We start from the raw sequence: 55,850 nt of genomic DNA, 5'->3' as shown, positions 1-55,850 counted from the left end.
GATGCCGCGAGCATCGCGATCGGCAGGCGCGCCCTCGGGCACCGCATCCGGCGACGGACGGCACCGCCCCCACACGACCAGAGCGATCGTGTGGGGCATCGGACCGCCCAGGCCGGACACGGCACCCCAGGGCGTGAGGGAACCCGCCCCCGCATCCTTGGACCACGGACACGATCCACCGGGACCGGACGCGGCGCGAACGCGGGAGACCAGTGCATCCACCACCGTTCGGGATGCGCCAGTTGACCAGGACTGGGTACAAGACCCACTCCTGCTCACTGACTAGGAACGGTACTGGACCGCGAACGAGGCCCGCTCCCTCAGTGGCGAGCAACTGGTCGCCCTCGGCCCGACGCGTATCGACTGCACGGCGTACGACGTCGGCATGCCCGTCGTGGTCGGGTCCACGTACCTGTTCGGCGATCGCTCCTGGGGCACCCGTCCCCGCAGCAGTTGCCGAGACCCCGTACCGCAACGGCGGCGCGGGAGAGGTGACGTGCCCTCCCACGACCGGACTGGTACCGCGCGCCGCGACGGACCCCCTCAGAACAGGCTCAGCAACGCCTCCGCGGGGTCCGTGAGTCCGTTCTCGCCGTCGGGCAGCGGGAGTTCGAACCACACCGTCTTGCCGCGCGGCGTGCGGCGGGAGCCCCAGGCCGCGGAGAGCAGGCCGACCAGCTGCAGCCCGCGGCCCCCCTCGTCGGTGTCCCGGGCGCGGCGGCGGCGCGGCTGGACCAGGCCCGAGTCCCACACCTCGCACACCAGCGTCCGGTCGAGCAGCAGCCGCAGTCTGATCTCGCCCTCGCCGTACCGCAGGGCGTTCGTGACCAGCTCGCTGACCAGCAGCTCGGTCGTGTCCACCAGCGGCTCAAGGTCCCATGCGAGCAGCTGGCCGCGTGCGTACTCCCGGGCCCGCCCCACACTGCGCGGCTCGCGCGGCAGCGTCCAGTCGCCGACGGACTCGGCCGGCAGCCCCTGTACACGTGCCATCAGCAACGCGATGTCGTCCTCGCCGTGATGGGTGTTGAGGGTGTTGAGGATCTGGTCGCAGACGTCCTCCAGCGGCTGCGTGGGGTCGGTGAGCGCGCCCACGAACGCCTGCAACCCCTCGTCCAGCGGATGGTCGCGGGATTCGACCAGGCCGTCCGTGTAGAGCGCGAGGAGCGCCCCCTCCGGCAGTTCGACCTCCACCTCCTCGAACGGCTCGCCGCCCACCCCCAGCGGCATCCCGGGCGGGACGTCCAGCATCAGCGCGGGCTCACCCGGCTCGACGAGCACCGGCGGCAGATGGCCCGCGTTGGCGAAGGTGCAGCGTCGTGTGACCGAGTCGTAGACCGCGTACACACAGGTCGCGAGGTAGACCTCGGACAGGTCCGCCTCCCGGGGCCTGCGGGCCGCGCGGGTGGCCTGCTGGACGCCTCCGGGGGCACCGAGACCACGAGCGATCTCGTCCAGCTGGGCGAGGACCTCGGCCGGTTCGAGGTCCAGCTGCGCCAAGGTCCTCACGGCGGTGCGGAGTTCGCCCATGGCGACGGCGGCGCGCAGTCCCCGGCCCATGACATCGCCGACGACCAGCGCCGTGCGGTGGCCGGGGAGTTCGATGACGTCGAACCAGTCGCCGCCGACCTCGCTCGGCCGCCCCGTGGCCGCGTTGCCCGGCAGATAGCGGCACGCGATGTCGAGACCGGAGGCCTCCGGGTCGCCCGGCGGCAGCAGCGACCTCTGCAGTATCAGCGCGCGTTCGTGTTCGCGGCGGTACAGGCGCGCGTTGTCGATGCAGACCGCGGCGCGCGCGGCCAGCTCCACGGCGAGGGCGCGGTCGCGCTCGCCGAACGGCTCGCTGCCCTTGGTACGGGAGAACTGGGCGAGCCCGACCACGGTGTCGTGGGCGACCATCGGGACGGCGAGCGTGGACTGGATCAGGCCGCCGTCGTCGGCGGGGATGTGCCGGGGGCGGGCGGTGCGCAGGGCATCCGCGCAGGGCGAGTTGAAGGCGTAGTGGTGTACGGCGCCGACGTCCACGGGTTCGGGTCCGCCGACGAAGGGCGCGTCCGAGACGGCGCTGGCGAACGCCACGCGGCGCAACTCGGCGCTGCCGTCGGCCAATCCCGGCGGGGTCTCGTCGCCGACCAGGAGCCCCTGGTAGAGGTCGACGGTGGCGAGATCGCAGAAGCCGGGGACGACCACGTCGAGGAGTTCGCGCGCGGTGGTCTCCAGGTCGAGGGAGTTGCCGATGCGGGCGCCCGCCTCGTTCAGCAGGGCGAGGTTGCGGCGGGCGGCGGCGGCCTCGCGGGCCGCGGCACGGCGGGAGGTGATGTCGGTTCCGAGCCAGGCGATGCCGATAGGACGGCCGCTGCCGCTGTGCACGCGGTAGAGGTTGACGGACCAGTGCTTGCGCTCGTCGGAGCCCGGGATGAAGCCCGTGATGTGCATGTCGGTGATCGACTCGCCGGTCTCCAGGACGCGCTGCAGCGTCGCGAAGACGCGTTCGGCCTCGGGCGACTGCAGATAGTCGTGGACCGAGTGGCCGCGGTGGTCGTTCGGAGTGCCGCCGAACGTGGACGCGAACCGCTCGTTGGCGCGGCGTACCCGCAGGTCGGAGTCGATGAACACGAAACCGAAAGGAGATTGACCGAAAATCGCCTGCGAGGCGGCGAGGTCCGTCTCGATGCTGCGGAGGGTGCGGACGTCGACGATGATGCACACGGCGCCGCGCTCGCCTTCCTGCGTCGTGGTGGGCATCACATAGACCTCGGCGAGCCCCTCGGTCCCCTGGCCGCCGGGCATCCGGAAGGGGACGACCCCGGTCCACTCGCGGCCGTCGAGGATCTCCGCCATCTTGCGCTGGCCGCGCTCGCGCAACGGAGGGCTGATGAACGCCTCGATGGGGTCCATGCCGACGACTCGCTCGGCGGGGATGCCGAAGAGGTGCTCGGCCCGCAGGCTCCACTGCTCGACGAGCCCGTCAGGGCCGATGGAGAACGAGGCGACCTTGATGTAGTCGTAGATGGACCCGGGCGGGCTGCTCTGCCACATCGCCCCGCTCGTCGTGTCGCGGCTCTCGGCGGCCAAAGCGGAATCGACCGCGGCCCCCTCCCCGGTGCCGCCCGACGGGTCGTCGGACTCCGTGGCCCTCGCTGGTATCTCGCTCACGCGAACCGTCCCCTCCAGCTCACCGCGTCCGGCACCGGTCACCGGGGGCGGCTGCCCGCAGTATCCAGCACTACGGTGCCGCACAACACGGTGTTCACGATCACAGCCCGGTCCCGATGGTTTTTGGACCGGCCCGGCAATACTCCCAGTCTTCTAACCAGGTGGTGCCCCCTCGAATCAAAGACTTCGGACTTCTGCCGTGGCCGGATTCCATCGGTCCATGCCCCGGGGCGCCCGCCACCCCTCTCTCGGGGCTCCGCCGAGGGCTCCGCCCGAGGGCTCGCGGTCAGCCGGGCAGCGCGAGTTCGAACCAGACCGTCTTGCCGGGGTCGGCCGGCCGGGTGCCCCAGCGGCGCGAGGAGTGCGCGACCAACTGAAGTCCGCGGCCGTCCTCGTCCTCATGGCCGGCGGCGCGCTTGTGGGGCGGCTCGGGCAGTGGGTCGGACACCTCGACGAGCAGAGCGGGGTCGCCTTCGTCGGTACGGGCCAGCCGCACACCGATGGGGCCCTTGGCGTGCCGCAGCGCATTGGTGACCAGCTCACTGACCAGCAACGCGGTCACGTCCCCCAGCACGTCGAGCCCCCAGGTGCGCAGCTGCCCCCGGACTACGGCGCGAGCGGTCCGTACCGCACCGGGGTCAGCGGGAAAAGTCCACTCGGCGCTTTCGCCATGAGTGTCGAGCACGCCGACCACTTCCCAGGCCCAAATTCCCATCCCTGTCCGGTTTCGGCGGGTTAATTGGCACATACCCGATATCACGAGCGCCTTACCGCGCACCGGGGCGCACTGTGGCACGAACGGCGTATGGGGCGCCGGCCCCTGGAGCACCACAGGCCCGCCAGACCCCAGGCCCATAGCTGCCCCGCATCCGGCGGCTCCGGGGCTCCGATCGCGCCCTCACGCAGGCCAAAAGCGCGAATTCAGGCCTGCCGGCCGCGGGAGCCCTCTCACGGCAACGCCACAGGCTTTACCGACTTCATGCATAGGCCACAGGGCCGCCGCCGCGCCCCGGCCGAGCCCAAAGGAGTCAGTACCGCTTCCAAACGGTCAGCACCGCCTTGACCGCCGCCACGTCCTGGTCGAGCCAGTCCACGTCCCAGACCTCGTCCGGCGTCAGCCAGCGCAGCTCGTCGTGGTCCTCCAGGGGCTCCGGCGCACCGGCCAGAAGGCGGGCGGTCCAGACCCGCAGGACGTATCCCGGTTTCAGGGGCCACTCCCCCGGTACGTGCTCGACGGGCTCCGCCGTGACGCCGAGTTCCTCGCGCAGCTCGCGGATCAGGGCCTGCTCGGGGGTCTCTCCGGGCTCGACCTTGCCACCGGGCAGCTCCCAGCGTCCGGCGAGCTCGGCGGGCGCGCTGCGGCGGGCGGCGAGAAGGCGGCCGCCGTCGACCAGGGCGGCTCCCACCACCACGAGGGGTTGCGTCATGCGCCGGAGCCTACGGGAGCGCGCGACCGATCACACATCTGCGGCCGGCGCCCTCACTTGCCCCCCTTCTGCCCGATGCGCTCGACCCAGTAGAGCTGCTTGTGCCCGCGGGCGTCGAGGCTGTCCACGATCTTCTGCGCCTCGGCCCGGGTCGCGTACCTGCCCACGCGGTAGCGGTTGCCGTTGTCGTCCTGCCGTATGACGAGCCAGGGGAGAGTGACCGTGCCGTCGTTCATCGCGCCCCTCCACTTCCCGTCCCCGGCTCTCGCCGTGCCCCGCCCACCAAGGAAACCGCACTGCGCATATGCCCGAGCCTACGCCTTACCTTTACGCAGCGAACACGGCTTTTCACAAAGAGGTACGCAACCAGCCATGTCGGATGGGGCGCGCGCCGCCGAATGCGCCGCCCAGCACGCCCCCGGTACGCCCGAAACGGCGTGCGGGCTCCAGGTAAAGCGCCGGAGAGAGACTGGATTGCAACCGCTGCCCAGGCCACGCCCGTTGAGGGGCGGCGCGGACCGACTCGGCGCAGGGAAGGGGAAGCTGAGGGCCCGGCGGATGCGCCGCGGCGGACAGGAGTCCAGAGGGAGAGCGGGCGGGCGCCGTCCCGCTACTTCACCGGCAGGTGGTACGCCACCCGGTAGCGGTCCGCCGGCACCACCACGTCCGCCGTTTCCACCGGGCGGCCCGACGCGTAGTAGGTGCGCTGGATGACCACCACGACGTGCCCGGGGACTCCGCCCAGGGCGAGCAGCTCCTCCGCGAGGCCGGGGCGGGCGCCGACCTCCTCGATGACGTTGTCCACGATCACGTCGATGGCCGCCATGCGCTCGACGACACCCATGCCCCCGAGCGGTCCTTCCTCGGGGAGCATGACGGGGGTGCGGCCCGTCAGGGTGAGCGGCTCCCACGAGGTGGAGAGCATCATCGCGTCACCCCCGTCCCGGAACACGTACTTTGTGCACATCACGCGGTCGCCCGGCGCAATGGCGAGCCGCTCCGCGATGACGTCGCTCGCCTCCGTCTGCTCGCTGCGCGAGTCCCAGGTGCCGCGCGCGGAGGCCTCCGCCTGCTCCTGGCGGAACGGGGTGGCACCGCTCTGCGGCCGGAACCCGGACCGCGCCACGCGGCGCGGCACCGGCCGCTCCCTGACATAGGTGCCCGAACCGGAGCGACCCTCCACCAGACCTTCGGCCATCAGTACCTTGCGCGCCTCGAGGGCGACCGTGTCCGAGACCCCGTACTCCTCGCGGATCCGGGCCTGCGAGGGCAGGCGGGTGTGGGGTGGGAGCAGACCATCGACGATCTTCTTGCGGAGATCACCCGCGACACGCAGATACGCCGGCTGCTCACCGAAAGTCACTGGCCGCTCCCATCAGTTTGTACAGACAGCAACAGCCTGGCAACCGTGGGTTGTTCTATGCAAGCGCGGGCCAGAGAATCACCCGATGTGATTACCCGGCTCGGCCGAGGACGCTACGCAGGCACTTTCTCCCCGCTCTGGCCGCCGTCACACCTGCTTTCCGCTGTCCGTGCCTCCGCCCCCGCTGCCGCCACCGTCCGCGCCGTGCGACGGCGGAGTCACGGCGAGGCCCAGAGCCTTGCGGGCGGTCACTGCCGCCCGGCCCTCGATCAGTGCGCTGCCCCGGTCGTAGTGGACGTAGAAGGTGTCGGCGTCGGACGCCGCCGCGGCCTTCCGCCATTCCTCACGGGCCCGATCCAGGGCGTCGGCCTGGCCGGCGACGGGCCGCACCGCACCGTCCTGCCAGGTGCGGGCGCGCAGCCGACCGGTCTGGTCGGACAGCGCCGCGGCCACCCGGGCCGCCCACTGCTTGTGGCCCGGCAGGTCGTCCTCGACATACTCGGCGTCGGGAGCGGTGTCCAGAGCCGCGTACAGGACGCGGTCGGCACGCAGATAGGCCATCTGGTCGCCAGTGAGGGTGGAGGCGTCGCGGCGCAGGCTGCCGGTGAGGGTGGCGTGCTCGTCGGTGTTGCCGAACATGCAGGTGACCTCGCGGTCGCCGAAGGCCCAGCTCTCACGGGTGGGCGTGAAGTAGTACACGTCGACGTCGTCCGGGATCGCCCAGACGTCCATGGCGTACGTGTCCTGGAGCGCGTAGCACCGGGAGTCGGCCTTCCTGCCGACCGCGGAGTCGCCGGGGTAACCACTCTCCGGCAGCATGAAGTTCGCGAAGACCTCGGCCTGGTGCTCACCGGAGCAGGGCACCTTGTCGACGTCGTAGGCCTCGCCCTCCAGGGAACCGCCCGGCGCGTCGAAGCACTCGCCCTTCTTCACGGAGAAGGTCACACCGTTGCCGGGCGCGTTGCGCACCCCGTCCTTGAAGCCGTCCCAGAAGTCGTGCACCCCGCCCGTCGCGAAGGCGAGGACGACGAGGACGAGCCCGATCGAGGACATCACGATGCCGCCGATCGCGAGCCCCCGGCCGCGCTCACCGCGCCGCTTGATCTGCGACAGCGCGATCAGCCCGAGAAGCAGCCCGACGCCGGGCAGGCAGCACAGGATGCCGAGCACGAGCGCCGTGACCGCGAGCGCGTTGATCGGCGCCGGACGGTTGTACGGGCTGTAGCCCTGCCCCCAGGGCTGATACGGGAGCCCGCCCCCGTACGGCTGCTGATGGGGACCCTGCGGGTAGGGGCCCCCGGGCTGCTGGGGCTCACGGGGCGGGGGTATGGACACGGGACCGTGCTCCTCGTCCGGAGTGCGCAGAACTGATGTACGACGCGCATCGTAGGGGCGGAGGAGGCCGCGGCGGAACGCACGGTGTGCGCCGCACGAGCGCGGTCGTGCGGCACCCGAGGGCTGAGGGCTCGAGGGCGCAGCGCCACACGGGCGTCATGCACGGGTCACGGCGGATGCCGACCGGAAGGGCACCTACCCTGCAGGTATGACACCTTTGCCGGACCGTTACTGCCCGGTGGACGGCACGCGCGTCGCCGCAGAGTCGCTCGCCTGGTGCTGCCCCGTCTGTCGCGGTCCGCTCGACCTGGACTTCGCGCCGACCCCCGCTCCGCTCAAATCCCTCGGCGGACGGGTGAACTCGCTGTGGCGGTACGCGGAGACGCTGCCGCTGTCCACCCCCTCGATCAGCCTGGGAGAGGGCCGTACTCCGCTGGTGGAGCTGACGGACGGGGTCTCCGCCAAGCTCGACTTCCTCATGCCGACGCTGTCCTTCAAGGACCGGGGCGCGGTGCTGCTGGCCGAGCTGGCCCTGCGGCTGCGGCCGGGGCGGGTGGTCGCGGACAGCAGCGGCAACGCGGGCACGTCGATCGCCGCGTACTGTGCCCGGGCCGCACTGCCCTGCACGGTGTACGTCCCCGCGGCCACCTCACCCAAGAAGCTGGAGCAGATCGGGGCGCACGGGGCGCGGGTGCATGTGGTCGACGGCGACCGTGAGGCCGCGGCGCAGGCGGCACGCGAGGCGGCGGACGAACCGGAGACGTTCTACGCGTCGCACGTCTTCAATCCGTACTTCCTTCACGGCACCAAGACCTACGTCCACGAACTGTGGGAGGACCTCGACGGACGGCTCCCGGACGTACTCGTCCTGCCCGTCGGCAACGGCACCCTGCTGCTGGGCGCGGCCCTGGCCGTCGCCGAGCTGTACGGGGCGGGCCTGATCGGGCGCCGGCCTGCGCTGTACGCCGTACAGGCGGCCGCGGTCGCGCCGCTGGCGCACGCGTGGGAGGAGGGTGCCGACGACCTGACGGACGCCACACCCACGGCTCCCACGTTCGCCGAGGGCATCGCGATCCCCCGGCCGCCGCGGGCCCGGCAGATCCTGCGCGCGGTCCGCGACTCGGGCGGACGGTTCCTCACCGTGACCGAGGATCAGATCCGGCACGCCCAGGCGGACCTTGCCACCCGGGGACTCTATGTGGAGTCGACAGGGGTGGTGTGCTGGGCGGCGGTGCGGGAGGGGGTGCTGGGCGACCGCAGTGCGGCGGTACCGCTGTGCGGGGCCGGCCTGAAGACGGGGCCGGCGATCGGCGGACCGCCCCCCGCCTGAGGAGCGGCCGGCTTCCGGGGAGCCGGGCCTGCGTCGCGGACCCGGAGAGCGGGCGCTATCCCTTGACGACACCGAGCGGCACCAGGCGGGCGACCCGCCGCGCCAGGCCTGCCCCTTCCGCGGCACGGACGACCGCGTCGACGTCCTTGTACGCGTCGGGAGCCTCTTCGGCGAGCCCGCGCCACGAGGACGGCCTGACGGAGACGCCCTGTGCCTCCAGTTCGTCGCGCAGCTCCTCGCCGCGAACCCGGCGCAGCGCCTGGTGGCGGCTCCACACCCGCCCGGCGCCGTGGGCGGCGGACGCGAACGCGTCGTTGTCGGCGGCGCCGACCAGGACGTAGGAGGCCGTGCCCATCGTGCCGGGAACGAGCACAGGGTGCCCGAAGGCGGCGAGGTCCTCGGGCAGATCGGGGTGACCGGGCGGAAGGGCGAGGGTGGCGCCCTTGCGGTGGACGCACAGCCGGCGGGGTACGCCGTCCACGTCGTGGGTCTCGAGCTTGGCGGTGTTGTGGGAGACGTCGTAGACGAGGTCGAGCCCCGCCTGCGCGACGGTGGCGAAGGCCCGGCGCGCGGCCTGGGTCAGCAACTGCCTGTTGGCCCTGCCGTAGTTGGCTGCGGCCGCCATCGCCCCCAGATAGGCGCGGCCCGGTGCCGAGACGACGGGTGCGCAGGCCAGCTGCCGGTCCGGGAGACTGAGGCCGAACGCGCGCAGGGACTGGTCCATGACGCGGACGTGGTCGCTGCACACCTGGTGGCCGAGACCGCGCGAGCCGCAGTGGATCATGACGCAGACCTGGCCGTCGTGCAGCCCGAAGGCGTCCGCGGTCGGGACGTCGTACACCCGGTCCACCGCCTGGACCTCCAGGAAGTGGTTGCCCGAGCCCAGACTCCCCACCTGTTGGAGTCCCCGGTCCACGGCCCGCTGCCCCACCTGCGACGGATCGGCTCCGGTGAGCGCTCCTCGGTCCTCGCAGCGATCCAGGTCGCGCGGCACCCCGTGGCCCTGTTCGACCGCGTATCCGGCCCCGGCGACCAGGAGCTTCTCCATCTGCGCCCGGCCCGACAGCTTCCACAGCCCGCCGCGTCCCGTGCCGCGCGGCACCGTGTCGCCGAGGATGTCCATCAGGCTGCGCATCCTCGGCGCCAGGGGCTCACGGTCGATGTCGGCGGCGAGCAGCCGGACACCGCAGGAGATGTCGAATCCCACGCCGCCGGGCGAGACGACCCCGCCGGCGTCGATGTCCGTGGCGGCCACGCCGCCGATCGGGAAGCCGTAACCCCAGTGCACATCGGGCATGGCGAACGAGGCCCGCACGATGCCGGGCAGTGTGGCCACGTTCGCCACCTGCTCCAGCGCCTTGTCCCCGGCGGCCTGCGGCAGCAGCTCCCGCGTCGCGAAGACCACTCCGGGCACCCGCATCGGGTCGCACCGGTCCATGCGGAACCGGAACGGGCCCTCGGGCACCAGCGTGATGTCCATTCCGGATCACCGTCCGAAGAAGGGGCCGCCCCGGCACCGGGCAACGCCTGCCCGCGCCCCGGTCCCGGCGCCGTCAGGAGGCCGGCTGGAGGAGGAGATCCCGGATGTCGTGCGGCATCTGCTCCAGCGCCGACTCCAGGGTTCCCGGCGATACGTGGTCGCGTACGGCCACGGTGACCGCGGCGGCGATCCGGGGGACTTCCTCGGCGCTGACCTTGGCCTCGTGCGAGAAGCGGTTCAGATAGCCCTCACGGTCGTACTTGATGGGCACGATGCTGGGGTCCCAGCCGTCGTAGTAGGCCCCTCGCATCAACTCGGGGAGCTGGGCGGCGAAGTGGGCGGCCACATCCACGGTGAGCCGGTCCCGGAGTGTGTGCATCCAGGTGCGCAGCACCCGGTGGGCGAGGTGGCGGTCCTCGGTCCCCAGCGCCTCGCACACCGATTTGAGCCAGATGTTCGCCGTATGGATCGTGCGCTCGAAGTCGGGTGGGTGGGTGACGGACATGAATCTTCCCTTCCGGTCTGCCGGTGGCGTCCTGCGCTTCACGGAATGTCATGGAATGCGGCGCCTTGGCGCGGGCGGTGTGCGACACCGCGACGACCAGGTGAGGAGAAGTCGACGGGCAGGCGGAGCGCCTGCCGGTGACGGCCGGCGGGCCCTGCCGCGGGAGCGGAGGGGCCGCGCGCGGCTGCTTCTCTTCGTCCCTGTCCTCTGACGTCCATGGTATGGCGGGGGAAACCGGTCGGCAGCCGCGCCACGGGACCGCGGGCAGGCAAGGCAGGTCGGGGCGGGCTTGCGCGGGATTCCGGGCCGGCGGAGGGGACATGGTCCGGTCCGGGGCACGGGCCGCTCAGACGTCGAGCGTCACCGAACACGTCCAGCCCCGCGGCCCACCCGCGATGTCCAGCTCGTGCAGCGTGACGGCCTTCGGGACCGCGCCCGTCACCGGGAGCGACTCGGCGTCGGCCATGCGCAGGCCGGCGCGCAGACCGTCGCCGAGCGGGGTCAGTTCCACGTCCAGCGGGATCTCGCCGTCGGTGTCGAGTCGGTACACGACCTCCTCGAGCAGGGCCACGAGCAGGTCCTCGTCGGTGCCGGCCCGCACCACCACGTCCCGGGTGCGGACAGCCACGGCTCCCGCCAGGTCGACGAACGACTCGCACATACCGCGGACCGCCTGCGCCAGGCACTCCTCACGGGTGGGGCCCCAGGCCTCGACCCGCAGATCCGCGGTGTGCGGAACACTGCGGTGACCGGCGCGCCACGGGGGACCCTCCCGCGGCATCACACACCTGCCGTGGCCGCACCGAAGCCGGCCCGGCGGCCGTCGGCGCTCAGGGCCGCCGCTCCTGACCGTGCTCCTGCGGAACGGTGGCGCCACCGCCGGCCCGCACGGCCTCCACCACCTCCTGGTGCAGATGCCGGCTGGCCTCCTCGGAAAGGCAGGGCACCGGACTTCCGGCGAGGGTGAACCACTGCGAGCCACCGCTGTACTGCACCGCCACATCGACCTGGCTGCCGTCCCAGGTGGTGTGCACGGTCAGGTCACCGGTCATGATCCCTGCCTCGTCGGTACGGGCGCCTCCCCGTCCGGCGAACACCCCCGTCGTCGTCCATGATGCCCAGAGCATGACCATCACCCTTTCCCCATGAACGCGGGCGCTCGTTCCGGCGGCGCCGCATTGCCTGCTACTGGGTATGGTCCGCCCGCCGCGCCCGGAACGACAGCGGGCGCGATCGCCCGAACCAGGACAAAGGCACACTTGTTGTGGATTTCCGGTGCAAGGCGCAGGGTGGGTGACAAGCCAGCACACCCGACTCGTCCCGGTTCGCGGGCAGCAATCACGGTAGGAGGGACCGCGCATGCCCGAACGCATGGTCGCACCTGCCGGGCCCGGGCCGCTGGGGCGGGCACGGGGATGGGCTGCCTTCGCTTTGCCCGGAGTCCGGGATGCCACGCCCAATCCGCGCGCACAGGGTTCGCCGCCCACCGCGGAGTCGGGTGGCGGCCGGCTCCCCGGCCTTCCCGTGCTGTTGCGGACGGGCGCGGGCCGGAGTTGGAATCAGGCGTGAGGCTCTTCGGCAGTACCGTCTCCTCCGGCCGTCCCGCTCCGGGCTCGGGATCCGGCTGCAAGGGGCTCAAGAGCGGCGCCCTGGGGATGTTCTCCTCGGTCGTCATCGGCCTGGCCTCCACCGCCCCGGCGTACAGCCTCGCCGCCACACTGGGTCTCATCGTGGTCGCGGTCGGACTGCAGGCTCCGATCGTCACCATGCTGGCCTTCATCCCGATGCTGCTGATCGCGTACGCCTACCGGGAGCTCAACGCGAGCAACGCCGACTGCGGGACCACCTTCACCTGGGCGACCCGAGCCTTCGGACCGCGCACCGGCTGGATGGGCGGCTGGGGCATCATCGTCGCCGACATCCTCGTCCTGACGAACGTCGCCGAGATCGCCGGTATCTACAGCTTCCGGCTGCTGGGCTTCGACGGTCTTGCCGCGGACCGGATGTGGACCACCGTGGCCGGCATCGGCTGGATCACCGTGATGACCACGATCTGCTACATCGGCATCGAACTCTCGGCCGCCGTACAGCGCTGGCTGCTGTGCACCGAGGTCGCGGTGCTCTTCCTGCTGGCCCTCACGGCACTGGTCAGGGTCTACACCGACCCGCCCGCGACGGCGACGCATGTGTCCGCTTCCTGGTTCAACCCCTTCGAGCTCCCCTCCGTCGGGGCGCTGGCCTCCGGGATCCTCACCGCGGTCTTCGTCTACTGGGGCTGGGACACCGCCGTGTCGGTCAACGAGGAAACGGCCGACAGCACGCGCATCCCGGGGCGCGCCGCGGTGCTGTCGACCGTGTTTCTCCTGGTCACCTACGGCCTGGTGGCCACCTCGGCGCAGGCCTTCGCCGGTGTGAACGGTTCGGGCATCGGGCTGGGCAACCCCGGCAACGTCGGCGATGTGCTCTCCGTCCTGGGCAGCGCCGTCTTCGGCAGCGGCGCCACGGGGCTGTTCCTGTCCAGGCTGCTGATCCTGATGGTGCTGACCTCCGCGTTGGCTTCCACGCAGACCACCATCCTGCCCCTGGCCCGGACCGTCTTCTCCATGGCGGTGCACAAGGCCGTACCCGCCCAGTTCGCCCGGGTCCACCGCAGGTTCCTCACCCCGACCTGGTCGACCATCGGCATGGGGGCGCTCTCGATCGTCGTGCTGATCCTGCTGAGCCTGTTCAGCCGGAACATCCTGTTCACGTCGGTCAACTCGGTCGGCCTCGCGGTCACGTTCTACTACGGGCTGACCGGCTTCGCCTGTGTCTGGTACCACCGCAAGGTCCTCACCCACAGCACCAAGGACCTGGTGTTCAAGGGCGTGCTGCCAGGACTTGGCGGGCTCGGGATGCTCTCCCTGTTCCTCTACGGCACCTTCGACGTCTACGCGGTCCCCCGGTACGGCGCGACCATCGTCGACCTGCCGCTGATCGGGCCGACGAGCAGCGTGATAATCGTGGGTCTGGGCTCCCTGCTGATCGGCTTCGTGCTGATGCTGGTGATCACCCGTGGGCACACCGCGGCCCTCAAACTCCAGCGGAGCCTGCTTCCGCGCCGGCTGCCGCCGCTGACCGGGCTCGAGTCCGCGAGCCGCTACCTCCCGGCCGACAGCGGGTCCGGGGTGGGCGGGGACTGGTTCGACGTCATCCCACTGTCGGGTACCCGGGTCGGCCTGGTCGTCGGGGACGTGCTCGGCCATGGACTGCGCGCCGCCGCCACCATGGGCCGGCTGCGCACGGGCGTACGGGTCCTGGCCCGGCTGGACCTGGCCCCGGACGAGCTCCTGTCCCGTCTGGACGACCTGGTCGAGCAGACCCAGCACGAGGGGGAGGCAGGCCACGCCTCCGGCCACTCGAGAGCGCACGCGGACGAGGCCCTCGGAGTGAGATGCGTGTACGCGGTCTACGACCCCGTCTCGGGGCAGTGCAGTCTGGCGCGGGCGGGAGAGTCGCTGCTGGCCGTCGTCGCCCCGCACGCGCGCGTCGTCGACTATCCGCAGCTGCCGCCCGGACCGCCGCTGGGAGTGGTCGGTCCGCCCTACGAGAGCACCGAGGTGCAGCTCCCGCCGGGCAGTCTCCTGGCCTTCTTCACGGGCGGCCTTCTGCAGGTGAACGAAAGCCGTGACGAGGGGCTCGCCCGGCTCGCCCAGGTCCTCGCCGACCACACCCGGCCCCTGAAGAACCTGTGCGACCAGGCGGTGGCGACCCTGCTGCCCGGGCCGGTGGACGAGGACGCCACGCTGCTCCTGGCCCGCACACGCATGCTCGACCGCGACAGGCTGGCCCAGTGGGAAACCGCCGCGGACCCCGCGGCGGTGGCCTCCCTGCGCACCAGCGTCAGCAAGCAACTCAGCGACTGGGGCCTCGACGACCTGGTCTTCACCACCGAACTCATCGTCAGCGAACTCGTCACCAACGCCATCCGCTACGTCGGCGGCCCCATCCAGGTACGGCTGATCCGCGACCGGAACCTGATCTGCGAGGTCTCCGACACCGGCCACACCACCCCCAACCTGCGCCACGCCGCGAGCGACGACGAAGGAGGCCGGGGCCTGTTCATCATCGCCCAGATGACCGCGCACTGGGGAACGCGCTACACCCCCACCGGCAAGACCATCTGGACCGAACAGGCCATGCCGCCCGGGGACTCCTCGTAAGAGGAACGCGGCACGACCTACGGGACCCCGCGCCGGGCCGCCGGGCTAGACTCGCGGCCCAGATGCGGGAGGAGCGCAGACGTGGACGCAGCACCCGTACGTTTCGGCATCGTGGGCAGTGGCTGGCGGGCCGGGTTCTTCGCCCGGCTGGCGAGGGCTCTGCCCGGGCGGCTGACGGTGGCCGGCGTGGTGACGCGCTCGGCAGCACGCGCCGCCCAGGTGCGGGAGGAGTGGGGGGTGCCCGCCTTCCTGACCGTCGACGAACTGTGCGGCACCGCTCCGGAGTTCGTGATCGTCTCGGTGCCCTGGGAGGTCACGCCCCAGGCCGTACGGGACCTCGTCGACCGCGGGATCCCGGTTCTCGCGGAAACACCGCCGGCCCCCGATGCACGCGGGCTGCGGGAGCTGTGGGCCGCCGTGGGCGGCGCGACGCGCGCCGACGGCAGCGGACTCGTCCAGGTCGCGGAGCAGTACACGCTGATGCCCGGCCACGCCGCTCGGATCGCGCTCGTCCGGGAGGGCGTGATCGGCGAGGCCACCTCGGTGCAGGTGTCCTCGACGCACATGTATCACGCGATGTCGCTCATCCGGCACACACTGGGCGTCGGCTTCGGGCCCGCGACGGTCACGGCCCGCGCCTTCACCGCCCCGCTCGCCGACCCGCTGTCCCCCGGCGGCTGGTCCGACGACCTCACCCCCAAGGACGCCGTCACCACCCTCGCCCTCCTGGACTTCGGCGGGGCCCGTACGGCCCTGTACGACTTCACGGACAACCAGTGGTGGAATCCGCTGCGCGCCCGCCGGATGGTGGTGCGCGGCTCGCTCGGCGAGATCGTGGACGACACCGTGGTGCGGATGGCCGATCCGCGTACGCCCGTGGAGTCCCCGTTGGTGCGGCGCCGCACCGGAACCGACCTCAATCTGGAGGGGGCGGAGGTGCACCACATCTCCTTCGACGGACGGGTGGTGTGGCGCAACGACCACGTCGGGGCGAGCCTGTCCGAGGACGACCTCGCCGTGGTGGACCTGCTGTGCCGTACCGGCGCATGGGTGCGGGACACAGGGCCGGAACCGTATCCGCTGGCCGACGGCTGTCAGGACCATCTGCTGGCGCTGGCGGTCGAGGAGTCGGCGCGTACGGGGACACCGGTGACGACCGCGGTGGAGGCGTGGGCGGACCGCTGATCCCGCCGGTCCCCGTCACGCCCCCTGTGATCCCGACTCAGCCGCTCACCACCGCGAGCAGAAGCCGTACCGCCTCCGCGATCGCCTCCCGGCCGCGGGCCAGATACGGGCGGGGGTCGGTCAGATCGGGCTGGGCCGCGAGCGCGTCGCGAACCGCGCGGGTGAAGGCGATGCCGAGTGCGGTGCCTATGTTGACCTTCGCGATGCCCGCCCGGACGGCGCGCCGCAGTTCGTCGTCGCCGACGCCCGACGAGCCGTGCAGCACCAGCGGTACGGGTACGGCCTCCCGGAGTCGCTCGATCAGTGCGTGGTCCAGCGACGCCGAGCGCTCGGTCATCGCGTGGCTGCTGCCGACGGCGACGGCCAGGGCGTCCACACCGGTCTCCGCGACATAGCGCGCCGCTTCCCCGGGGTCAGTGCGCACCCCGGCTGCGTGGGCGCTCGCGGGGGCGCCGGGTTTGCCGCCCACGTAGCCGAGTTCGGCCTCCAGCCACAGCCCCGCACCGTGCGCCCACTGCGCCGCGGCGCGGGTCACTTCGACATTCTCGGCGTACGGCTGTGCCCCGGCGTCGAACATCACGGAGGAGAACCCCGCGTCGGCCGCACCGTGCAGCAGCCGCATGTCCGTCACATGGTCCAGATGCAGAGCGACATCGACGGCACAGTCGCGGCCGGCCTCGGCCGCGGCCCGGGCGATCGGGTCCAGCCGCCCGGCGTGGAACCGCACGGCGTTCTCGCTGATCTGCAGGATCACCGGGATTCCGGCCGCCTCGGCGCCTGCGGTGACCCCTTCGGCGTGCTCCAGCGTGACCACATTGAACGCCGCGACGGCCCGGTGCCCGGCGGCGGCCTTCGCGACCAGGTCGCGCGTGGAAACCAAGGACATGGATCATTCCCCTCGCTCTGGTGGTCGGCCCTCGTCGTGGTGGGGCCGGTACGGAACGGGCCGCATCCGTACCGGGCGGGGCAGCGGTGGACCGGGGTGCGGCCGCCGTCCGGCGCCTCGGTGCGCGCCGGCGATCCGTCCGGTCCTACGGCAGGGGGTGCAGGATCACGCCCCGCACCACACGATTGACCTCGCCCGAGGGGAACGGGTTGTCGGGCCGCATGCCCCGGGCCACGGAGACGCGCAGGGCGATGAGCTGGGCGCACACCACGGCGGGCAGGGCCAAGGCCACGTCCTCGACGTCCTCGAGGCCCGGCAGCAGCCAGGCTTCGGCGCCGCTCTGGTCCACGGCCGCCGCGGGGCCCGCGGAGACCGTCACCACGCTGCCCGGGGGGAGGTTCCCGCGCAGTTCCGCGACGATGTCCAGGTCGTACAGCCGGGTGTACGGATCGTTGGACACGTACACGACCACGACCGTGCGTTCGTTGAGCACCGCCTTCGGCCCGTGCCGGAACCCCAGGGACGATTCCGAGCCCGCCACGATCGTTCCGCCGGTGAGTTCGAGCACCTTCAGCGCCGACTCCCCGGCGAGGCCCTTGAGCGCCCCGCTGCCCAGGAAGACGATGCGCTCGGGGGCGCGGTCCACCAGGGCACTGACGGCAGCGTCGAGGCCGCCGTCCTCGGTGATCCACTCGGCCGCGCGGGCCAGGCGCCCGGCTGTCCCGTAGTAGGCGCCGCCGCCCAGGGCGAGCAGTGCCGCGAGTGTCATGCACGTGAAGCTCGACGTCATGGCGAAGCCCCGGTCATCGGCCGCGGCGGGCATCAGCAGCACATGCGACGCGGGGCGGTCCGTGTGCTCCCTCGCCAACTGCCCCTGCGGGTTGCAAGTGATCACCAGATGGTGCACCTCGGAGAGCACCTGCTCGGCCAGGGAGGTGGCGGCCACGCTCTCCGGGCTGTCACCCGACCTGGCGAAGGAGACCAGCAGGGTGGGCAGGTCCTCGGCGAGGCAGCCGCGGGGGTCGGCGACGAGGTCCGTGGTGGGGACCGCGTCGACGCGCCGTCCCAGACGCCGGGCCACTGCCGCCTGCAGAACCTGGCCGGCGAATGCGGAGGTGCCGGCGCCGGTGAGCACCACGCGCAGGTCGTGTCGGGCCGTGAGCGGTCGCAGGAATGCGTCCAGCGACTCCCGGGAGGCGGCGACGAGCCGGTCGACCTCCCGCCACAAGGCGGGCTGCTGAGCGATCTCGCGGACGGTGTCGGCGACTCCGTCCTCGACGGACAGGATGCCGGAGGGGATGGTCACACGAACTCCTCGTGGGTCGGGACTCGTCCTGGCCGCTGCCGGACCTCTGGTGCGGAAGGTACCCGGGCAGGGCGAACCGCGGGACTGCGTCGGCGAAGTGGCCGCCGCACCGCCCGAGGCCGGGCCGGCCCGCAACGGTCCCGGGGCTCCGGCCCGCGGGCTCACCTCAGCCCGCCAGACTCTGCCCGACCACCGCGATCGCCCTGCTCCTCTCCCCCTCGTGATCGCTTTCCTTGGGCGGGTGGCACCTGCGCTCAGTCGCAGGCCGTCGTGGAGCGAGGTGTACGGAGCCCGACGGGCGCCGCGGCATCGTGGGTGGCGTGGCCGACCGGACCCGTCGAACCCTGGGTGGTGCCGGTGACCGGGACCGGCTGCGCGACCGAGGGGCTGGAACCGAGAGGCCGGGGCAGCGGGGCGGCGGGCCGCGTGGCGGGATCCGCCCGGTGCTCCGCGGTGACCCGGGCACGCCCCTCACGCGTGGTCGCGGCGGAGCGGCGGTTGATCAGCACCACACCGCCGATGATCACGACTCCACCCGCCGCCTCGAGCAGTCGGGGAACCTCGGACAGCCACACGAACGAGACGACGAGGGCGACCGGCGGCACCAGGTACAGGGCGGCCGTGGAGACGGCGAGCGGCAGCCGGGCCACGGCATGGCCCCAGAGGACGAACCCCACGGCGGAGGGCAGCAGACCGAGATACGCCACCGACACCAGCGACCCCTCCGGGGCACCGGATACGGCGCGCACAGTCGCCGGGAGCAACGGCAGCGCGAGAACGGTCCCCGCCACCATCGCGTACGTCGCGACCTCCAGCCCGCTGTAGTGGCGCAGGAGAGGCTTGGAGACGAAGTGGTAGACACCCTGCACGACAGCGGCCGCGAGCACCACGAGCGCGCCGGTCGAGAACCCCGTGGATCGGCCAGCGAGCGCGACGATCACGGAACCGCCGACGGCGACGGTACTGCCTGCCATGACCTGGCGCGTCACCGGCTCGGACAGGAACGCCCTGCCGAGCAGAACGCTGAAGACGGGGGCAATGGCGATCAGCATGCTCGCGGTGCCCGCCGCGACATGCACCTCACCCCAGTTGAGCAGGACCTGATAGGCGGTCATGCCGGTCGCGCCGGCGAGCGCGATCAACGGCAGGTCGCGGGGCCGGGGGCGCCGGACCCCAAGGAACGGTGCGACCACGGCCAGGGCGACGGCGCCGACCGCCAGCCGCAGGAAGGACAGCGCCGCCACACCCAGGCCGTCGACCCCGACGCGGATGGCCGGAAATGCCGAGGCCCAGAGCACTACGACGCCTGCCAGGGCGAGGAAGTTGCGGGAGCCTGTGCGTGCGTTCACATCTCTTACGGTGCACCGAGGCAAAGCAAAAGGTCCAGTTAGTTGTTCTCAGCTAAACATAAAGGAACACTGAATCAATGGGCGCGACCAGCGGACAACTAGGCTTGATAATCCAGGGACGATGCGTAAGGAAGTCTTCATGCTCGACGTGAGGCGGCTCCGGATCCTGCAGTACCTGGCCACCTACGGCACGGTCGCGGCGGCGGCGCAGGCGCTGCATCTGACGGCCCCCGCCGTCTCCCAGCAACTCGCCGCACTGGAACGGGAAGTGGGGCTGCCCGTCGTGGAGAAGCAGGGGCGCACCCTGCGTCTGACCCCTGTCGGTGAGCTGCTGGTGTCCCACGCCGAGATCGTGCTCAGTGATCTGGCTGCCGCCGAGTCCGATCTGGAGGCCATCCGGGGCGGCGGTCGCGGCATCGTCCGCATCGCCGCCTTCGCCTCCGCCGCCCGGACATTGATCGCTCCGGTGTGGAATCGCGTCCTCGGCGCGGGCCAGGCAACCGAGGTCTCGTTGATGCTGGAACTCGTCGAGCAGGAGCCCGACGCGGCCTTGGAGTCGTTGCGCCGCCGGGACGTCGATCTGGCCGTCGTCCACGCCTACACCGTTCTGCCGCGGGACGTACCCCCCGGATGCGAGCAGACCAAGCTCCTCGAGGAACCCGTCCTCCTCGCGCTCCACCCCGATCACGCCACCCGCCTGGGAATCGGCCCGGGCGAGACCGTGGACCTGGGGCGCCTTTCCGGCAGCCCCTGGCTCACGCCGGGCCCGGAGACGTCCTGTTACGAGATGATCCAGCGTGCCTGCGGTGCCGCCGGATTCGTTCCGGCCGTCCGGGCCCGCAGCAGCGACTTCTCCGTACTGACGGCGCTGGTCGCCGCCGGGGCGGGAGCCGCCCTCCTGCCCCGGATGACCCTCCCGGACGCGATACCGGGACCGATCAGTCTGCACCCCCTTCTGCACCCGGTGACCCGCACCGTCTACACGGTCAGCCGGAGCGGCACGTCCCGGCGCCCCGACATCCGCCACCTCGGCCAGCTCCTGCAGCAGGTGGCGACGGAAAGCGCGGAGATTCTGCGGGAGGAGAACGGCTGAGGGTGCCCTCGCGGCGGTTGTGCGGAGGAACGGACGGCTCCCTGCCCGCGCAGCAGGATCGTTGCCACCATGTCCGCGTGGACTTACGGATGGAAGTTGCGCGCGAGCATTCCGCGGACGAGCCGCGTTGGCTACACGAGTAGCTGCCGGGGCACCCGAGGAGGGCACGCTGGGCACCGGGATGGACGCCCTGACGGTCGCCCTCGGGAATGGCGGGGCCTTCACGGTGTTCGCGACGGTCGCCGTGACGTGGCTGAAGCGGCGGACGGGCAGGATGGCTGTGAAGATCACCCGGCCGGACGGCTCGGCGGTGGAGGTCAGTTCGGACCTGGTGCGGCCTCAGAACGCGGAGGAACTGCGGGAGACGGCCGAACGCCTGGTGCGCGCCCTAGCCCCTCCCACAGGGAGACACAGGACGGATGACCTCCCCTGCCGCCTCACCGAACCGGCAGGAAGCGCTGGGACGGGGCGAGGGGCGGAATCCACGCCTACCACCAGCCGTGCGGCGGCTGACGAACGACGCGGCGCCGCACGCGAGTTGTCCACCGTGGCAACAAGCGGAGCGCGTCTTGGCGAGCAGCCGACCGGCCCCCGGAGTCGCCCTAAGAGCTATTACGTAATGCAGGCCGGGACGCACCGCACCGTGGTGGATGCTTCGTTTACCGGATGTCGAGCTTGAGGTTGTGGAGTGCTGCGACGCCTGCCACTGCATGGTTGATTGCGTCGCCGCGGCGTCGGCATTGGCGGAGAATCTGGTGGTCTTTGAGTCGGGCGATGGTGTGTTCTGCGGCGGCCCGCCGTTTACGGAACCGGCGGTAGTTCCAATCTTTGACGATGCGGCCGTCTGTTCCGCGGCGTGGCGTTCGGATGCGGTCGCTGCCGCGGTAGCCGCCGTCGCCGGACAGGCGGGGATGGTCGGGCAGTGTTCTGCCGAGGGTTTCCCGGAAGACAACTACGTCGTTTCGGTTGCCCGGCCATGCTTCGGCGACAGCTACCACTCGGCGGGCGCGGGCGCGGCAGACGATCTGCACGTTGACGCTACGCCGGTAATTTTTCGACTTTGCGGTGCGTTTCTGGTCGTGGACCGGGATCAACGTGCCGTCGACGATCCACAGCTCGCGCCGGTCAGTGGGTGGTGGTCCGAGGAGTTCGGCGAGCGGCTGGGCAAGGCGTGCGACGACCCGGTGTGCGGCAGCGTGGGAGACGCGAACAGGGTCCCGAGTTGCTGCATGGTGAGGTTGGTCCGGTAGGCAAGGACGATGAGGAGGACCCGGCCGGCGAACGGCAGTGGCCAGGGCCGTCCACGGCCAGTGTCCCGGTGCGATTTCCCACAGCTGCCGGACCAGATGGTGCATCTGCGGGCCGGTAAGGGCCGTCCACGCTCGAAGTTCGGTGGTTGTGCAGTGGGCAAGACGTAGACGCATGAGTGGAGCGTGGGGCCGCGAAGTTCTGCTGCAGTGCGAGGCGTTGTCAGTGGCGGTATTTATCTTTGGCGTTGGTTGCCGCGCTCACCAAGCTGCGGACAGGTGTCAGGGTCGTGATCGGATAAAGGAGGTGGGGCATCAGTGCGCCCTGAGCTGCTTGAGGCCGTGCCTGCCTCCGATGTTCCTGCTCGCCGGTTCCGTGGCAAGAACAAAGGGAAACGGTGGACGCGTGGTGAGGACACCGAACTTGCGGTGATCCGCCTACCGCTGGACGTTCACGACCACGGTACTCGGCACCGAACGAAGCAGCTGTACTCGGCGATGTGGTCCGTCAAGCGTGCGCTGCAGCGTGATGCCCGGGACGCGGTCGAGGCTTACTGGGCCGGCGATGTGCGCCGCGAGACGGATGCGAAAGCGTGGCGTCTTGAACTGGGCCTGTCCCGGGAAGGGATGGAACGGCGTGCCTACCGGCACATGGAAAATTCGAAGCATCTCGGGCATCACGTCACCAAAGCGCTGGTCATGCACCAGGCGGACGAGGTTTTCGAGACGTCGGTGAGTCGGCACCTGTTCCCGGACTCCTCCGGCCGCCGACACGGGCGGCCACGCGTGGGCCGGTGGTGGGACTACACCCGCATCCCCGGCCGTGGACGCTCGCACACCAGGGCCCGGAAATGGGAGACGTTCCGCCTGCACGGCACACTCTCCGGGCACCTGGACACCTACCGGCACCGCGACCTTGCACCAACCGTTACGACGCCGGAGCAGGCAGCCGCCCTCCCGCCAGGGACGCGTGTTCTCGAGCAACCCGGGCGTATGCCCGCACCGTCGCGGCCTTCGGGACGCATAGAAACGGGCGAGGTGACGGCGACGGGCAAACCGAAGACTCGCGCCGCGACGTGGTGGGATCACACGGGGGAGCTGGCTGTCGTCTTCACCGGCGGCGCCGAATCGAACCGCAGCGACCTGGTCCTGCCCGTGCGCCTGCCGTCCGGGTCCGGCCGCTGGCCGCGCCTGCTCCACTTCCTGAACGACCCGGAAACGTGGCACAAGATCGACCTCGTACGCCGTCGTGACGCGTCCGCGCCGGGCGGTTGGGCGTACGAAGCCCACCTGATGGTGCTCTGCGGCGGTTACGCCTCAACGGCCACGAAGGCCCGACGAGCCGCTGCGGCCGACCTGGAACGGGTCGGTGGGGTCGACGGCAACGTGTCCAACCTGTCCGTCGTCTCCTTTCCCTCTACCTTCGATCCCGCCGACGGCGACATCGAGGCGACCCGCATCGAGCTCACCGACGACGAGCTCGCCGCGCTGTCGAAAGCCCGTCGTAAGGACCGCGGCCGCATGCGCGCGCTCGACCGCTCCCGCAGGGCATCAAACCCTGGCCAATACGGACCGTCGAAGCGGCAGCAAGCCCGGACCGCGCGACGGCAGGACGCCTGCTTACCCGCACGAACCGTCCCAGTCCCTGGTGGTGCCCGTGCCGCCAACAAGGCCGGGGTGCCGAAGCAGGCGTACGGGCGCGATGGTCTGTCGGCGGGTTACCGACTCAACCGGGCCCGCCTGGCCGAAGCCGCGGCGACCGCAGCCGCGGCGAAAGATCACCGCGCCCGGCGTATCGCCGAAGATATCGTCGCCGCCCACGGCGCGAGCCTCACCGTTGAGGACTGCGACATCCGCACCTGGTACCGCCGATGGGGCAAAGCCCTGCAGGCCACCACACCAGGCAGGGTCATCACCGCGATAGGCCGGGAGTGCGAGAAGACCGGCGGGTGGATGCTCCGCGCCTCAACGTTCACCACGAAACTGTCTCAGACCTGCTTCTGCGGCGAGACGGTCGCCAAAACCCTCGTCGACCGGATCCACACCTGCACTGGATGCGGGGTCGTCGGCGACCGGGACATGGTCTCCGCCGCCCTGGCCGCACACGTCGGCCTGGCTGACCCGGACGACTCCAGCACCGCGCGGCTGGACACTGTCCAGGCGCGCAACACACAGATTCTTTTCCATGAAGGGCTGCAAGAGGCCCTGTCGAGTCAACCGCAGCGCGGTGCCCGCCCCACACGGGGCCGCACCCACGCGGCAGCCCACAAGCCGGGACATCCCGTCGGACGAGGGCCTCTGCTCGACAAAACACCACCGCCCGGTACCGGACAAACCCCGAATGAGACCCGACCCGCGAACAAGCGGCACAAGGCCCACGTCGGAACAGCCGGCAGCACGGACAGGCGCCACCCATGCGCGCCAGGTCCGTGCAGACATCGGGCGGGCATCACAGCATTACGTGATGACTCTTAGGTCTGACCGACCATGGCGGCCGGTTCGACGATGCGGTCGAAGTCATCGGCGCTGATGTAGCCCGACGCCAGTGCGGCCTCGCGCAGAGTGGTGTCCTCGTCGTCGGCTCGGTGGGCGATCGCGGACGCCTTGTCGTAGCCGATGACCGGTGAGAGTGCGGTGACCAGCATGAGGGACCGGTCGACGTAGCTGTCGATCTGGTCCCGGTTGAGCTCGATGCCCTCGATGCAGTACTCGCGCATCTTGGTGGCGGCATCGGCGAGGATGGTCGCCGCGTGCAGGAAGTTGTTGATGATGACCGGGCGCATGGCGTTGAGCTCGAAGTTGCCCTGGGAGCCGGCGAACGCGATGGCGGTGTCCTCGGACAGCACCTGGATGCAGACCATGACCATGGCCTCGCACTGCGTCGGGTTGACCTTGCCCGGCATGATCGACGAGCCGGGCTCGTTGGCCGGCAGGATGAGTTCGTCGAGGCCGCAGCGGGGTCCTGAGGCCAGCCAGCGAATGTCGTTGGCGATCTTCATCAGCGGCACGGCCAGGGCGCGCAGACCGGCCGAGGCGCCGACCATGGCGTCCAGGCCGCCCTGCGCGGCGAACTTGTTCTGCGCGGTGGTGAACGGATAGCCGGTCGCGGTGGCGATCTCGGCGGCGACCTGCTCGCCGAATCCCGGTGGCGCGTTGAGCCCGGTGCCCACCGCCGTGCCGCCCATCGCGAGCTCGTACAGGCCCTCGGAGGACCGGGTGACCCGGCCGACGGCCTGCTGCAGCTGATGGGCATAGCCCGACCACTCCTGGCCCACGGTCAGCGGGACCGCGTCCTCCAGGTGGGTGCGGCCGATCTTGACCACGTCGTGCCACTGCCGTGCCTTCGCCTCGATGGCCTGCTGCAGCGCCTTCACGCTGGGCAGCAGGTGCTCATGGATCTCCTTGACCGCGGCGATGTGCATGGCGGTCGGGAAGGTGTCGTTGGAGGACTGCCCCATGTTGACGTGGTCGTTGGGGTGGACGGGCGTCTTGCTGCCCAGTTCTCCGCCGACCAGCTGGACGGCGCGGTTGCTGATCACCTCGTTGGTGTTCATGTTGGACTGGGTCCCGGACCCCGTCTGCCACACGTACAGCGGGAAGTGGTCGTCCAGCTCGCCCGCGATGACTTCGTCGGCCACCCGCTGGATCAGGCCGGACTTCCAGCCCGGCAGCCGCCCCGCGCGCCCGTTGACGAGAGCGGCGGCCTTCTTGACGTAGCCGTAGGCGTGGTAGACCGCTTTGGGCATCCGGTCGTCCCCGATGGAGAAGTGGATCAGGGACCGCTGCGTCTGGGCGCCCCAGTACCGGTCGGCGGGGACGTCGATGACGCCCATGGAGTCGGTCTCCCTGCGCGTGCCCACCGCGTGCAGGCCGACAGGGATGTCGAGGATCCTCGGGGCCTGGTCCTGGCCGGCCGGCTCGCTCCGGTCCCCGCCGTGGTGCCGGGTGGTCATGACGCCGCTCCGTCGGTGTAGACCGGCTGCCACATGGCCTCCCGGACGGCCTCGCCGATGTCGACCGGCTTGCAGGTGGCCACGCCGTCGTCGAGCGCGGCCTTGACCACCGCGATCGCGGTGATCGCCGAGGACTCGCGGAGCTTCTCGACCGGCGGCAGCAGGGAGGCGCCCGGCCCCGACGGGTCGACCTGGTCCGCGACCGCCTGTGCGGCCGCGCGCAGCATGCCCGGGGTGACCTGTGAGGCGCCGGAGACGATCGTGCCCAGGCCCAGACCGGGGTACAGGAGTGCGTTGTTGGCCTGCCCGATCTGGTAGGTCACGCCGTCGTGCCGCACGGGTGGGACGGGGATGCCGGTGGCGACGAGCGCCTTGCCCTTCGACCAGGCGATGACATCGTCCGGCATCGCCTCGATCCGGGAGGTGGGGTTGGAGATGGGGAAGACGATCGGCCGCTCGGTACTCGCGGCCATGGCCTCGATGACCTCGCGGGTGAACGCCCCGTGCACGGTGGACGTGCCCAGCAGGATCGTCGGCTCGGCCCGGCGCACCGTCTCCAGCAGCGTGATCGCCCCGCTGTCGTCCCGCTCCCAGTCCGCGACCTCGGCCGGATCGCGCGCGTAGGGCTGCTGGAAGTCGCGCAGGTCGTCCATGTCCCGGGTGAGCAGCCCCTGCTTGTCGATCAGCCATATCCGGGCGGCGGACTGCTTCGGATCCGCTCCGCTGCGGACCATCGCGCTGTGCAACTGGTCGGCGATGCCCACCCCGGCGGTCCCGGCGCCGAAGACGACCAGTTTCTGGTCCCGCATCGGCACACCGCTCACCTTGATGGCCGACAGTGCCGCGGCCAGCGTGATGGCTCCGGTGCCCTGCAGGTCGTCGTTGAAGATCCGGTAGCGGCCGCCGTACTGCTCCAGGATCCGCCGCGCGTTGCTGGGACCGAAGTCCTCGAAGTGCAGCAGCGCGTCGGGGAACATGGACGAGGCCGTTTCCAGGTACCTCTCGATGAACGCGTCGTAGTCCGCGCCGCGCACCCGGGAGTGCCTGTTGCCCAGGTACAGCGGGTCCTCCAGCAGTGCCTTGCGGTCCGTGCCCACGTCCAGCGAGACGGGCACCACGCGGCGCGGGTCGATGCCGGCGGCCGCGGTGTAGACCGCCAGCTTGCCGACCGAGATCTGGATACCGCCCACACCCCAGTCACCGATGCCCAGGATCTGCTCGGCGTCCGTGCACACGATCAGCTGGACGTCCTCGGGCCCGAGCTGGAGCGTGGCGAAGGCCTTCTCGATCTCGTCCGGCCGGTCGATGGACAGGAAGATGCCGCGCGGGCGCCGGTATTCATAGGAGTACTTCTCGATCGCCTCGCCCACGGTGGGGTCGTAGACGACCGGCAGGAGCTCCGTCAGATGGTCGGCGAGGACCCTGAAGTACAGGGTCTCGTTACGGTCGTGCAGCTGCTCCAGGTAGACGTTCTTGGCCAGGTCGCTCCCCTGGGCCTCCATCTGCTGGTAAGCACGTTCCGCCTGCCGGTCCAGGGTCAGCACCGCGGAGGGCAGACGACCGGTCAGGCCGAGGGTCTCCCGCTCCTCCTGCGTGAAGGCCACGCCACGGTTCCGCAGCGGGTCCAGCAGGGCGGCCGGGGCGGCCGGGGTCCGCGCATGGCTCTCGGTCATGACAATCTCCCTCTGTGCGAATGCCGTGTCGGCGTGACCGGGTGACGTCGCGGCCACGCTCCGTCCACGGCCGCCGCACGTCGGAGTGTGACGGGATGCACCCCTCCGGTAGCTGCCGAGCAGGTGTGCGGCTCCGGACATCGCCGCACAGGTCGGCGCAGTCCTCGTGGAGCCGGAGCCGGAACGACACGCCGGCCAGGCGCGGAGCCGGCCTTGACCGGAACCCGTTGAGGTCGCTACGGGCGGCCCTGAGCCCGACGGAATATGAAGGTGTGGGGCCGGCATCCCCGTGGGGGACGTCGCTCGCCGAGGCACCGCACGGCAGGCGCTCATCGTCCGTATCGCCGCGGGCACGGCTCATCGGTGCCACGGTATGACCTCAGGCTAACCACCGGCCCTTGGGCGGCGCGACCGCACGCGTCGGCCTCCCGGGACCTGCCCGGCGTCCAGCCGGCGACCGCGCTCGAACGGGCGGGTCGGCCGTGCCCACTCCATGGGCCGAAGGGTCGTCTTATGGTTCACCGGCAGAGGAACTCCCGCGTGCCTGCGCGCGGCCGGCCGCCGGACCCCGGCGACTCCGGCCCGGCGCTCCGGCCCGCCTTCGGGCGTCCCGTACTTGACGGGAGAACAGAACCCCGGCTGAAGGCAAGGCACACCACACATCGGGGGTCCGCACTGTCGGCGAACCGTCAGGAAACGTTTGCCGCACCGCGGGCTCGGTGCCTTGTACCGCACGGATCTACGCGCGTATTTTTACCCCGACTTGAAAAAGCATCACATACCCCCCACATCTCAGCCGCGCCATTGACATCTGCTCCCGTCAGAAAGAGACACCCAGTGTCCTCACGCATACCCCCGGCCCTGCGCGGTCGAGGTGCCAAGGTCCTCTTCGTAGCGCTCCCGGTCGGTCTCACCGGATCGCTCCTCGCGCTTCCCTTCGCCGCGCAGGCGGCACCGTCGTCGGACGCCTCCGTCTCCGAGGTGTACGGCGGCGGCGGCAACTCCGGTGCCTCCTACACCAACGACTTCATCGAGCTGGGCAACGGCGCCACCGCTCCGTTCGATCTCAGCGGCTGGTCGGTGCAGTACCTGCCCGGCTCGCCCACCGCCAGCAGCAAGTGGCAGGTCACCCCGCTCACCGGCGCCATCCCCGCGGGCGGCACCTACCTGGTCCAGGAGGCCAAGGGCACCGGCGGTGACACGCCCCTGCCCACGCCCGACGCCGTCGGCGCCATCCCGATGTCGGCGACCACCGGCACCGTGGCACTGGTCCACTCGACCACCGCCCTCACCTGCCTGACCGCGGCCGACTGCGCGGCGGACGGCACCGTCAAGGACCTGGTCGGTTTCGGCACCGCCGTGGTCCGGGAGGGCTCCCCCGCCACCGGCGCGAGCAACACCGCCTCCGTCTCGCGCGACGCCAAGTTCAGCGACACCGACGACAACTCGGTGGACCTGACGGGGTCTGCGCCGAGCCCCCGCAACAGCACCGGCGGCGGCACCGGCGACCCCTCGCCCACCCCCACCCCGACCCCGACCTCGACGCCCACCCCGGGCAGCCTCCGCATCCACGACATCCAGGGCACCAGCCGGATCTCGCCGCAGAACGGCAAGACCGTCACCAACGTGCCCGGCGTGGTGACCGGTGTGCGGAGCACCGGCTCGAAGGGCTACTGGATCCAGGACCCCGAGCCCGACGCGAACCCGGCCACCAGCGAGGGCCTTTTCGTCTACACCGGCTCCGCCACGCCCCTGGTCAAGGTCGGCGACTCGGTGCTCGTCTCGGGCAAGGTGAGCGAGTACTACCCGGGCGGCAAGAGCAGCGGCACGCAGTCCGTCACGGAACTGACCGGCCCGACGGCCGCCACGCTCTCCTCCGGCAACCCCCTGCCGGCGGCCCAGGTCATCGACGCGGCCACGCTGCCCGAGGCCTACGCGCCGCAGGCGCAGGGAGCGAGCATCGAGTCCCTGGAGTTGCAGCCCGACACCTACACGCTGGACTGGCTGGAGGCCCACGAGGGCATGCTGGCGCAGATCGGCGACTCCCGTGTGGTGGGCGCCACCAACGCCTACAACGAGACGTGGATCACCACCAAGCCGGACCAGAACCCGACCCCGCGGGGCGGCACGATCATCACCGGCTACGACAACCCCAACTCGGGTCGTCTCATGGTCACTTCGCTGAACGGTGACCAGCTCAAGGCCAATGTGGGCGACACCCTGTCCGGCACCACCGCGGGCCCCGTGGACTACTCCGACTTCGGCGGCTACAACATCCAGGCGACCGCGCTCGGCACGGTCCAGTCGGGCGGACTCACGCCGGATGTGGCGACGAAGGGCAAGTCCAACGAGCTGTCCTTGGCCACGTACAACGTCGAGAACCTCGACCCGACCGACCCGCAGAGCAAGTTCGACCGGCTGGCCGCGGGAGTCGTCACCAACCTGGCGTCCCCGGACATCGTGAGCCTGGAGGAGATCCAGGACAACAACGGCGCCAAGGACGACGGAACGGTCGCGGCCGACAAGACCATCACCCAGTTCATCGACGCCATCAAGGCGGCCGGCGGCCCGGCCTACGACTGGCGCGCCATCGACCCGGTGAACGACTCGGACGGCGGCGAGCCGGGCGGCAACATCCGCAACGTCTTCCTCTTCAACCCCGATCGCGTCAGGTTCGTGGACCGGCCCGGCGGCGACTCCACGACGGGGGTCACCGCCGTCCCCACCGGCAAGCACGACGTGCAGCTGTCCGTCTCCCCGGGCCGGATCGACCCGGCGTCGAGCGCCTGGACGAGCAGCCGCAAGCCGCTGGTCGGTGAGTTCCGGTTCCAGGGCGAGCAGGTCTTCGTCGTCGGCAACCACTTCAACTCCAAGGGCGGCGACCAGCCGGTGCACGGCGCCTTCCAGCCGCCGACGCTCGGTTCCGAGACCCAGCGCGTCGCCCAGGCGAAGGAGGTCAACGCCTTCGTCTCCGACCTGCTGGCCGCGGACCGCAAGGCCAAGGTCGTCGTCCTGGGGGACCTGAACGACTACCAGTTCTCCAAGCCCCTGGCCACCTTGACCTCGGGCGGCGTCCTCACGGACCTCATCAACACCCTCCCGGCCGACGAGCGGTACAGCTACGTGTACGACGGCAACTCCCAGACGCTGGACCACATCCTGGTCTCGCCTGGCATCAAGAAGTTCGAGTACCAGGTCGTCCACATCAACTCCGAGTTCTCCGACCAGACGAGCGACCACGACCCGCAGGTGGTCCGCTTCAAGTAACCGGCAGACGGTCGGCTTCGAGCAGGCGGTGCCCTCCGCCTGCTGCCGTCCGAACACCACGTGTGGCGTGCACGCGATCCGCGTGCACGCCACACGTGGTTGCAGGGCCATTCACCTCCGCCTCGGGGGCCGACACCTCCGGGCCCGAGGCAGCCCGCGGCCACTCCGAGCCACCAGGACGACGGAGTCGGCATGTCCTCGGTGCGCGATCCGACATCCGCGACGCGCCCGCCCTGGACGTCGCCAACTCCCTGGAGCAGCAGGGTGCCGACGTACGGGTCTTCGACCCGGCCGGCCCGGACAACGCCCGCCGCGCCATCCGCAGCTGTCCTACGGGGACAGTGCGCTGGATGTCGCCCGGGACGCGGATGTGACGGTGCTGCTCACCGAGTGGGCCGAGTTCCGCGAGATCGACCCGGAGGTCATGGGCTTGGTCGTGGCCCACCGGCGGATCGTCGACGGACGGCACGGCCTCGACCCGGCGCAGTGGCGGGCGGCGGGATGGGAGTACCGGGCGCTGGGCCGCCCGTAGTCCCCGAACCGCGTGGCCCCGGCCCTGCGACGGGCCGGGGCCACGCCCGGACACAAGGTGTGGGCACACAGTGAGAAACGAGGTAGCACCCAGTGGCCGGGGAGCGTTCACCCAGGACATTCGACGAGCGCCGGGCCGCACGGGCCACGAGGGCGCTGGCCGCTGTCCTCATGGTGGGTCTCACGGCGGTCGGCTGCGCCACCGACCCACCCAGCGGGTGGGAGCGGACCGGTCCAAGGTCGGGCCGCAGTCGGAGCCGCCGGAGGCCGCCTCGCTGCCCACGGCACGGTCGACCACGGTCTACGATCCGAACGCCGCGGCCGCCGCGGACGGCAGCGACGCCGAGCGCGAGTTCCGGGGAACTCGACCGGCTCATCGCTGTCCTGACCACGTCCCTCGATGGTGACGGCCACCCGCCGGCCCATCTCGACGTCCAGATGCAGCAACCCAGCGCCGGCAACCAGATCGCCGTCACGTGGACCGTCGCCGACGACCCCACCGACAAGCGGGCCAGGGACCGGGCCCGTAGCGACGCCTTGAACATACTTCAGGCCGTCCATGAGTCGTCGCTGGACTACGACTCGGTCCTGCTGATCATCAACGCGTCCATGCCGGACGAATACGGCGCCACGACCATCGGCAAGGTGGTGCGGGCCAAGTACTCCCGCTCCCTGATGCGATCCACCTCCCTCACGCGACTGTCGTCGGAAGAGGTCTTCCGGATCGCCGACGACAAGCCCGCCGAGATCCGCCCGCTCTACCGCTGATTCCCTCCGGGTGACGGCACCCGGGGCCGAGGCCCACGGCGGGCCCCGGCCCGGGCACGGCTCGCCGCCGGCGAACCCGCGGCGTCGTCCGTCCCGTCCGAAAATTTACTGCCGCACACGAACATTTGGGTAAGTGCCCGAATAGGCGACCATATTCAGGTCATCACGATTGGGTGTGTAACGCGGCGGCGCTTACCGGACGCAGAAGAAGGCAGAAGCGGTACGCCGACCCGGACTGAAATTCGCAACTGAGGCGAGCGTGCCGACACGACAACACGTCAGATCGGATTTGCGTGAGCCACATCGACCCGGTTTCCGGATATCAGACGTACGACCAGTCCTCGGACCCCAACCGCGCGGTGCGCCGTCAGGCCGCTGCACGCCGCACGGCACTGACCATCTGCACGATCACCGACATCGCGGCAGGTTTCCTGGGTCTGTGGATCCTGCTGTTCCTGCTCCACGCGAATCGGACGAATGTATTCGTCGACTTCGTGCACGGCGCGGCCGACTGGCTGACCTGGTGGGCACAGGACATTTTCACAATGGACACAGAGGGTCTACGGGTCATCCTTAATTATGGCCTTCCGGCTCTTCTTTATTTGCTGATCGGTCACGGAATCGCCGCACGGCTCAATCGAGCCTGACCATGCATCGGCCTTTACCGAGGCCACCACTGACCGCTGCAGCCGGCGCGTTCCCGACGTTCGCGGACGCGTAACGCCTGATGTCCGGCTTCCTCACCGCCGACCACGCCGAGAACACGCACGACAGCGGAAGGACCGAATGTGGCACTCACCACGTCTGGACACGATCATCTGCCGATCTATGAGGACCTGGTACGCGAACGCGGTGACGCCGTCGCGGAGGCTCAGCTCGCGGCCCAGCACATGCAGCATCAGGCAGCGGTACTTCTGACCCCACACGATGCGGCCCAGCCCGCCCACCACTACCGGCACGGCAGCGTCGGAGGCACTGCGGGCGGTCCGCTGCAGTAGTTGAAGGCTCCCCTCCCTGAGGGAGGGGATTCTCCACCCTCCAGGGCTGAGCGGGGATTTACGGCTCAGGCTGCCGCCTGGGCCAGCGGCCCCGGCGGTCTTACGCCCTCGACACCGTCCGGGTTCCAACCTGCCCGGACCAGCATCACGCGAGCGGAGTTCTTGTCCCTGGGGGACACGGCTCCGCACACGGTGCAGGCATACGTTCTCATCGAGAGAGGGAGTGCGTGCTTGGTTCTCGCTCCGCACGTTGCGCAGTCCATCGTGGTGTGCGCCGGGTGCACCAGACGCACGTCTCGCGCGTGTTTGCGGCCCATCTCGACCAGGGCACGCTTGGTCGCGGCGATGGCGGCATCGGCCGCCTTGCGGGCCATCGTGGTCTTCGCCAGGAACCTCGGCCGGAAGTCCTCCACCGCAACCCCGTCATGACCGCGCATCACGGACTTGGCCCACTTGCGGCCCGTGTCCTCCCGCTGCCGGGCCACCTTCTTGTGCAGCTTCGCTGCCTGCGCCTGCGCCTTCCGGTAGCCGGCGGATGCGGGGTGCCCCTTCGGACGGCGCCGCCGGGCCATCATCCGCTGGTACCTCGCGAGCCGCTGCGCGGCCCGCTTGCCATACTCGCCATGCGGGAGGTCATAGGCGTCGTCGGTGGTGGTGGCGGTCTCCTTCACACCCCAGTCCACGCCCAGGACGCGGCCGGTCTCAGCGAGCGGCTCAATCTGAGCCGGGACGACGAAGGACGCGTACCAGTGGCCGAGCGTGTCCTGGTACACGCGCACGCTCGACGGGTCGACCGGAAGCTCCCGCGACCACACCACGCTCACCACGATCCCGCCCGCCAGGTGCAGACGACCGTCATCAACCCGGAAGCCGCGCCGGGTGTAGTTCAGGCTCGGCCGCGCCTCCCGCTTCTTCTTCCACCTGGGCATCCCGGCCCGGCGATGCGTCGCAACTCGGTCCTTGAGGTCTTTGAGGGCCTTGGTGCGGGCCTTGGCGAAGTCGCGTATCACCTGCTGCTGAGGCACGCTCGCCCCCTCAGCCAGCCACGGCATCCCCCTGCGGGCCTCGGTCAGCATCTTGTCGAGCTGCGCCGGACCGCACGTCAGCTTCTCGCCTGTTGCCCTGGCCTGCACGTGGACCTGCTTGGACTTGGCCACGCATTCGTTCCAGACCCACCGGCAGCGATCCCACTCGGCTTCGAGCCCGCGCCTGGCCGTATTCGACAGGCGCACACGGAAGGTGTATCGGGCATACCCGGCGTCCTTCGCGGTCGCTTCTGTCGTCATGCATCCGAACCTACCCGGGAGGACTGACAGTTGAGAGTTCTCGATCATCGTGGGCGACATCACCACCGCGCGGGGTCGACACCGGATCGCCCCGACGGCGATCCGGCTATCCCTGCCCTGCTCCGCAGGGGTCCGATTCCTCCCCGACCTGACGGCCGGGGCATCCTCGGAGGAACCCGGTGAACTCGCCGGGGACGACTCCCGGCCCTGCACGATCGACACGGCTCGGCGAACAGGCCGCCGAGCCGATCACCATGGGGCCCGCACATGCCGATCGGCGCATGCGGGACCGCATGCGCCGATCGGATGGACACGCCGTACTCCGGCGCGGCCGCGGCTACTTGAGGTAGACGAGGCCGTCCGTGGTGATGGTGGGACGGCCGCTGGTGCCGACCACGACGATCTTGACGGTGTGCTTGGCGCTGCTGGACCAGGTCTTGGTCCAGATCGCCTGCCGGTACAGGGTGCTGGACGACTTCAGGTCCACGGTGGAGACCTTCGTGCCGTCGACGTAGACGTACACCTGACCGGAAGTGGAGGCACGCGAGACTACCCACGCGGCGGAGCGGCCGGTGAAGGTCCAGCTGAGGGTCGCGCCCTTCGAACCGCTGGAGTACGACTTGCCGCCGAGGTAGCTGGTGGACGAGCGGGTGGTCCAGCTGCCGGACTTCGTCGCGGAGCTCTCCTGCAGGATCATCGGGGTGTACGCCGGGGAGGACGTGCGGTAGTTGCCGGCGTAGTCGTAGGCACGCATCGACCATGTCGTGGCGGTACCGGACTTGGCGGTGGTGCTCGAGCTGGTGACCGTCGGGCCGAAGGTGCCCGTGGTCGGGGCCAGCAGCTTCACGTACCGCAGGGCCTTGTCGTCGGTGGCCTTCCAGCCGAGTGTGACCGGGACGCCGGTGGTGTTGACGGTGCCGCTGCGCAGGGAGAGCTGCGGGGCGGTGGTGAACGTCGGCGCCGTCGTCTCGGCCACGACGCTCAGCGCGCTGCTGGTCGCGGTCTTGCCGGACTGGTGTACGGCCCGCACGGCGACGGTGTGGCTGCCCACGGCCAGGGTGGCCGCGGCGGAAGTCGCCGTGCCCGAGGTGGTGGCGACGGTCTTGCCGTCGACCAGCAGCTGGTAGCTCTTGATGAGCGAGGACGGCGTGGTGGCCGTCCAGTGCACGGTGACGGCGCCCTTGGTGTAGTACGTAGAGCCCGAGAGGGCCGCGCCGTCGACCGAGGTGGCCTTCAGGCCCTGCACCGGGCCGGCCGCCCAGGTCCGGATGGTCGGCAGCTGGGCGTAGAGGGAGTTACCGGGGCACTGGGTGTTGTAGCCGTCGCGGTGGCCGGAGATCCGGTTGAAGGTGTACGAGCTGCCCGCGGTGAAGCTCGTGGCGGAGTAGTTCGTCTGGGTGGCGCCCGCCTTGAGGCTCACGGTCGAGCTGGGATCGGCGCCGTACTGGCCGAGCTTCCAGGCCGCGATACGGGCGACCGAGGCCAGCGCGGCGTTGGAGGCGCCGGTGGTGGTGTAGTCACCGAGCACCGCGATGCCCGTGGACTCCCGGTTCCAGCCGTACGTGTGGGCGCCGAGCACCGGCTGGTCGACACCGCCCTTGCGGCCCTCGAAGATCGTGCCGCACTTGTCTACGAGGAAGTTGTAGCCGATGTCGTTCCAGCCGTTGCCCGGCGGGGTGGCGGTGGTGGCGGCCGTGTGGAACACGTAGATGCCCCGCACGATCGCCGCCGACTGGTCGCACGTGTAGGCGGCCCCGTCCGTGTGGTGGACGAACACGGCCTTCACATCGGCGTTGTACTCCGACGGGTCGGGGCTGCGCGACTCGTCGGCGCCCCAGCCGGCACGCGAGACGATCGGCGGTTCCGGCACCGTCGAGGGCCGCGCCGGCGGCGTGGTCGGCGCGGTGGGCGTGGTGGCCGACGGACTCGCAGGCGTACTCGCCGGAGCCGAAGGCGTTTCCGAGGTCGATGCCGGGGCCGAGACGGTTGCGGAGTCGCTGGGAGACGCCGGCGCACTGTCCGTCGGACCGGCGCCGGTGCTGTCGCTCGGGGAGACGGAGTCGGTGGGCGGCGCGCTCGTCTCGTCGACGGTCCCCGCCACATACGCGGCCGGCTCGGCCTTCGTCTCGGCCTCCGTCACCACCCCGGGGTCGACGAGGTTGACCGTGAGCCCCTTGGGCAGACCGGAGCCGGTAGTGCCGTTCTTGCGGACGACCTGCACCTGGACGCCGTCGGAGGGGCCGACCCACAGCGGCTCGGACGCGCCGCGTGCGGTGGCCTGTTCCTTCGGGTCCTCCAGCGGGTCGGTGTTCACCTCGAGGTTCTGCCAGGCGCTCCACTCGCCGGTCTTCACACTGCGGGTGCGCACCTGAGCCGTACCGTGGAGCTGCTTCGTGGCACCGGTCCAGGTGACACCGAGCAGCGAGAACTGCTTGGTGCCCGTTTGCGGCAGCTCCGCCTTGCCGGCCCCGTCGCCCTTCAGCGTCAGGCCGAAGACACTCGGCGATCGCTTGGCCTGGCCTTCGGCGTGACCGCCGGACGGGCTGGCGACGGCATAGGTCACCAGTCCCCCACCACCCAGGACCACCGCACCGAGCGTCAGCCACACCCGCCGCTTCAGACTTAGCGGTCTGTACGCATGCGAAGTACGACGACTCACGTCGTATCCACCCCCAGAGGCCCACCAAGGCCCATAGAAAAAGTCACATGAGGCACACCAGCCACACAGGCAGCCCGTCTCTCAAGCGCATACCGACCGACGAACGTCACGGGAGGACGGGCCACGGTGACGCAGATCACTACGGATGCCGCGGGTGTCAGCCGCCTCCCATGGCTGTGCGTGTTGCGGGGGTGAACCGGAGCAAGTAGCAAACCTGCACTTCCCGGGGCGCCTTGGGCCCCATGGCGGGCATGGTGGACGCGCCGTGGCCCGACCGTCCTTCCCGGCCGTCGGCGTGCCGCTGCTCCCGGCCCTGACGCCGGTCATGGCCTCGGCGGCTGCCGCCGGCCGTTACGGCGCCAGTGCCTCGCCGAGACGAGCGCCGGCGGGAGTGCCCAGTGCGGTGCCGCGGAGCGCGACGGTCTGCGCGAGACCGAAGCCGGTGCCGGTGATGGGCGTGTAGAGGAGGAGGCCGTCACCGGCGTCTTCACCTTCGGCTCCGAAGACGAGCCCCGCGTGACCCGATCCGGACAGGTCGGTGAGGGAGACGGAGGAGCCGAAGTGGTCGTCCTTCTCGATGGAGTCCAGGATGCCGGGGGTGTCCTGGTTGAGCGTGAAGGAGCCGCTCGTCGTCAGTCCGGAGGCGGAGCCCTGGAACAGGGTGGCCTGACCCGCGTCGGTGCGCTTGACGCCGTCGCTGGTGAGGTCTTCCCCGGGGGCGCCGACGAGGGCGTCCGCGTAGCCGTCGGCGTTGTAGTCGCCGGCCGAGACGGAGGCGCCGAAGGCGTCGCCGGGCCGGTCGGTGCTGGCGACGCCGACGCCGTCCTGATGGATGACCTTCGTGCCGGAGCCCGCAAGGCCGGCGGCCGTGCCGGGGACCACGGTGATCTGGCCACCGGTCCTGCCGCCGGACTCGGACGCGTAGGGCTGGCCGATGACGAGATCGTCATAGCCGTTGCCACTGAAGTCGCCCGCGGCGACGGAACGGCCGCCCCGGACCGCGAGGATCCCTGCCCTGGTCAGACCGCCCGCGGACCCGGCGAACCACACCACACGTCCGGTGCCGCGGATGTCGCGGTAGTTGAGGGCGACGTCCGCGAAGCCGTCCCGGTTGAAGTCACCCGACGTGGCGTCCAGTTGGGCGACCGGACCTGTGGCACCGGTGAGCGTGCCGGAGGTGGTGACGCCTGCGGCCGGCCGGACGTTCCGGGTACTTCCACCGGTCAGCCGGACGTTCCAGGTACCGCCGTTGCCGGTGCCGGCCGCGAACACGTCGGCCGTGCCGTCGCCGTTGAAGTCGCCGACGGTCACCGCGGAACCGAGCCTCGCTCCGGTCGCCGGAACACCGGAAGTGGTGTACGAGAAGCCGGAGTCCAGGCCAGGCCCGTACAGGACGGTGACCAGACCGCGGTCGGCATGGCCGCTGATGTCGTCCTTGCCGGGAGCGCCGACGACGAGGTCGGCGCAGCCGTCGCCGTTGAGATCGCCCCATGCGGTCGCGGCCCCGAAGTGGTCGCCCGGCTCGGAGGAGCCGGGGCCACCAGGACTGTTCTGGGTGAGTGTCAGCCGTGCCTCGGCCAAGGGGCCGTGAGGGCTGCCCGGAACCACGGTCACGCTGCCGGCGCCACCCGATGCCTTCGATGTACCGGCGGCGAGGTCGCTGATGCCGTCGCCGTTGTAGTCGGAGGTGGCCCTGGCGTGCTTCGGCGCGTGCTTGTTCCGGGCCGGCAGCGCGGCGCTGTAGCGGCCCGTGCCCTGCTGCGGCAACCCCGTGCACCCCGCGGCCGCACCCCGCTCTGCCGGTCGTACCGTGCCCACGGCGGACTCGCGTCCGTGCCCCGGCGGCTGCGCCGGTTGAGGGTCGAGGGCGTGGGTGACGATCCCCGCCCCGCTCAGTACGACGACTCCCGCGGTCAGCCACGCCCGCCGTCCCAGGCTCAGTGGCATGTACGCACGGGTCGTACGGCAACTCAAATCTCCCACCCCTACAAGAACTGATAATCGCCTCGTCCGTCACGGTCGGCACTCCCCAAGCGCAACGGCCCCGCCGGGCGTCACCCGTGCACGGTCGGACCGGGCCCCGACAGAGAACGTGCGGCCGGCCCCCGAGGAAACGGTCCCGGGGGCGCACACCCAGAGCGCGCAGTGGTGCAGCGACAGAGCGAATACCGCGCTGGAGCACGTGCTTTGGGCCCGCGCGCCCCGACGCTGTGACATTTCTGTGCTGTGCGACGCTGATGATCTTGTAGAGCTGGGCAGGGCCCGTGGCGGCACCATGTGGATCCACGCCCGTGTGGTCGAGGAACGGTGCGGACGGGGACGGGTTTTGGGCCAGCGAGGCGAGTCCCGGAGCGACGGTGCACGGGACGCGGAGTTGGGTGCCGCAGTCGTGCGGGCCCAGGACGGTGATGAGGCCGCCTTCGCGGTCGTGTACCGGATCGTGCAGCCCGGGCTGCTGGGCTATCTGCGCGGGCTCGTCGCGGACGACGCCGAGGACGTGGCGTCCGAAGCCTGGCTGGAGATCGCCCGCGATCTGGGCCGGTTCAAGGGCGACGGGGCCGGCTTCCGCGGCTGGAGCGCGACCATTGCCCGCCACCGGGCGATGGATCATCTGCGCCGCCGCCGCAGCCGCCCCGTACCTGCCGCGCTCGACCTGGATCTCCTGGAGTTGCGTGGACCGGACACCGCGGACGACCAAGCCCTGGAGGTCCTTTCGACCCGGCGCGCACTGGAACTGGTGCGCGGCCTGCCTCGCGATCAGGCCGAGGCGGTGCTGCTGCGCGTCGTCATCGGCCTCGACGGTCCGGCCGCCGCGCGCGTCCTGGGCAAGCGTCCTGGTGCGGTTCGCACCGCCGCCTACCGCGGTCTGAAACGCCTCGGCCGCCAGCTCGGCGCTTCGGATGTGACAGAGAGGGGGGCTCATACGCTGGGGCAGTCGAAATGAGCAAAGACCGCGCCAAACGCGTAAGAAAAAAGAGCAACGATCACGCAAGGACGGACACAGGCATGAGCGACCGACACAGCGACGGCGGAGCATTCGCCCGCCGAAGCCCCGGCGCGAACGGCCCAGTGCCCGACGCGGACAGCGGAATCACGTCCACAGGGCTGGAGTCGGCGCTCGGCAGCGCACTGCGCGTCGATACCTTCAGCCGGCCGGCCGAGGAGCAGGCCATCGCCGCTTTCCGTGCCGCCCGCGACGCAGGCGTTCACGCGGGAGTGCGGACGCGGCGGCGGGACGACTGGCGGCCCCGGCGCACCTCGGTGCGACGCTCGGTGAAGACCACCCTGGCCGTTTTTCTCGCGAGCCTCACCCTGGGCGGGGCGGCGATGGCGGCGATCGGCTCCCCCGGATCGTCCGGGAAGCCGCACAACGACGGCCCCGGACACGGAAATCCATCAGCCACCGTCGCCCAGGCCCCGCCCGCGACCACACTTTCCAAGCCCGGCACCAACCTGTCCAAGAGCCGCCCGCCGACGGCCAAGGACATCGAAGCCCACTGCCGTGCGTACCCGTCGGTGAAGGGGCGGGGCAAAGCGCTGAGCTCGTCGGCCTGGCAGCGGTTCCTCGCAACCGCCGGCGGCGCGGACAACGTCGCCGCCTACTGCGCCGACAGGTTGTCCGGGACCGAGGCGGGCGGCACGGGGAAGGCGAGCGGACAGCCGAACAGCAAGGCAGCCGACAAGAAGCCCGGACATCAGTCGCGCAAGGACGCGGGACGGCAGTAGCCACCCGGCTGACCTGCCGTGCGGCCCTGGTAACGGCGCATGAGTGACGTCTTGGCCCTCCCGTGCGCTATAGACACTGGACCCGCCGGTCCCGGGCACTGCGCGCCTCCCCCCCTTGCGCGCCAGTGCTCACGCGCCGGTGCGGGCAGATGTCACCCTCCGACGTCCGCCTGCGCCGGCGCGACCCCACCGGGGCGGCCTGTCGTCGACCTTTTGGCACGGGTAGCGTGAGCCCGCCGCGACGCAGATCGTGACGAAACCAGAAAAAGCGTCGCAGTCGGTCAGTGTTGTCGGATTTCGGGTGGGGGTACGAGTGCTGCTGGCGGAGCGCTACCAGCTGGAGGAACTACTGGGACGCGGCGCGATGGGTGAGGTATGGCGAGCCGCCGACCAGGTTCTCCATCGCACCGTCGCGGTGAAGGTCCTGCACGGCGACGACGCCACCGACTTCGAGCGGTTCCGCCTGGAGGCGCAGACAGCAGGCCGCCTCAATCACCCCAACGTCGTGGGGGTGTACGACTTCGGCTCCCACCACGGTCAGCCCTACCTGGTCATGGAATACGTCGACGGCTGGAACCTGTCCCAGGAACGCTCCCTGCGTGGAGCGCTGCCCGCGCCCGAGGCCGCCGGTATCGCCGCCCAGATGGCCGCCGGGCTGGCCGCCGCCCACCGGCAGGGCGTGATCCACCGGGACATCAAGCCGGCCAACGTCATGCTCACCAACGACCGCACCGCGAAACTCACCGACTTCGGGATCGCCCGCTTCACCGACGACGCGGCCAGCACCCTGACCGCTACCGGAAAAATCATCGGCAGCGCCGCCTACCTCGCCCCCGAGCGTGCCCTGGGCCACCCCGCACAGCCCGCTTCCGACGTCTACTCACTGGGCTGCGTGCTGTACGAACTCCTCACCGGCCGACCGCCGTTCAGCGGTGCCACCTCGCTTGCCGTGGTGCAGCAGCACGTCGACGCCCAGCCGCCGCCCGTCACGCACCTGCGCCCCGACATACCGCAGCCGCTCGCCGACTACCTCACGCACCTGCTCGCCAAGAACCCGGAACACCGCCTCACCGCCGACCAGGCAGCCGCCTGGCTCCACACCCGTACGCCCGCCCCAGCAGAACCGGACCACCCGGAACCGGCCCCCCTCGCGGCCGCCCTGCCATCCCCTCCGGAACAGACCGCACCGGAGCATGCCACCCGCGTACAGCCGCGGGGCCGCCGCAGGCTGCCGTCGAAAGCCGTACTGAGCGCCGTGGGAGTCGCCCTCTTCGCAGGAGCCGTCGCACTCGGCGCCTCCTGGAACGAGGACCCCGGCCCCAACGCCCCCACCCAGCCGGTGTCCACGACGTCGGCGCCGTCCCTCAACGAGACACCCACGGCGGAGCCCTCCTCCATCACGCCGTCCACCACGGCTGCACCACAGGACGACAACAACGACGAGGGCGGTCACCACGGGAGGAAACACAAGGGCAAGGGATCGGACGACTGACCCGACGCCGAACCCGCCGGGCACATGGCCAGGTCGTATACGACCTGTGACGGAGTCACGTGCCGGACCACACACAAGTGGTGACCTCGCAACTCAAACCCCCGTACGGGACGACTGCCGTCGACGCCCTCGGTATCCATCAGCACCGCCTGCGGCGGTCCCGACGGAGCGTGCCCATGTCCTGAGCGACGTCGAGACGAGGGTTCAACAGCTGCTCCTCAGCTGTCGAAGTCGACGGTCAGGCTGTCGGAGACAGGGAAGGTCTGGCAGGTCAGTACATACCCGGCGTCGACCTCGGCGGGTTCCAGCGCGTAGTTGCGCCGCATGTCCGCCTCGCCCTCGGTGACCCGAGCGCGGCAAGTGCCGCAGACGCCACCCTTGCAGGCGAAGGGCAGGTCGGGGCGTACGCGGGAGGCCGAGTCGAGAAGGGAGGCTTCGCGGGAGAGTGCGGATGTGGTGGAGCGGCCGTCCAGGACGACGGTGACCTGGCTGACCGGTCCGTCGGCCCGGGGCTCCTCGTGGCGTACGGCGGCGGGCTCCTCGCCTGCGAAGAACAGTTCCTGGTGGACCCGGTCACCGGGCACTCCCAGCTCGGCGAGCACCTTCTGGGCGTCCAGGACCATGCCGTGGGGGCCGCACAGCCACCAGTGGTCGGCTTCGGAGACGTCGACCAGGCCGTCGATGAGCGCGGCCAGCCGATCGGCGTCGAGACGGCCACTCAGCAGTTCGGCCTCGCGCGGTTCGCGGGACAGGACGTGCGCGAGCTGAAACCGGGCGGGGTAGAGATCCTTCAGGTCGGCCAGTTCGTCGGCGAACATCACCGAGTCGGTGCGCCGGTTGCCGTAGAAGAGGGTGACGCGGGACCGGTCGTCCGCGGCAAGGACGGACTCGGCGATGGAGAGCATCGGTGTGACGCCCGAGCCGGCCGCGATGAGCACATGGTGTCCGGGCGTCGACAGATCAGGGGTGAAGGCGCCGGTCGGGGCCATCACCTCGATGGTGTCGCCCGGCCTCACCTCGTTCACCAGCCAGGACGAGAACAGTCCACCGGGCACCACCCGCACTCCGATGCGGGGCCGGGCGCCCACCGGGGAGCAGATGGAGTAGGAGCGCCGCTCGTCCCGCCCGTCGACTTCGCGCCGCAGCGTGAGCGACTGGCCGGGTGCGAAGGCGAACTCCTCGGCCAGCTCAGCGGGGATGTCGAGACTCACCGCGGCGGCGTCGTCGCACAGCCGCTGCACTGCCGCCACTTTCACGGCGTGGAAGGCCGGGCGGCGGCGCGCCCGCCGCATCGGGGAGGGGGCGGCCGCGTTCGGAGCCAACAGGTCCTCCATCAGATCTCCTTGACGTACTCGAACGGTTCCTGGCAGGCGAGGCAGCGCCACAGCGCCTTGCAGGAGGTGGCGCCGAAGCGGGAGGTCTCCTGCGTGTCGGTGGCGCCGCAGCGCGGGCAGGGCACCGCCCGGCGGGTGGTGGACAGGCTCAGCGGCACGGGACCCGGCGACGGGCGCGGTGCGGGGCCGGGGGGTGCGATGCCGTGTTCGGCGAGCTTGCGGCGCCCCTCCGCGGTGATCCAGTCGGTGGTCCACGGGGGGTCGAGGACCGTGCGGACCTCCACACGCTCATAGCCGGCGTCCTTCAGCCGCGCCGCCACGCCGGCCCGCATCTCGGCCATGGCCGGGCAGCCGGAGTAGGTCGGCGTGAGTGCGGCGACGACCGTGCCGTCGTCAGCCACCGTCACGTCCCGCAGCACTCCGAGGTCGGCGAGGGTGAGCATGGGCAGTTCGGGGTCGGGCACCTGTTCGGCGATGTGCCGGGCGCGCCGGGCGTCCGTGAGCACGGTCACCATGTCGCCTCCGGGTGGGCGCGGGCCACGCTCTGCAGCTCGGTCAGCAGCGGGGCAAGGTGTTCGGTGTGATCGCCCGCGCGGCCGGAGCCGGCCGACGGCGGCGCTACGTCCGGCAGGGGCAGCCCTGCTGCTTCCGTGACCTGCCGCAGCACGGCCAGGACCTCGGTCCGCGCGTCGTGGGCCTCGAACAACTCCCCCAGGTGAGCGGCCACGGCGTCGAGGCCGGCGCGCATCCTGCGATGGGACTCCGCGGTGCCGTCGCCGAGCCGGACGACCCACTCCGCCGCGTACTGCCGGTGGTAGGTCAGCTCTTTCACGCCCTTGGCCGCGATGGCGGCGAGTACCGGGTCGGCCGAGGCGGCGAGCCGCTCGAAGTGGGCCAGGCGCCAGCTGGCGAGCACCAGCAGCCGGGCGATGCTGAACGCGAAGTCGCCGTTGGGCAGTTCTGCCAGGCGCACGTTGCGGAAGTCGTCCGCGTCACGGAAATAGGCGTAGGCGTCCTCGCCGCGTCCCGTGCCGTCGACCTGACCGCAGCGGGCGTAGAGGAGTCGGGCCTGGCCGAGCAGGTCGAGCCCGATGTTCGCCAGTGCCACCTCCTCCTCCAGCTCCGGTGCGCGGGTGGTCCACTCCGCGAGGCGCTGGGCACTGACCAGGGCGTCGTCGGCCAACGCCAGGCACAGCTCGGTCAGTTCGGCCCGGTCGACCTCGTCCGGCACATGGGAGCTCACGCCGTGCAGCGGATCCTCGAAGCCGGTGCCGTAGGCCCAGCGGGCGTCGTCCTCGTGTCCCTCGGCGAGGGCCATGTAGACGTGGTCGTCACTCATGCCCTGCTCCTAGATGTGGGGGACGTCGTCGGGGATGTCGTAGAAGGTCGGGTGCCGATAGACCTTGTCGGCGCTGGGCGCGAAGAACGGATCCTTCTCGTCGCGCGTGGAGGCCGCGATGTGCTCGCTGCGCACCACCCAGATGCTGACGCCCTCGTTGCGGCGCGTGTACAGGTCGCGCGCGTGCGTGAGCGCCATCGCATCGTCGGCCGCGTGCAGCGAGCCGACATGGACATGGTTGAGTCCGCGCTTGCCGCGTACGAACACCTCGTACAAAGGCCAACCCTGCTTGTCGGTGGTCATGCCGTGGCTCCCTTCCTGGCGCCGGCTGCCTGCTTGGCCGCGTGTACGGTCGCCGCTTCGCGCACCCAGGCGCCTTCTTCGTGGGCGATCCGCCGCCGCTCCACCCGCTCGGCGTTGCACGGTCCGTCGCCCGTGATGACGCGCTTCAACTCGTCCCAGTCCGGAGTGCCGAAGTCGTGATGGCCACGCTCCTCGTTCCAGCGCAGCTCAGGGTCGGGCAGAGTCACGCCGAGCTTCTCGGCCTGCGGGACGGTCATGTCGACGAACCGCTGGCGCAGCTCGTCGTTGCTGTGCCGCTTGATCTTCCAGGCCATCGACTGCGCGGAGTTCGGAGAGTTCTCGTCCGGCGGGCCGAACATCATCAGCGACGGCCACCACCAGCGGTTGACCGCGTCCTGCACCATCTCCCGCTGGGCCTCGGTGCCGCGCATCATCGTCATCAGCAGCTCGTAGCCCTGCCGCTGGTGGAACGACTCCTCCTTGCAGATCCGCACCATCGCCCGCGCGTACGGCCCGTACGAGGAGCGGCACAGCGGCACCTGATTGCAGATCGCCGCCCCGTCCACGAACCAGCCGATCACCCCGACGTCGGCAAAGCTCTGCGTCGGGTAGTTGAAGATCGACGAGTACTTCTGGCGCCCCTCGATCAGTCGCTCGGTGAGGTCCGCACGGTCGGCGCCGAGCGTCTCGGCCGCCGAGTACAGGTACAGGCCGTGCCCGGCCTCGTCCTGCACCTTGGCGAACAGGATCGCCTTGCGTCGCAGTGATGGCGCACGCGTGATCCACTCGCCCTCCGGCTGCATGCCGATGATTTCCGAGTGCGCGTGCTGCGCCACCTGCCGGATCAGCGTCTTCCGGTAGCCGTCGGGCATCCAGTCACGCGGCTCGATCCGCTGGTCCCGCGCGATCGTCGACTCGAAGTGCTCCTGCAGCGCGGGGGGAGCTTCAGGTGCGGCCGCCGAGTCGGCCTGCTGTGCAGTCATCCGTACCACCAATCCCAACCGACCGTTCGTTCGGTAAATGATATGACAAGGTTCCTGGGGTCCGGCAAGTGCCGGAGTGCGGTCAGTTCACTGCCATGCGTAGAACCCCTGTCCGCTCTTGCGGCCGAGCTCTCCCCGGGCAACCTTCTCGCGCAGCAGCCGCGGCGGGGCGAACCGTTCACCCAGCGTGGCGTGCAGGTGTTCCGCGATGGCCAGGCGCACGTCCAGGCCGACCAGGTCGGTCAGGCGGAGGGGACCCATCGGGTGCCGGTAGCCAAGTCGCATCGCGTCGTCGATGGCCTCGGGTTCCGCCACGCCCTCCTCGACCATGCGGATGGCCTCCAGTCCCAGGGCGACGCCGAGGCGGCTGCTGGCAAAGCCGGGCGAGTCCTTGACGACGACGTCCTTCTTCCCGAGGCAGCGCGTCCACTGCAGGGCCGCCTCGACCGTGGCGTCGTCCGTGCCCGGCGCCACCACGATCTCGACCAGGTCCGAGGCGGGCACCGGGTTGAAGAAGTGCATGCCCAGGAAGCGGCTGGGCCGGCTGAGGACGGCGGCCAGCTCGGTGACGGACAGGGAGCTGGTGTTACTGGCGAGGACCGTAGTCGTGCTCACCGCCTGCTCGGCGGCGGCGAGGACCCGGGCCTTGAGCGCGGAGTCCTCGGGGACGGCCTCCACGACCAGGTCGGCTTCGGCGGGCAGCGCGTCCACCGACTCCACGGTGGACACCCGGGCGAGAATCTCGTCCGCGGGTTCGGTGAGCCGGTCGCGTTCCGCGGCCCGCTTCAGTCCCGTGGCCACCCGGTCCAAGGCGGCCGCCGCGGCCGCGGCGCCATTCTCGACCACGGTGACGGTCGACCCGGCGGTCGCGTAGGACTGGGCGATGCCGGCGCCCATGCGGCCGCCGCCGATCACCCCGACGACAGCCGGTGCGGGTGCGGTGGTGGTCATGCTCGGCTCCTCTTCTCCAGGAAGCGGGTCATACGGTCCTTCTTGTCCTCGCCCTCGAACAGCACGGCCTGTGCCAGGTCGTCGGCCACCGGGTGGGCGCCGGGCGAGTCCACGACGAGCTTGGTCAGGCGCAGGGCCGTGGCCGAGGACCGAGCCATGCGGTCGAGCAGCGCATGCGCCTCGTCCAGGAGCTTCTCGGCCGGTACGACGTCGATGACGAGTCCGGCCGCCAGGGCCGCCTGCGCGTCGAGGTTGCGTCCGGCGAGCAGTACTTGCTTGGCGACCGACTCGCCGACGAGCTCGGGCAGCCGCCAGCAGGCTCCCGCCGCGGCGAGGATGCCGAGCCCCGGCTCGGGGTTGCCGAACACGGCGTCCGGCCCGGCGATGCGCAGGTCGCAGGCGTAGGCCAGCTCGGCGCCGCCACCCAGGGCCCACCCGTCGACCGCGGCGACGGTGGGCATGGGCAGTCGGCGCACCCGCTCGAACAGGCGGCTGTTGATGCCCTGCAGTGCCTCGTCCCGGCCGCGCCTCAGCAGTTCGGCGATGTCGGCGCCGCCCGCGAAGACCCGGCCGTGGCCGGTGAGCAGCAGCAGCTTCGGCCGACGCTCCAGCTCGTCGCAGACGTCGTGCAGTTCGGCGATCATCCGCCCGCTGATGGCGTTGCGGGCCTCGGGCCGGTGCAGCGTGACGACGACCCGGTCGTCGCGCTCCTCGACCAGGAGGGTCTCGTAGGTCATGGCGCTCACACCCGCTCCACCAGCATCGCGACGCCCTGGCCGACGCCGACGCACAGAGTCGCCAGGCCCCTGCGGGCGTCCTCCCGCTCCAGCCGCCCCAGCAGGGTCAGCAGGATGCGGGCGCCGGAGCAGCCCAGAGGATGACCCAGGGCGATGGCACCGCCGTCGGCGTTGACCTTGTCCTCGTCCAGCTTCAGGCGGCGCATCACGGCGAGCGCCTGGGCGGCGAACGCCTCGTTCAGCTCGACGGCGTCGAGGTCCGCGGTCTGCCAGCCGGCCTGGGCAAGGGCCTTCTGGGTGGCGGGGACCGGTCCGAGCCCCATGATGTGGGGCTGGACACCGGCCGAGGCGGAGGTGACGATCCGGGCCCGCGGGGTGAGCCCGTACCGCTCCACGGCGGCGGCGCTCGCCACAACGAGGGCGGCCGCGCCGTCGGACAGCGGCGAGGAGGAGCCGGCGGTGACGATGCCGTCGTCGCGGAAGATGGTGCGGAGCGTGCCGAGCTTCTCGAGCGTGGTCGAGGGGCGGGGGCCCTCGTCCCGGGTGACCTCGCCGTCCTTCACAGGGACAGGGACGATCTCGCGGTCGAAGCGGCCCGCCTCCTGGGCGGCGACGGCACGCTGGTGGCTGCGCAGCGCGAAGGCGTCGGAGTCGGCGCGGGTGATGCCGTCGAGCGCGGCGACCTCTTCGGCGGTCTCGCCCATCGACAGGGTGAGCTTCACCGTCTCGGGTCCGGCGCCGGCGGGAACGGCCCGGTCGGCGGCCTTGAAGCGGGGGTTGGTGAACCGCCAGCCCAGCGACGTGTCGTGTACCTCGCCCGGCTTGGCCCAGGGGGTTCCCGGCTTCGCCATCACCCACGGGGCGCGCGTCATGGACTCCGTGCCGCCGGCCACGACCAGGTCCGCCTCGCCGGCGCGGATCGCCTGGGCGGCCGAGGCGACGGCGGTCAGACCCGAGGCGCACAGCCGGTTGACGGTGTAGCCGGGCACGGTGTGCGGCAGCCCGGCCAGCAGGACCGCCATGCGGGCCACGTCCCGGTTGTCCTCGCCGGCCTGGTTGGCCGCGCCGAGGATGACCTCGTCCACGGCCTCGGACGGGATGCCGGAGCGGCGCACGGCCTCACCGACCACGAGGGCGGCCAGGTCGTCGGGGCGTACGGAGGCCAGGGCGCCGCCGTAGCGGCCCTGCGGGGTGCGCGCTCCGTCGATCAGGTAGACCTCTTCGGGCATCAGGCGGACTCCTCGGCGGCGTGGACGGGGCGGCGGGACTGCAGGACGGCGAAGCGGCCGGTGACGAAGGCCGCGTCGGACAGCGTGGCGCTGGCCGCGGGGTTGGCGGCGCTGCCGTGGAAGTCGCTGAAGGCGGAGGACTGGTTGACGAAGACCTGCCCGGTGAGGTTCTCGGAGAGGTGGACACCGGCGTCCAGGGCGGCTTCCTCGGCGGCGGCCAGGACCTCCTCGTCGGTGGAGTGGACGGCGGCGGTCAGCGCCCCGTGCGCGCGCACCGACTCGCGGAACAGCTCCAGGCTGTGCCGGGTGGAGTCGGTGCCGATCACGAAGGACACCGGCCCGAACCACTCCCGGGTGTAGACCTCCCGGTCGGCCTCCGCGTCCAGCCGTGCCACGAGCGGCGTCCGCACGTCGGCTTCCGCGTACTCCGGGTGTGCGACGGACGTCGACGCGCGCACCGTACGGCCGACGCCGGCGGCTTCCTTCAGCCGGGCCCGCACGCCGTCGTTGACGATCGCGCCCAGCGTGCCGGCGGCACGGGCGGGGTCGCCGAGCAGCTTGTCCAGGGCGGCGGCGAGGTCGGCGGCGAACTCGTCGGCCGTCCGCGGGCCCTGGTCCGTGGCGATTCCCTCGCGGGGGATCAGCAGGTTCTGCGGGGTGGTGCACATCTGCCCGCTGTACAGCGAGAGCGAGAAGGCGAGGTTGCCGAGCAGACCGGGGTAGTCGTCGGTCGAGTCCAGCACGACGGTGTTGAGGCCGGCCTTCTCGGTGTAGACGGCGGCCTGGCGCGCGTTGGTCTCCAGCCAGTCGCCGAACTCGGTGGAACCGGTGAAGTCGACGATCCGCACGTCCGGGTCCAGGGCGAGCGTGGCGGCATCCCGGCCACCGGGCGCCTCGGTGACCAGCAGGACGAGGTCGGGGCTGAAGCCCGCCTCGGCCAGCACCTCACGGGCGATGCGGACGGTGATCGCCAGCGGCAGCACAGCACCGGGGTGCGGCTTGACCACGACCGGGTTGCCGGTGACAAGCGAGGCGAACAAGCCCGGATACCCGTTCCAGGTCGGGAAGGTGTTGCAGGCGACGAGCAGGGAGACACCGCGGCCGACGGGGCTGAACTTCTTGTCCAGCACCAGGGCGCCGCCCTTGCGCTGCGGCTTGCTCCAGCGGGCGGCGGCCGGGTGCTTCTTCTGCGCCGCCCACGCGTAGGCGACGGCCTCGAGCCCGCGGTCCTGGGCGTGCGGGCCACCCGCCTGGAAGGCCATGACGAAGGCCTGGCCCGTGGTGTGCTGCACGGCGTGGGCGATCTCGAAGCTCGCCGCGTTCAGCCGGGCGAGGATCTCCGCGGCGACCCCGGCGCGTGTGTCCGGGCCCGCCCCGCGCCAAGCTGCCGTGGCGTCCTTGGCGGCGGCCACGGCCGCGGTCGGCGAGAGACGGGGGTAGCTGATGCCCAGCGGGAAGCCGTAAGGGGAGTGCTCCTCGGGCGCCACGCGCCCCTCGCCCGGATGCCCGGGCAGGTCGAAGGGCCTGCCGATCTGCTCCCGGAAGACCGCCTCACCGAGCTTGGCAGCATCCTCGCCGTACACCGACTTGCTGGGCGACTCCGGATAGGGCGTCCAGTGCTCCCGGCTCTCCGTCGCCGCCACCGCCTGCTCCAGCAGGGTGCGATGGCGTGCGAAGAAGTCGGGCACCTCGGTGACCGCGTGCTGCATGTGACTCATCCCCTTGACAGGCACTGGCATGGCTTGAATTACTAGGCCGCGCTGCACGCTAACCGAATGTTCGGTCGGTACACAAGGTGGTGTATACCGTGACAAGAGCAACGTCCGCGATCTCAGGGCCGGCAGCGCGCATGTTCGCCGCCGACCGGGCCTCCGCGCTTCTCGGTATCGAGCTGTTGGAGCAGGGCGAAGGGACTGCCGTCCTCCGCATGACCGTGACCTCCTCGATGGTCAACGGTCACGGGATCGCTCACGGTGGATATCTGTTCCTCTTCGCCGACACCGCCTTCGCCTGCGCCTGCAACAGCCACGGCCCGGTCACGGTCGCCGCCGGAGCGGATGTCACGTTCGTGGCACCCGCCCTCGAGGGGGACGTGCTGACCGCCACCGCACGGGAGATCACCCGTTTCGGTCGCAGCGGCATCTACGACGTGAGCGTCGTACGAGGCGAGACGGTGATCGCGGAGTTCCGCGGCCGCAGCCGCAGCATCCGGAGCACCGAGAACTAGGAAGCCCGCAATGATCAACGAACCGACCGTACCTGCGACTCTCCGGGCCCGCCGCGGTGAGCCTCTTCCGGCGAACCTGCTGGACGACGCCGAGCGGATGCCGCGCGAGGAGGTGGAGGCGCTCCAGCTGCGCCGCCTACGTCGGACACTGCGGCACGCGTACGAGAACGTCGAGCTGTATCGCAAGAAGTTCGACCAGGCCGGCGTCACGCCCGAGGACTGCCGGACGCTGAAGGATCTGGGCCGGTTCCCCTTCACGACCAAGGCCGACCTGCGAGAGACGTACCCCTTCGGTATGTTCGCGGTCCCCATGTCCGAGGTGCGGCGCGTCCACGCCTCCAGCGGCACGACCGGTCGCCCCACGGTGGTCGGTTACACCGAGAAGGACCTTTCGACCTGGGCGGACGTGGTCGCCCGCTCGATCCGCGCCGCCGGCGGCCGTCCCGGGCACAAGGTCCACATCTCCTACGGGTACGGCCTGTTCACCGGCGGCCTCGGCGCCCACTACGGCGCCGAACGCGCCGGATGCACCGTGATCCCCGCCTCCGGCGGCATGACCGCCCGCCAGGTGCAGATCATCCAGGACTTCAAGCCCGAGATCATCATGGTCACACCCTCCTACATGCTCACCCTCCTCGACGAGTTCGAGCGCCAGGGCGTGGACCCGCGCACCACCTCCCTGAAGGTGGGCGTCTTCGGCGCCGAGCCGTGGACGGAGGAAATGCGCCGTGAGATCGAGGAGCGCCTGGACATCCATGCCGTCGACATCTACGGCCTCTCCGAGTTGATGGGCCCCGGTGTGGCTCAGGAGTGCGTCGAGACCAAGGACGGCCTGCATGTGTGGGAGGACCACTTCCTCCCCGAGATCGTCGACCCGATCACGGACGACGTCCTCTCCGACGGCGAGAGCGGTGAACTCGTCTTCACGTCGCTCACCAAAGAGGCGCTCCCGGTCATCCGCTACCGCACCCGGGACCTGACCCGGCTGCTGCCAGGCACCGCCCGTCCCCGTTTCCGTCGTATCGAGAAGATCACGGGCCGCTGCGACGACATGATCATCCTGCGCGGGGTCAACGTCTTCCCGACCCAGATCGAGGAAGTGGTTCTGCGCACACCCGGCGTCGCCCCGCACTTCCAGCTCCAGCTGAGCACACGGGGACGGATGGACCACATGACCGTCCGTGTGGAGGCCGGGGCCGGCGCGGGACCGGAGCAGCGCGAGGCGGCTGTCCGCGCGATCGCCAAGGGCGTGAAGGACGGCGTCGGCGTGACGGTGGACGTGGTGATCGTGGAACCGGAGACCCTGGAGCGCTCCCTCGGCAAGCTCCGGCGGATCAAGGACGAGCGTGGGGCGTGATCAGTCTCCCTGCGACAATGACCGAGTGAGCAACACCCCCATCGCACGGCGCGCGGAGCGGCCCGCCTATGACCGTGCCTCCCTCCTGGAGGTCGCGGTCGCGGTCTTCAACGAGCGCGGCTACGACGGCACCAGCATGGAGGACCTGGCCCGGCGGCTCGGACTGAGCAAGTCCAGCATCTACCACCACGTCGCCGGCAAGGAGGAGCTGCTGTCCCTCGCCGCCATCCGTGCTCTGGACGCGCTGTTCGCCGTACTGGACGAAAGCCCGGCACCGGACGCGTCGGCAACCGACCGGTTGCGGCACGTCGTGCGGCGCAGCGTCGAGGTACTCGCGGCCGAGCTGCCGTACGTCACCCTGCTGCTGCGGATCCATGGCAACAGCGACACCGAGCAGTGGGCCCTCGAGCGGCGGCGCGAGTTCGACCACCGGGTCGCCGACCTGGTCCTACGCGCCGCAGCCGAGGGAGGCGTACGCGACGACATCGATCCCCACCTGGCAAGTCGCCTGCTGTTCGGCACCGTGAACTCCCTCATCGAGTGGTACAGACCCGACGGGGACCTCCCGGTGACGACTCTGGCCGACTCCCTCACGACCGTACTGTTCGACGGTCTGCGCCATGAGGGGGCCAACGGCGCCGGCCCAGGACGCTGCTTGGGGCAGCTGCCGGAATGAGAACTCAGACACCTGAGGTGACGGTATGTCACGTCTTCCAGGACCCATCCGGCACCGTACCGAAAACGGGGCCGGACCCAAGAGGGGCCGGCCCCGCCTGAACTGCGAGTACGCCGGATCAGCGATCGCGCGCCGGGTCACCTGCTGGACGTCGAAGCGGAACTCCACCACGTACTTCTCCACGATGTCTTCGGCCTGATCGCGCTCACCAACTCCGCGCCTCGCCTGCGATCCGCCGCTCACAGCGGCCAAGCGGTCAGCAAATCGCCGGGGCCGTAGGCGGCATCGAGTCCCGGACAGTCGACTCCGCTGCGCGAGACCGCCACGACTGGAACAGGTTCGCCGGTGAGGGCGGCCCGGTGTCGATGAAGGGCCGCCAGGTCATGTCGGTCGAAGGGCGACTGCTCCAGCCACTTGATGGAGCCGACGAAGAGCAGCTCCTTGGCAATGGGGGCGCGGTCCGCCCCGACGATGTCGATCTCGACGTCGTTGGTGCGGGTCCAGTAGCCGCCCACTGCGGGCGCCGCGGGGAGCCGGTCGTCGGGCAGTTTCCGGGCGAGCGCCTCGCGGATGAGCGGCTCGATCGCCCGGCCGCGCCAGCTGGTCCAGTTCTCCCGGATCCGTGCCAAGGTCAGATCGCCCCGCCCCCGTTCGATCTCCTCCATGGACGGGCCGAGCAGGTGCAGCCAAAACCGCAGGTAGGGATCTGTCACCCGGTAGCGGCGATCCTTCGACGTACGCAGCGATACGGGCAGCTCCGCAGCGACGATCCGCTTGTCCGTAAGCAGCTCCAGCGCTCGCTGCAGCGGCGTGGCCCCGATCCCGCCGGCCGCACGGGCGATATTGGTGAAGGTCCGCTCGCCACTGCCGATGGCCGCCAGCACCGTACGCGCCTGAGCCTGCGGGGGGAATTCGGCAGCCAACGAGCGCTCGGCCGACACCAGCAGACCCGAGACCGGGTCATTCAGAGCCTCGCCGAGGAAGTCCCACAGCCCCGCGCCGTGCGGCCACTCCGCACAGATCAGCGGCAGCCCGCCGGTGACGAGCGCGGCATCGAAGGCTTCCGCCGGTTCCAGCCCGAGCATCCTCCCCACCTCGGCGGGGTTCAGCGGCCCGAGCACCATCTCCCGGCCGCGCTGGTGGAACGGTCGCCCGTAGCTGTTCAGAGCCTCCATCATCGACAGATCGGAGCCGATGAGGACGAGTAGCACTGGCTTGGTCTCCAGCACCCGGTCCCAGGCCCGCTGCAGCATCCCCTCAAAGGCGCCATCGGCATCCATCAGGTACGGCACCTCGTCGATGACCAGCACGCTCGCCCGGTCGCCGGGCAGCGCCGCGGCCAGCACATCGAACGCGGCATCCCAACTCTCCGGCCGCGCATTGGCCACCAACCGCGCCAGCGGCAGCGTCGATGCCTGGGCGTCCCGGGCCAGCCGTGCCAGATCATCCCCAGGGGACGCACCAGTCGCCGCGTAGAACAAGAACGGGGCTCTGGAGCGCTCCGCAAACCGCTCGACCAGTCGCGACTTGCCCACCCGGCGCCGCCCTCGCAACATCACGCACCGACCGGGCCGCTCCCCGCCAACCCCTGCCGCCACCTTCTGCAGCTCTCGCCCCAACGTCGCCAGCTCCTGCCGACGACCTACAAAATCCACCAAAGTCCGCCGACCTCCACGCGTGACACTAACACCTATGTTAGTAACGCGAATGTTAGCAACATACCCGCTTCGCGTCTCGCTGGTCGTCGCTCACAGTCACGACTCTGCCGCATCCCGGCGCAGTATGGACGACCAGGGGTGATGACAGGTGACGACGGGTCAGGCATCCCAGCACGGAATAGAACCAGGGGCCCGCCCCCGAAGGAACGGACCCCTTCTGAACTGCGAGTTCGCCAGATCAGCGAACGCGCGCCAGGTCACCTGCTAGACGTTGAAGCGGAACTCCACCACGTCCCCGTCCTGCATCACGTAGTCCTTGCCCTCCATGCGGGCCCTGCCCGCTGCGCGGGCGTCGGCGACCGAGCCGGTGGCGACCAGGTCCTCGAAGGAGATGACCTCCGCCTTGATGAAGCCCTTCTGGAAGTCGGTGTGGATGACACCGGCGGCCTCGGGGGCGGTGGCGCCCTTCTTGATGGTCCACGCGCGGGACTCCTTCGGGCCCGCCGTGAGGTAGGTCTGCAGGCCCAGGGTGTCGAAACCGACGCGGGCCAGGGTCGCGAGGCCCGGCTCGTGCTGGCCGACCGACTCGAGGAGCTCGAGGGCCTCATCCTCGTCGAGCTCGGTGAGGTCCGCCTCCAGCTTGGCGTTGAGGAAGATCGCCTCGGCGGGGGCGACCAGGGCGCGCTGGTCGTCCTTGAAGGTGTCGTCCATCAGCTCGTCCTCGTCGACGTTGAAGACGTAGAGGAACGGCTTGGTGGTGAGCAGATGCAGGTCGTGGAGCAGCTCGGCGCGCTCGCTGCCCTGGACGATGCCGTGCGCGAAGAGCGTGTCGCCCTTCTCCA

Annotated in this window: 46 protein-coding genes and 2 pseudogenes (1 of these 48 only partly in view); 18 read left to right on the top strand and 30 right to left on the bottom strand. The window is 70.6% G+C overall.

Annotated elements, in window-relative coordinates; genetic code table 11:
• Positions 1 to 286 (top strand): annotated as a pseudogene (locus tag ACWDA7_RS11665) (IS200/IS605 family accessory protein TnpB-related protein); the annotation flags it as partial.
• Positions 287 to 543: 257 nt separating this feature from the next.
• On the opposite strand, the gene ACWDA7_RS11660 reads toward ACWDA7_RS11665, so the two are convergent.
• The 6 genes from ACWDA7_RS11660 to ACWDA7_RS11635 form a co-directional block, all read right to left on the bottom strand.
• Positions 544 to 3,153, bottom strand: a complete 2,610-nt coding sequence (locus ACWDA7_RS11660) for a SpoIIE family protein phosphatase (protein WP_450603936.1) — start codon at positions 3,151 to 3,153, stop codon at positions 544 to 546.
• 286 nt (positions 3,154 to 3,439) lie between these two features.
• The gene (locus ACWDA7_RS11655; protein WP_450603935.1) at positions 3,440 to 3,868 is read right to left on the bottom strand and encodes an ATP-binding protein; all 429 of its coding nucleotides are present in this window, start codon (positions 3,866 to 3,868) and stop codon (positions 3,440 to 3,442) included.
• 313 nt (positions 3,869 to 4,181) lie between these two features.
• Positions 4,182 to 4,580: a (deoxy)nucleoside triphosphate pyrophosphohydrolase gene (locus ACWDA7_RS11650; RefSeq protein WP_450603934.1), complete on the bottom strand. Its 399-nt coding sequence runs from the start codon at positions 4,578 to 4,580 to the stop codon at positions 4,182 to 4,184.
• A 53-nt stretch (positions 4,581 to 4,633) separates the two neighbouring features.
• The gene (locus tag ACWDA7_RS11645) at positions 4,634 to 4,816 is read right to left on the bottom strand and encodes an SPOR domain-containing protein (protein WP_359392085.1); all 183 of its coding nucleotides are present in this window, start codon (positions 4,814 to 4,816) and stop codon (positions 4,634 to 4,636) included.
• A 374-nt stretch (positions 4,817 to 5,190) separates the two neighbouring features.
• Positions 5,191 to 5,943 (bottom strand): GntR family transcriptional regulator, encoded by a 753-nt coding sequence (locus tag ACWDA7_RS11640; RefSeq protein WP_450603933.1) that lies wholly within the window; start codon positions 5,941 to 5,943, stop codon positions 5,191 to 5,193.
• Positions 5,944 to 6,090: 147 nt separating this feature from the next.
• Positions 6,091 to 7,278, bottom strand: a complete 1,188-nt coding sequence (locus ACWDA7_RS11635; protein WP_450603932.1) for a DUF4190 domain-containing protein — start codon at positions 7,276 to 7,278, stop codon at positions 6,091 to 6,093.
• 208 nt (positions 7,279 to 7,486) lie between these two features.
• Between ACWDA7_RS11635 and ACWDA7_RS11630 the strand changes: the two genes are divergently transcribed.
• Positions 7,487 to 8,608 carry a pyridoxal-phosphate dependent enzyme gene (locus tag ACWDA7_RS11630; protein WP_450603931.1) on the top strand — a complete coding sequence of 374 codons (1,122 nt, stop codon included), beginning with the start codon at positions 7,487 to 7,489 and terminating at the stop codon, positions 8,606 to 8,608.
• 55 nt (positions 8,609 to 8,663) lie between these two features.
• On the opposite strand, the gene ACWDA7_RS11625 is transcribed toward ACWDA7_RS11630, so the two are convergent.
• The 4 genes from ACWDA7_RS11625 to ACWDA7_RS11610 all read right to left on the bottom strand — a co-directional run bounded on the left by ACWDA7_RS11625 (position 8,664) and on the right by ACWDA7_RS11610 (position 11,720).
• Complete coding sequence (locus tag ACWDA7_RS11625; protein ID WP_450603930.1) at positions 8,664 to 10,088, bottom strand: RtcB family protein; 1,425 nt, start codon at positions 10,086 to 10,088, stop codon at positions 8,664 to 8,666.
• 73 nt (positions 10,089 to 10,161) lie between these two features.
• A complete protein-coding gene (locus ACWDA7_RS11620; protein ID WP_450603929.1) occupies positions 10,162 to 10,593 on the bottom strand; it encodes a DUF2267 domain-containing protein in 432 nt (143 codons plus the stop codon).
• A gap of 346 nt (positions 10,594 to 10,939) precedes the next feature.
• Positions 10,940 to 11,374, bottom strand: a complete 435-nt coding sequence (locus ACWDA7_RS11615) for an archease (RefSeq protein ID WP_450603928.1) — start codon at positions 11,372 to 11,374, stop codon at positions 10,940 to 10,942.
• A gap of 49 nt (positions 11,375 to 11,423) precedes the next feature.
• Positions 11,424 to 11,720 (bottom strand): hypothetical protein, encoded by a 297-nt coding sequence (locus ACWDA7_RS11610; RefSeq protein ID WP_450603927.1) that lies wholly within the window; start codon positions 11,718 to 11,720, stop codon positions 11,424 to 11,426.
• Positions 11,721 to 12,158: 438 nt separating this feature from the next.
• Here ACWDA7_RS11610 and ACWDA7_RS11605 point away from each other — a divergent pair, with 438 nt between their 5' ends.
• Positions 12,159 to 14,795, top strand: coding sequence for a SpoIIE family protein phosphatase (locus ACWDA7_RS11605; protein ID WP_450603926.1), 2,637 nt, complete (start codon positions 12,159 to 12,161; stop codon positions 14,793 to 14,795).
• Between the two features lie 81 nt (positions 14,796 to 14,876).
• Positions 14,877 to 15,980 carry a Gfo/Idh/MocA family protein gene (locus ACWDA7_RS11600; protein WP_450603925.1) on the top strand — a complete coding sequence of 368 codons (1,104 nt, stop codon included), beginning with the start codon at positions 14,877 to 14,879 and terminating at the stop codon, positions 15,978 to 15,980.
• Between the two features lie 37 nt (positions 15,981 to 16,017).
• Here the strand turns inward: ACWDA7_RS11600 and ACWDA7_RS11595 are convergent, their stop codons facing one another.
• The 3 genes from ACWDA7_RS11595 to ACWDA7_RS11585 form a co-directional block, all read right to left on the bottom strand.
• Positions 16,018 to 16,866, bottom strand: coding sequence for a class II fructose-bisphosphate aldolase (locus tag ACWDA7_RS11595; protein ID WP_450603924.1), 849 nt, complete (start codon positions 16,864 to 16,866; stop codon positions 16,018 to 16,020).
• A gap of 145 nt (positions 16,867 to 17,011) precedes the next feature.
• On the bottom strand, positions 17,012 to 18,172 hold the full coding sequence (locus ACWDA7_RS11590) for an SIS domain-containing protein (RefSeq protein WP_450603922.1): 1,161 nt from the start codon (positions 18,170 to 18,172) through the stop codon (positions 17,012 to 17,014).
• Positions 18,173 to 18,426: 254 nt separating this feature from the next.
• Positions 18,427 to 19,521 (bottom strand): DMT family transporter, encoded by a 1,095-nt coding sequence (locus ACWDA7_RS11585; protein ID WP_450603921.1) that lies wholly within the window; start codon positions 19,519 to 19,521, stop codon positions 18,427 to 18,429.
• Between the two features lie 139 nt (positions 19,522 to 19,660).
• Between ACWDA7_RS11585 and ACWDA7_RS11580 the strand changes: the two genes are divergently transcribed.
• Entirely contained in the window at positions 19,661 to 20,614 is a 954-nt protein-coding gene (locus ACWDA7_RS11580; RefSeq protein WP_450603920.1) for a LysR family transcriptional regulator, read from the top strand.
• 19 nt (positions 20,615 to 20,633) lie between these two features.
• Positions 20,634 to 21,293, top strand: coding sequence for an effector-associated constant component EACC1 (locus tag ACWDA7_RS11575; protein WP_450603919.1), 660 nt, complete (start codon positions 20,634 to 20,636; stop codon positions 21,291 to 21,293).
• Here ACWDA7_RS11575 and ACWDA7_RS11570 read toward each other — a convergent pair.
• On the bottom strand, positions 21,274 to 21,969 hold the full coding sequence (locus ACWDA7_RS11570) for a transposase (protein WP_450603918.1): 696 nt from the start codon (positions 21,967 to 21,969) through the stop codon (positions 21,274 to 21,276). The genes ACWDA7_RS11575 and ACWDA7_RS11570 overlap by 20 nt on opposite strands.
• A 321-nt stretch (positions 21,970 to 22,290) precedes the next feature.
• Here ACWDA7_RS11570 and ACWDA7_RS11565 point away from each other — a divergent pair, with 321 nt between their 5' ends.
• Positions 22,291 to 24,336, top strand: coding sequence for a transposase (locus tag ACWDA7_RS11565; RefSeq protein ID WP_450603917.1), 2,046 nt, complete (start codon positions 22,291 to 22,293; stop codon positions 24,334 to 24,336).
• Here the strand turns inward: ACWDA7_RS11565 and fumC are convergent.
• Positions 24,333 to 25,814, bottom strand: coding sequence for a class II fumarate hydratase (gene fumC / locus ACWDA7_RS11560; RefSeq protein WP_450603916.1), 1,482 nt, complete (start codon positions 25,812 to 25,814; stop codon positions 24,333 to 24,335). The two genes, ACWDA7_RS11565 and fumC, sit on opposite strands and share 4 nt — an antisense overlap.
• On the bottom strand, positions 25,811 to 27,487 hold the full coding sequence (locus ACWDA7_RS11555; protein ID WP_450603915.1) for an NAD-dependent malic enzyme: 1,677 nt from the start codon (positions 27,485 to 27,487) through the stop codon (positions 25,811 to 25,813). Before ACWDA7_RS11555 ends, fumC begins: the two co-directional genes overlap by 4 nt.
• Positions 27,488 to 28,324: 837 nt before the next feature.
• Here ACWDA7_RS11555 and ACWDA7_RS11550 point away from each other — a divergent pair.
• The 5 genes and pseudogenes from ACWDA7_RS11550 (at position 28,325) to ACWDA7_RS11530 (ending at position 33,051) form a co-directional block, all read left to right on the top strand.
• Positions 28,325 to 30,754, top strand: coding sequence for an endonuclease/exonuclease/phosphatase family protein (locus ACWDA7_RS11550; protein WP_450603914.1), 2,430 nt, complete (start codon positions 28,325 to 28,327; stop codon positions 30,752 to 30,754).
• A gap of 194 nt (positions 30,755 to 30,948) precedes the next feature.
• Positions 30,949 to 31,286: pseudogene (locus tag ACWDA7_RS11545) on the top strand (UDP binding domain-containing protein); the annotation flags it as partial.
• 437 nt (positions 31,287 to 31,723) lie between these two features.
• Positions 31,724 to 32,053, top strand: coding sequence for a hypothetical protein (locus tag ACWDA7_RS11540; RefSeq protein WP_450603913.1), 330 nt, complete (start codon positions 31,724 to 31,726; stop codon positions 32,051 to 32,053).
• Positions 32,054 to 32,346: 293 nt separating this feature from the next.
• A complete protein-coding gene (locus ACWDA7_RS11535; protein ID WP_450603912.1) occupies positions 32,347 to 32,700 on the top strand; it encodes a hypothetical protein in 354 nt (117 codons plus the stop codon).
• A gap of 141 nt (positions 32,701 to 32,841) precedes the next feature.
• The gene (locus tag ACWDA7_RS11530; RefSeq protein WP_450603911.1) at positions 32,842 to 33,051 is read left to right on the top strand and encodes a hypothetical protein; all 210 of its coding nucleotides are present in this window, start codon (positions 32,842 to 32,844) and stop codon (positions 33,049 to 33,051) included.
• 65 nt (positions 33,052 to 33,116) lie between these two features.
• Here ACWDA7_RS11530 and ACWDA7_RS11525 read toward each other — a convergent pair whose 3' ends face one another.
• From ACWDA7_RS11525 to ACWDA7_RS11515, 3 genes are all read right to left on the bottom strand, one after another.
• On the bottom strand, positions 33,117 to 34,337 hold the full coding sequence (locus ACWDA7_RS11525) for an RNA-guided endonuclease InsQ/TnpB family protein (protein WP_450603910.1): 1,221 nt from the start codon (positions 34,335 to 34,337) through the stop codon (positions 33,117 to 33,119).
• 337 nt (positions 34,338 to 34,674) lie between these two features.
• Positions 34,675 to 36,945, bottom strand: coding sequence for a peptidoglycan recognition protein family protein (locus ACWDA7_RS11520; RefSeq protein WP_450603909.1), 2,271 nt, complete (start codon positions 36,943 to 36,945; stop codon positions 34,675 to 34,677).
• Between the two features lie 402 nt (positions 36,946 to 37,347).
• Entirely contained in the window at positions 37,348 to 38,943 is a 1,596-nt protein-coding gene (locus ACWDA7_RS11515; RefSeq protein ID WP_450603908.1) for an FG-GAP and VCBS repeat-containing protein, read from the bottom strand.
• A gap of 379 nt (positions 38,944 to 39,322) precedes the next feature.
• On the opposite strand from ACWDA7_RS11515, the gene ACWDA7_RS11510 reads away from it, so the two are divergent.
• The 3 genes from ACWDA7_RS11510 to ACWDA7_RS11500 all read left to right on the top strand — a co-directional run bounded on the left by ACWDA7_RS11510 (position 39,323) and on the right by ACWDA7_RS11500 (position 42,214).
• Entirely contained in the window at positions 39,323 to 39,940 is a 618-nt protein-coding gene (locus tag ACWDA7_RS11510) for an RNA polymerase sigma factor (RefSeq protein ID WP_450603907.1), read from the top strand.
• Between the two features lie 62 nt (positions 39,941 to 40,002).
• Positions 40,003 to 40,722, top strand: coding sequence for a hypothetical protein (locus ACWDA7_RS11505; protein ID WP_450603906.1), 720 nt, complete (start codon positions 40,003 to 40,005; stop codon positions 40,720 to 40,722).
• Positions 40,723 to 41,023: 301 nt separating this feature from the next.
• Positions 41,024 to 42,214, top strand: a complete 1,191-nt coding sequence (locus tag ACWDA7_RS11500; protein WP_450603905.1) for a protein kinase domain-containing protein — start codon at positions 41,024 to 41,026, stop codon at positions 42,212 to 42,214.
• A 218-nt stretch (positions 42,215 to 42,432) separates the two neighbouring features.
• Here the strand turns inward: ACWDA7_RS11500 and paaE are convergent, their stop codons facing one another.
• The 9 genes from paaE to paaN all read right to left on the bottom strand — a co-directional run bounded on the left by paaE (position 42,433) and on the right by paaN (position 50,799).
• Positions 42,433 to 43,548 carry a 1,2-phenylacetyl-CoA epoxidase subunit PaaE gene (gene paaE, locus ACWDA7_RS11495; protein ID WP_450603904.1) on the bottom strand — a complete coding sequence of 372 codons (1,116 nt, stop codon included), beginning with the start codon at positions 43,546 to 43,548 and terminating at the stop codon, positions 42,433 to 42,435.
• A complete protein-coding gene (gene paaD / locus ACWDA7_RS11490; protein ID WP_450603903.1) occupies positions 43,548 to 44,063 on the bottom strand; it encodes a 1,2-phenylacetyl-CoA epoxidase subunit PaaD in 516 nt (171 codons plus the stop codon). Before paaD ends, paaE begins: the two co-directional genes overlap by 1 nt.
• Complete coding sequence (gene paaC / locus ACWDA7_RS11485) at positions 44,057 to 44,887, bottom strand: 1,2-phenylacetyl-CoA epoxidase subunit PaaC (protein WP_450603902.1); 831 nt, start codon at positions 44,885 to 44,887, stop codon at positions 44,057 to 44,059. Before paaC ends, paaD begins: the two co-directional genes overlap by 7 nt.
• Positions 44,888 to 44,896: 9 nt before the next feature.
• Complete coding sequence (gene paaB, locus ACWDA7_RS11480) at positions 44,897 to 45,190, bottom strand: 1,2-phenylacetyl-CoA epoxidase subunit PaaB (protein WP_450603901.1); 294 nt, start codon at positions 45,188 to 45,190, stop codon at positions 44,897 to 44,899.
• Positions 45,187 to 46,173 carry a 1,2-phenylacetyl-CoA epoxidase subunit PaaA gene (gene paaA, locus ACWDA7_RS11475; protein WP_450603900.1) on the bottom strand — a complete coding sequence of 329 codons (987 nt, stop codon included), beginning with the start codon at positions 46,171 to 46,173 and terminating at the stop codon, positions 45,187 to 45,189. The genes paaB and paaA overlap by 4 nt, the downstream gene beginning before the upstream one ends.
• A gap of 87 nt (positions 46,174 to 46,260) precedes the next feature.
• A complete protein-coding gene (locus tag ACWDA7_RS11470; protein WP_450603899.1) occupies positions 46,261 to 47,124 on the bottom strand; it encodes a 3-hydroxyacyl-CoA dehydrogenase family protein in 864 nt (287 codons plus the stop codon).
• A complete protein-coding gene (locus ACWDA7_RS11465) occupies positions 47,121 to 47,861 on the bottom strand; it encodes an enoyl-CoA hydratase/isomerase family protein (protein ID WP_450603941.1) in 741 nt (246 codons plus the stop codon). The genes ACWDA7_RS11470 and ACWDA7_RS11465 overlap by 4 nt, the downstream gene beginning before the upstream one ends.
• A gap of 5 nt (positions 47,862 to 47,866) precedes the next feature.
• Entirely contained in the window at positions 47,867 to 49,090 is a 1,224-nt protein-coding gene (locus ACWDA7_RS11460; RefSeq protein WP_450603898.1) for a thiolase family protein, read from the bottom strand.
• Positions 49,090 to 50,799: a phenylacetic acid degradation protein PaaN gene (paaN, locus tag ACWDA7_RS11455; protein WP_450603897.1), complete on the bottom strand. Its 1,710-nt coding sequence runs from the start codon at positions 50,797 to 50,799 to the stop codon at positions 49,090 to 49,092. Before paaN ends, ACWDA7_RS11460 begins: the two co-directional genes overlap by 1 nt.
• Before the next feature lie 140 nt (positions 50,800 to 50,939).
• On the opposite strand from paaN, the gene paaI reads away from it, so the two are divergent.
• Genes paaI through ACWDA7_RS11440 form a run of 3 tightly spaced genes read left to right on the top strand, consistent with a single transcriptional unit; the run spans position 50,940 to position 53,350 of the window.
• Entirely contained in the window at positions 50,940 to 51,317 is a 378-nt protein-coding gene (gene paaI, locus ACWDA7_RS11450; RefSeq protein ID WP_450603940.1) for a hydroxyphenylacetyl-CoA thioesterase PaaI, read from the top strand.
• A gap of 10 nt (positions 51,318 to 51,327) precedes the next feature.
• Entirely contained in the window at positions 51,328 to 52,674 is a 1,347-nt protein-coding gene (gene paaK / locus ACWDA7_RS11445; protein ID WP_450603896.1) for a phenylacetate--CoA ligase PaaK, read from the top strand.
• A 25-nt stretch (positions 52,675 to 52,699) separates the two neighbouring features.
• Positions 52,700 to 53,350, top strand: a complete 651-nt coding sequence (locus ACWDA7_RS11440) for a TetR/AcrR family transcriptional regulator (RefSeq protein WP_450603895.1) — start codon at positions 52,700 to 52,702, stop codon at positions 53,348 to 53,350.
• Between the two features lie 239 nt (positions 53,351 to 53,589).
• On the opposite strand, the gene ACWDA7_RS11435 is transcribed toward ACWDA7_RS11440, so the two are convergent.
• Positions 53,590 to 55,008: an ATP-binding protein gene (locus ACWDA7_RS11435; RefSeq protein WP_450603894.1), complete on the bottom strand. Its 1,419-nt coding sequence runs from the start codon at positions 55,006 to 55,008 to the stop codon at positions 53,590 to 53,592.
• A 264-nt stretch (positions 55,009 to 55,272) separates the two neighbouring features.
• Positions 55,273 to 55,850, bottom strand: the 3' portion of a protein-coding gene (gene ychF, locus ACWDA7_RS11430; RefSeq protein WP_450603893.1) for a redox-regulated ATPase YchF. 511 nt of this gene lie beyond the right edge of the window; 578 of the gene's 1,089 nt are visible here — the last part of the coding sequence; its start codon lies beyond the right edge, outside the window; its stop codon occupies positions 55,273 to 55,275.

It is taken from the genome of Streptomyces sp. NPDC001156, from assembly GCF_053598275.1.
Note: the sequence above shows the minus strand (reverse complement) of the source record. Positions and strands in the feature narration are given on the sequence as shown.

Coding starts and splice junctions, on each gene's coding strand:
- paaK (WP_450603896.1), top strand. CDS start 51,328: ATGATCAACGAACCGACCGTACCTGCGACTCTCCGGGCCCGCCGCGGT.
- ACWDA7_RS11465 (WP_450603941.1), bottom strand. CDS start 47,861: ATGACCTACGAGACCCTCCTGGTCGAGGAGCGCGACGACCGGGTCGTC.
- ACWDA7_RS11610 (WP_450603927.1), bottom strand. CDS start 11,720: ATGCTCTGGGCATCATGGACGACGACGGGGGTGTTCGCCGGACGGGGA.
- ACWDA7_RS11615 (WP_450603928.1), bottom strand. CDS start 11,374: ATGCCGCGGGAGGGTCCCCCGTGGCGCGCCGGTCACCGCAGTGTTCCG.
- ACWDA7_RS11540 (WP_450603913.1), top strand. CDS start 31,724: ATGCAGCAACCCAGCGCCGGCAACCAGATCGCCGTCACGTGGACCGTC.
- ACWDA7_RS11630 (WP_450603931.1), top strand. CDS start 7,487: ATGACACCTTTGCCGGACCGTTACTGCCCGGTGGACGGCACGCGCGTC.
- ACWDA7_RS11625 (WP_450603930.1), bottom strand. CDS start 10,088: ATGGACATCACGCTGGTGCCCGAGGGCCCGTTCCGGTTCCGCATGGAC.
- ACWDA7_RS11650 (WP_450603934.1), bottom strand. CDS start 4,580: ATGACGCAACCCCTCGTGGTGGTGGGAGCCGCCCTGGTCGACGGCGGC.
- ACWDA7_RS11470 (WP_450603899.1), bottom strand. CDS start 47,124: ATGACCACCACCGCACCCGCACCGGCTGTCGTCGGGGTGATCGGCGGC.
- ACWDA7_RS11555 (WP_450603915.1), bottom strand. CDS start 27,487: ATGACCGAGAGCCATGCGCGGACCCCGGCCGCCCCGGCCGCCCTGCTG.
- paaN (WP_450603897.1), bottom strand. CDS start 50,799: ATGCAGCACGCGGTCACCGAGGTGCCCGACTTCTTCGCACGCCATCGC.
- fumC (WP_450603916.1), bottom strand. CDS start 25,814: ATGACCACCCGGCACCACGGCGGGGACCGGAGCGAGCCGGCCGGCCAG.
- ACWDA7_RS11460 (WP_450603898.1), bottom strand. CDS start 49,090: ATGCCCGAAGAGGTCTACCTGATCGACGGAGCGCGCACCCCGCAGGGC.
- ACWDA7_RS11620 (WP_450603929.1), bottom strand. CDS start 10,593: ATGTCCGTCACCCACCCACCCGACTTCGAGCGCACGATCCATACGGCG.
- ACWDA7_RS11645 (WP_359392085.1), bottom strand. CDS start 4,816: ATGAACGACGGCACGGTCACTCTCCCCTGGCTCGTCATACGGCAGGAC.
- ACWDA7_RS11570 (WP_450603918.1), bottom strand. CDS start 21,969: ATGCACCATCTGGTCCGGCAGCTGTGGGAAATCGCACCGGGACACTGG.
- ACWDA7_RS11655 (WP_450603935.1), bottom strand. CDS start 3,868: ATGGGAATTTGGGCCTGGGAAGTGGTCGGCGTGCTCGACACTCATGGC.
- paaC (WP_450603902.1), bottom strand. CDS start 44,887: ATGAGTGACGACCACGTCTACATGGCCCTCGCCGAGGGACACGAGGAC.
- paaA (WP_450603900.1), bottom strand. CDS start 46,173: ATGACTGCACAGCAGGCCGACTCGGCGGCCGCACCTGAAGCTCCCCCC.
- ACWDA7_RS11580 (WP_450603920.1), top strand. CDS start 19,661: ATGCTCGACGTGAGGCGGCTCCGGATCCTGCAGTACCTGGCCACCTAC.
- ACWDA7_RS11525 (WP_450603910.1), bottom strand. CDS start 34,337: ATGACGACAGAAGCGACCGCGAAGGACGCCGGGTATGCCCGATACACC.
- ACWDA7_RS11515 (WP_450603908.1), bottom strand. CDS start 38,943: ATGCCACTGAGCCTGGGACGGCGGGCGTGGCTGACCGCGGGAGTCGTC.
- paaD (WP_450603903.1), bottom strand. CDS start 44,063: ATGGTGACCGTGCTCACGGACGCCCGGCGCGCCCGGCACATCGCCGAA.
- paaI (WP_450603940.1), top strand. CDS start 50,940: ATGTTCGCCGCCGACCGGGCCTCCGCGCTTCTCGGTATCGAGCTGTTG.
- ACWDA7_RS11505 (WP_450603906.1), top strand. CDS start 40,003: ATGAGCGACCGACACAGCGACGGCGGAGCATTCGCCCGCCGAAGCCCC.
- paaB (WP_450603901.1), bottom strand. CDS start 45,190: ATGACCACCGACAAGCAGGGTTGGCCTTTGTACGAGGTGTTCGTACGC.
- ACWDA7_RS11595 (WP_450603924.1), bottom strand. CDS start 16,866: ATGTCCTTGGTTTCCACGCGCGACCTGGTCGCGAAGGCCGCCGCCGGG.
- paaE (WP_450603904.1), bottom strand. CDS start 43,548: ATGGAGGACCTGTTGGCTCCGAACGCGGCCGCCCCCTCCCCGATGCGG.